Origin of the sequence: Streptomyces populi (genome assembly GCF_002911015.1) — a bacterium.
GTDB lineage: Bacteria > Actinomycetota > Actinomycetes > Streptomycetales > Streptomycetaceae > Streptomyces > Streptomyces populi.
In genome coordinates this window covers 56,862-114,532 of the sequence record NZ_KZ626849.1, presented here as the reverse complement: position 1 = coordinate 114,532, position 57,671 = coordinate 56,862, and the positions used below count along the sequence as shown (strand labels likewise).

The 57,671-nt window shown below is 72.4% G+C and carries 44 protein-coding genes and 3 tRNA genes (2 of these 47 cut by a window edge); 21 read left to right on the top strand and 26 right to left on the bottom strand.

Going from position 1 to position 57,671, the window contains the following annotated elements:
• The 3 genes from CW362_RS08340 to CW362_RS08330 all read right to left on the bottom strand — a co-directional run.
• Positions 1 to 111: the start of an ABC transporter ATP-binding protein gene (locus CW362_RS08340; RefSeq protein ID WP_103548740.1), read on the bottom strand. 1,623 nt of this gene lie to the left of the window's left edge; only the first 111 of its 1,734 coding nucleotides appear in the window; it begins with the start codon at positions 109 to 111; the stop codon falls past the left edge of the window.
• A 169-nt stretch (positions 112 to 280) separates the two neighbouring features.
• A complete protein-coding gene (locus CW362_RS08335; protein WP_103548718.1) occupies positions 281 to 1,726 on the bottom strand; it encodes an FGGY family carbohydrate kinase in 1,446 nt (481 codons plus the stop codon).
• A gap of 72 nt (positions 1,727 to 1,798) precedes the next feature.
• The gene (locus CW362_RS08330; RefSeq protein ID WP_103548717.1) at positions 1,799 to 2,104 is read right to left on the bottom strand and encodes a hypothetical protein; all 306 of its coding nucleotides are present in this window, start codon (positions 2,102 to 2,104) and stop codon (positions 1,799 to 1,801) included.
• 144 nt (positions 2,105 to 2,248) lie between these two features.
• Between CW362_RS08330 and CW362_RS08325 the strand changes: the two genes are divergently transcribed.
• From CW362_RS08325 to CW362_RS08305, 5 genes are all read left to right on the top strand, one after another.
• Positions 2,249 to 2,321 (top strand) — tRNA-Asn (locus CW362_RS08325).
• 5 nt (positions 2,322 to 2,326) lie between these two features.
• Positions 2,327 to 2,399: transfer RNA gene (locus CW362_RS08320), tRNA-Asn, on the top strand.
• A gap of 166 nt (positions 2,400 to 2,565) precedes the next feature.
• Positions 2,566 to 2,642, top strand: a tRNA-Ile gene (locus CW362_RS08315).
• Between the two features lie 124 nt (positions 2,643 to 2,766).
• On the top strand, positions 2,767 to 4,530 hold the full coding sequence (locus CW362_RS08310) for an NlpC/P60 family protein (RefSeq protein WP_103548739.1): 1,764 nt from the start codon (positions 2,767 to 2,769) through the stop codon (positions 4,528 to 4,530).
• A 248-nt stretch (positions 4,531 to 4,778) separates the two neighbouring features.
• A complete protein-coding gene (locus tag CW362_RS08305; protein WP_103548716.1) occupies positions 4,779 to 5,924 on the top strand; it encodes a helix-turn-helix domain-containing protein in 1,146 nt (381 codons plus the stop codon).
• 124 nt (positions 5,925 to 6,048) lie between these two features.
• On the opposite strand, the gene CW362_RS08300 is transcribed toward CW362_RS08305, so the two are convergent.
• The 7 genes from CW362_RS08300 to CW362_RS08270 form a co-directional block, all read right to left on the bottom strand.
• Positions 6,049 to 6,828: a D-Ala-D-Ala carboxypeptidase family metallohydrolase gene (locus CW362_RS08300; protein ID WP_103548715.1), complete on the bottom strand. Its 780-nt coding sequence runs from the start codon at positions 6,826 to 6,828 to the stop codon at positions 6,049 to 6,051.
• A gap of 43 nt (positions 6,829 to 6,871) precedes the next feature.
• The gene (locus CW362_RS08295) at positions 6,872 to 7,285 is read right to left on the bottom strand and encodes a hypothetical protein (RefSeq protein WP_103548714.1); all 414 of its coding nucleotides are present in this window, start codon (positions 7,283 to 7,285) and stop codon (positions 6,872 to 6,874) included.
• 33 nt (positions 7,286 to 7,318) lie between these two features.
• Positions 7,319 to 7,717 (bottom strand): hypothetical protein, encoded by a 399-nt coding sequence (locus CW362_RS08290; RefSeq protein WP_103548713.1) that lies wholly within the window; start codon positions 7,715 to 7,717, stop codon positions 7,319 to 7,321.
• A 38-nt stretch (positions 7,718 to 7,755) separates the two neighbouring features.
• The gene (locus CW362_RS08285; protein WP_103548712.1) at positions 7,756 to 9,102 is read right to left on the bottom strand and encodes a GH25 family lysozyme; all 1,347 of its coding nucleotides are present in this window, start codon (positions 9,100 to 9,102) and stop codon (positions 7,756 to 7,758) included.
• 217 nt (positions 9,103 to 9,319) lie between these two features.
• Positions 9,320 to 9,556: a hypothetical protein gene (locus CW362_RS08280; protein WP_103548711.1), complete on the bottom strand. Its 237-nt coding sequence runs from the start codon at positions 9,554 to 9,556 to the stop codon at positions 9,320 to 9,322.
• A 334-nt stretch (positions 9,557 to 9,890) separates the two neighbouring features.
• Entirely contained in the window at positions 9,891 to 11,471 is a 1,581-nt protein-coding gene (locus CW362_RS08275; RefSeq protein ID WP_103548710.1) for a GAF domain-containing protein, read from the bottom strand.
• A gap of 24 nt (positions 11,472 to 11,495) precedes the next feature.
• Positions 11,496 to 12,533 carry a rod shape-determining protein gene (locus CW362_RS08270; RefSeq protein ID WP_103548709.1) on the bottom strand — a complete coding sequence of 346 codons (1,038 nt, stop codon included), beginning with the start codon at positions 12,531 to 12,533 and terminating at the stop codon, positions 11,496 to 11,498.
• Between the two features lie 282 nt (positions 12,534 to 12,815).
• Here CW362_RS08270 and CW362_RS08265 point away from each other — a divergent pair, with 282 nt between their 5' ends.
• Positions 12,816 to 16,460 (top strand): S8 family serine peptidase, encoded by a 3,645-nt coding sequence (locus CW362_RS08265; protein ID WP_103548708.1) that lies wholly within the window; start codon positions 12,816 to 12,818, stop codon positions 16,458 to 16,460.
• A 239-nt stretch (positions 16,461 to 16,699) separates the two neighbouring features.
• Here the strand turns inward: CW362_RS08265 and CW362_RS08260 are convergent, their stop codons facing one another.
• Both CW362_RS08260 and CW362_RS08255 read right to left on the bottom strand, forming a co-directional pair.
• On the bottom strand, positions 16,700 to 18,091 hold the full coding sequence (locus CW362_RS08260) for a carboxyl transferase domain-containing protein (protein WP_103548707.1): 1,392 nt from the start codon (positions 18,089 to 18,091) through the stop codon (positions 16,700 to 16,702).
• Positions 18,084 to 19,601 (bottom strand): acyl-CoA synthetase, encoded by a 1,518-nt coding sequence (locus CW362_RS08255; RefSeq protein ID WP_103548706.1) that lies wholly within the window; start codon positions 19,599 to 19,601, stop codon positions 18,084 to 18,086. The genes CW362_RS08260 and CW362_RS08255 overlap by 8 nt, the downstream gene beginning before the upstream one ends.
• 388 nt (positions 19,602 to 19,989) lie before the next feature.
• Between CW362_RS08255 and CW362_RS08250 the strand changes: the two genes are divergently transcribed.
• On the top strand, positions 19,990 to 20,709 hold the full coding sequence (locus CW362_RS08250) for a toxin-antitoxin system, toxin component (RefSeq protein WP_240657716.1): 720 nt from the start codon (positions 19,990 to 19,992) through the stop codon (positions 20,707 to 20,709).
• 43 nt (positions 20,710 to 20,752) lie between these two features.
• Here the strand turns inward: CW362_RS08250 and CW362_RS08245 are convergent, their stop codons facing one another.
• Positions 20,753 to 21,850 (bottom strand): MerR family transcriptional regulator, encoded by a 1,098-nt coding sequence (locus CW362_RS08245; RefSeq protein ID WP_103548738.1) that lies wholly within the window; start codon positions 21,848 to 21,850, stop codon positions 20,753 to 20,755.
• 263 nt (positions 21,851 to 22,113) lie between these two features.
• On the opposite strand from CW362_RS08245, the gene CW362_RS08240 reads away from it, so the two are divergent.
• Positions 22,114 to 22,989: an ATP-grasp domain-containing protein gene (locus tag CW362_RS08240; protein ID WP_103548705.1), complete on the top strand. Its 876-nt coding sequence runs from the start codon at positions 22,114 to 22,116 to the stop codon at positions 22,987 to 22,989.
• Positions 22,990 to 23,099: 110 nt separating this feature from the next.
• Here CW362_RS08240 and CW362_RS08235 read toward each other — a convergent pair whose 3' ends face one another.
• Positions 23,100 to 23,729 (bottom strand): hypothetical protein, encoded by a 630-nt coding sequence (locus tag CW362_RS08235; RefSeq protein ID WP_103548704.1) that lies wholly within the window; start codon positions 23,727 to 23,729, stop codon positions 23,100 to 23,102.
• Positions 23,730 to 24,311: 582 nt separating this feature from the next.
• On the opposite strand from CW362_RS08235, the gene CW362_RS08230 reads away from it, so the two are divergent.
• The 9 genes from CW362_RS08230 to arfA all read left to right on the top strand — a co-directional run bounded on the left by CW362_RS08230 (position 24,312) and on the right by arfA (position 35,982).
• Positions 24,312 to 25,085 carry an IclR family transcriptional regulator gene (locus tag CW362_RS08230; RefSeq protein ID WP_103548703.1) on the top strand — a complete coding sequence of 258 codons (774 nt, stop codon included), beginning with the start codon at positions 24,312 to 24,314 and terminating at the stop codon, positions 25,083 to 25,085.
• Entirely contained in the window at positions 25,082 to 25,933 is an 852-nt protein-coding gene (locus CW362_RS08225; protein WP_103548702.1) for an SMP-30/gluconolactonase/LRE family protein, read from the top strand. Before CW362_RS08230 ends, CW362_RS08225 begins: the two co-directional genes overlap by 4 nt.
• Positions 25,934 to 26,021: 88 nt before the next feature.
• The gene (locus CW362_RS08220; protein WP_103548701.1) at positions 26,022 to 26,729 is read left to right on the top strand and encodes a hypothetical protein; all 708 of its coding nucleotides are present in this window, start codon (positions 26,022 to 26,024) and stop codon (positions 26,727 to 26,729) included.
• Positions 26,722 to 30,084, top strand: coding sequence for an ATP-binding protein (locus CW362_RS08215; RefSeq protein WP_103548700.1), 3,363 nt, complete (start codon positions 26,722 to 26,724; stop codon positions 30,082 to 30,084). The genes CW362_RS08220 and CW362_RS08215 overlap by 8 nt, the downstream gene beginning before the upstream one ends.
• Before the next feature lie 181 nt (positions 30,085 to 30,265).
• Complete coding sequence (locus CW362_RS08210; protein ID WP_103548699.1) at positions 30,266 to 31,621, top strand: extracellular solute-binding protein; 1,356 nt, start codon at positions 30,266 to 30,268, stop codon at positions 31,619 to 31,621.
• On the top strand, positions 31,618 to 32,556 hold the full coding sequence (locus CW362_RS08205) for a carbohydrate ABC transporter permease (protein ID WP_103548698.1): 939 nt from the start codon (positions 31,618 to 31,620) through the stop codon (positions 32,554 to 32,556). Before CW362_RS08210 ends, CW362_RS08205 begins: the two co-directional genes overlap by 4 nt.
• Positions 32,553 to 33,407: a carbohydrate ABC transporter permease gene (locus CW362_RS08200; RefSeq protein ID WP_103548697.1), complete on the top strand. Its 855-nt coding sequence runs from the start codon at positions 32,553 to 32,555 to the stop codon at positions 33,405 to 33,407. Before CW362_RS08205 ends, CW362_RS08200 begins: the two co-directional genes overlap by 4 nt.
• Before the next feature lie 16 nt (positions 33,408 to 33,423).
• Entirely contained in the window at positions 33,424 to 34,389 is a 966-nt protein-coding gene (locus tag CW362_RS08195) for an arabinan endo-1,5-alpha-L-arabinosidase (protein ID WP_103548696.1), read from the top strand.
• A gap of 90 nt (positions 34,390 to 34,479) precedes the next feature.
• Positions 34,480 to 35,982 carry an arabinosylfuranosidase ArfA gene (gene arfA / locus CW362_RS08190; protein WP_103548695.1) on the top strand — a complete coding sequence of 501 codons (1,503 nt, stop codon included), beginning with the start codon at positions 34,480 to 34,482 and terminating at the stop codon, positions 35,980 to 35,982.
• A gap of 216 nt (positions 35,983 to 36,198) precedes the next feature.
• On the opposite strand, the gene CW362_RS08185 is transcribed toward arfA, so the two are convergent.
• The 10 genes from CW362_RS08185 to CW362_RS08140 all read right to left on the bottom strand — a co-directional run bounded on the left by CW362_RS08185 (position 36,199) and on the right by CW362_RS08140 (position 50,908).
• Complete coding sequence (locus CW362_RS08185) at positions 36,199 to 39,165, bottom strand: beta-galactosidase (protein WP_103548694.1); 2,967 nt, start codon at positions 39,163 to 39,165, stop codon at positions 36,199 to 36,201.
• A 207-nt stretch (positions 39,166 to 39,372) separates the two neighbouring features.
• Positions 39,373 to 40,164 carry an intradiol ring-cleavage dioxygenase gene (locus CW362_RS08180; protein ID WP_103548737.1) on the bottom strand — a complete coding sequence of 264 codons (792 nt, stop codon included), beginning with the start codon at positions 40,162 to 40,164 and terminating at the stop codon, positions 39,373 to 39,375.
• Positions 40,165 to 40,536: 372 nt separating this feature from the next.
• A complete protein-coding gene (locus CW362_RS08175) occupies positions 40,537 to 42,225 on the bottom strand; it encodes a pyridoxal phosphate-dependent aminotransferase (RefSeq protein ID WP_103548693.1) in 1,689 nt (562 codons plus the stop codon).
• Positions 42,226 to 42,386: 161 nt separating this feature from the next.
• Complete coding sequence (locus tag CW362_RS08170; RefSeq protein ID WP_103548692.1) at positions 42,387 to 43,529, bottom strand: aldose epimerase family protein; 1,143 nt, start codon at positions 43,527 to 43,529, stop codon at positions 42,387 to 42,389.
• Between the two features lie 57 nt (positions 43,530 to 43,586).
• Entirely contained in the window at positions 43,587 to 44,831 is a 1,245-nt protein-coding gene (mmsB, locus tag CW362_RS08165; RefSeq protein ID WP_103548691.1) for a multiple monosaccharide ABC transporter permease, read from the bottom strand.
• Positions 44,828 to 46,378, bottom strand: coding sequence for a multiple monosaccharide ABC transporter ATP-binding protein (gene mmsA, locus CW362_RS08160; protein WP_103548690.1), 1,551 nt, complete (start codon positions 46,376 to 46,378; stop codon positions 44,828 to 44,830). The genes mmsB and mmsA overlap by 4 nt, the downstream gene beginning before the upstream one ends.
• A 32-nt stretch (positions 46,379 to 46,410) precedes the next feature.
• Positions 46,411 to 47,523 (bottom strand): multiple monosaccharide ABC transporter substrate-binding protein, encoded by a 1,113-nt coding sequence (gene chvE / locus CW362_RS08155; protein WP_103548736.1) that lies wholly within the window; start codon positions 47,521 to 47,523, stop codon positions 46,411 to 46,413.
• A 140-nt stretch (positions 47,524 to 47,663) separates the two neighbouring features.
• Positions 47,664 to 48,632: a hypothetical protein gene (locus CW362_RS08150; RefSeq protein WP_103548689.1), complete on the bottom strand. Its 969-nt coding sequence runs from the start codon at positions 48,630 to 48,632 to the stop codon at positions 47,664 to 47,666.
• A 117-nt stretch (positions 48,633 to 48,749) separates the two neighbouring features.
• Positions 48,750 to 49,754: a zinc-dependent alcohol dehydrogenase gene (locus CW362_RS08145; protein WP_103548688.1), complete on the bottom strand. Its 1,005-nt coding sequence runs from the start codon at positions 49,752 to 49,754 to the stop codon at positions 48,750 to 48,752.
• Positions 49,751 to 50,908, bottom strand: a complete 1,158-nt coding sequence (locus tag CW362_RS08140) for a mandelate racemase/muconate lactonizing enzyme family protein (RefSeq protein ID WP_103548687.1) — start codon at positions 50,906 to 50,908, stop codon at positions 49,751 to 49,753. The genes CW362_RS08145 and CW362_RS08140 overlap by 4 nt, the downstream gene beginning before the upstream one ends.
• A 252-nt stretch (positions 50,909 to 51,160) precedes the next feature.
• On the opposite strand from CW362_RS08140, the gene CW362_RS08135 reads away from it, so the two are divergent.
• Entirely contained in the window at positions 51,161 to 51,946 is a 786-nt protein-coding gene (locus CW362_RS08135; protein WP_103548686.1) for an SCO2400 family protein, read from the top strand.
• Between the two features lie 326 nt (positions 51,947 to 52,272).
• Here CW362_RS08135 and CW362_RS08130 read toward each other — a convergent pair whose 3' ends face one another.
• Positions 52,273 to 52,728 carry a MarR family winged helix-turn-helix transcriptional regulator gene (locus tag CW362_RS08130; protein ID WP_103548685.1) on the bottom strand — a complete coding sequence of 152 codons (456 nt, stop codon included), beginning with the start codon at positions 52,726 to 52,728 and terminating at the stop codon, positions 52,273 to 52,275.
• Positions 52,729 to 52,838: 110 nt separating this feature from the next.
• On the opposite strand from CW362_RS08130, the gene CW362_RS08125 reads away from it, so the two are divergent.
• Both CW362_RS08125 and CW362_RS08120 read left to right on the top strand, forming a co-directional pair.
• A complete protein-coding gene (locus CW362_RS08125) occupies positions 52,839 to 53,861 on the top strand; it encodes an NADP-dependent oxidoreductase (protein WP_103548684.1) in 1,023 nt (340 codons plus the stop codon).
• Between the two features lie 122 nt (positions 53,862 to 53,983).
• The gene (locus CW362_RS08120; protein ID WP_103548683.1) at positions 53,984 to 54,817 is read left to right on the top strand and encodes an EI24 domain-containing protein; all 834 of its coding nucleotides are present in this window, start codon (positions 53,984 to 53,986) and stop codon (positions 54,815 to 54,817) included.
• Between the two features lie 112 nt (positions 54,818 to 54,929).
• On the opposite strand, the gene CW362_RS08115 is transcribed toward CW362_RS08120, so the two are convergent.
• Positions 54,930 to 55,505, bottom strand: coding sequence for a TetR/AcrR family transcriptional regulator (locus CW362_RS08115; RefSeq protein ID WP_103548682.1), 576 nt, complete (start codon positions 55,503 to 55,505; stop codon positions 54,930 to 54,932).
• A 103-nt stretch (positions 55,506 to 55,608) separates the two neighbouring features.
• Between CW362_RS08115 and CW362_RS08110 the strand changes: the two genes are divergently transcribed.
• Positions 55,609 to 57,671, top strand: the 5' portion of a protein-coding gene (locus tag CW362_RS08110) for a glycoside hydrolase family 3 protein (RefSeq protein ID WP_103548681.1). It continues 400 nt past the right edge of the window; the window shows 2,063 of its 2,463 coding nt (coding positions 1-2,063); it begins with the start codon at positions 55,609 to 55,611; its stop codon lies off the right edge, out of view.

Below are 57,671 nucleotides of genomic sequence, written 5' to 3'. Positions count from 1 at the left end.
GAGGGTGGGCAGGTAGAGCGTGGCGCAGGTCTGCAGGAACTGCAGCAGCACCAGCAGGGCTATGGGTTTCTTGTACGGACTGAGGTGAGTCCGCAGGAGTCGTATGAGCACGCGGGGTCTCTCGGAATCGTGGACGGCGGGGGTGACCGACGGGCTGTGCATGATGCACGCACCACCCCCTATCGTCGGACACTCCCCCCGCGTTACCTCAACCGATTAACCCAAGTGCGGTCCAAAAATGGACGCGGCCTCCGCCTTCGGTCGTACGTCCGATGAGGCGTCACACCCGGAACGCCCCGGGATGCGTCTGTTCGCGTACGGAGACGTACTGCTGCCGTACGGCCTGCCCCACGGCGAGTTCCTCGCCGGGCTCCAGCACCTGGGCGACCGGCCCCTGCCACATCGGCGGGGTCCGCGGGTCGAGGGTGCCCTGCGACACGCCGAGGGCCCAGGCGGCCTGACGGGCCGCGCCGAGCGCCGCGTAGTCCGCGGGCTGCGGCACGACGACCTGCGCGCCGAACAGCGCGGGCGCCACGGCCTGGACGGCGGGCAGCTCGGCCGCCGGGCCGAGGAGGAAGATCCTGCGTACGTCGACACCCCGGCCGCGCAGCACGTCCAGCGCGTCCGCGAGCCCGCACAGCATGCCCTCGAAGGCAGCCCGCGCCAGGTGCTCGGGCTTCATCGACTCCCGGCGCAGACCGGCCAGCGTCCCCGCCGTGTGCGGCAGGCTCGGGGTGCGCTCGCCCTCCAGGTACGGCAGCAGGACGAGTCCGTGCGAGCCCGGCGTCGACTTCATCGCCAGCTCGGACAGCCCCTCCAGGTCCGGCACCCCGAGGAGCTCGGCCGCCCCGCGCAGGGCCCGTACGGCGTTGAGCGTGGTGACGACCGGAAGGTGCATGCCGGTCGCGTCCGCCAGGGAGGTGATCATGCCGGTGGAGTCGGCCAGCGCCTCGGGGTGGACGGCCATCACGGAGCCGGAGGCGCCCAGCGACACCACCGCGTCACCGAGCCCGATGCCGAGCCCGAACGCCGCCGCCATGGTCTCGCCGGTCCCGGCGGATATCAGCAGCCCCTCGGGAGTGGTGCCGGCGGCCTCGGCGGGACCGAGCACGTCCGGCAGTCCGGCCTGGTGGCCGAGCGCCAGTTCGACGAGGTCCTGCCGGTACGCGCCGGTAGCCGCCGACCAGTACCCGGTCGCCGAGGCGCCGCCCCGGTCCGTGGTCCTGCGCACGGGCCGCCCGAGGAGCTGCCACACCAGCCAGTCGTGGGCCTGGAGCAGCATGCTGGTGCGCCGCGCCGCCTCGGGCTCGGTCTTGCTCAGCCAGCGCAGCTTGGTCACCGGCTGCGCGGCTCCCGGGACGCTGCCCACCGCCTGCGCCCACGCCTCGCGCCCGCCGAGCGCGTCGATCAGATCGGCCGCCGCGACCTGCGCCCGCTTGTCGCCGCCGACCATCGCGGGACGCACGGTGCCGCCCTGCGGGTCCAGCGGGACGAGCCCGTTCTGCTGGGCCGACACGCCGATGGCCTGGACGCCTTCGAGCAGTCCGCCCCCGGCGGCCTCGCCCAGGGACAGCAGCCAGGCCTGCGGATCCACGTCGGGGGAACGGCCGGCGCCGTCGACCGGATGCGGCGCGTACCCCTGCCTCAGCACGGCACCCGTGTCCGTGTCGCAGACGACGATGCGAGTGAAATCGGGCGCACTGTCCAGCCCGGCGACTATCCCCATGGCGGAAATTCTGCCGTACGGCGGGAGCCGGTGGCGCCGGGCCGGCACAAGGACCGGCGCGCACCGGGATCCCTAGGTGTTGCTGGTGCCCCAGTCGTCCTCGCCGGTGCCGTCCGCGGTGCGTTCCCGCAGGGAACGCACCCGGCCCGAGACCGAGGCGGGGACGCGGTCGCCCACCTTCTCGCCCACGGTGTGCAACGCCTTGCCCGCGATCTCGCGGCCCTGCTGGGCGGCGGTCTCGGCGGTGTTGCGCACCGCGGGGTTCTGCGCGACCTGGCGCATGGACTTCTTCAGCTGTTCGTAGCGCTCGCGTCCGGCCCGCGAGCCGAGCACGTAACCCAGGGCCAGTCCGGCGACGAACGTGAGCCGGTAGCGCATGACGGCCACCCTTCCCTTGCGTCGGCATCGGTACGGAGGGAACCGATTGGCAAAGCACCCCCCTGCTTGCGCTAATGTATGTGTCGCAGAGAGCGCACGCCCCCTGGCGAATACCCGGGTGGGTGCGTTCGATGCAGAGATCAATCCTCCGTAGCTCAATTGGCAGAGCAGCCGGCTGTTAACCGGCAGGTTACTGGTTCGAGTCCAGTCGGGGGAGCTCGATCTCCTGTAGCTCAATTGGCAGAGCAGCCGGCTGTTAACCGGCAGGTTACTGGTTCGAGTCCAGTCGGGAGAGCAACGAGAGAGGGCCCTTCGGGGTCCTTTTTCATGTCCGCAGGGATCGCTCAGGGCATGCCGAAGGTCTCCTGGTCACGGCGAAGCAGACCAGCCGGAGCAGGAGATCGTATGAGCGGCTATGCTGCGGCAGACGGCGCGCACAAATGTGCGCGGCGCGCCGTAACGGGGCGGTAGCTCAGCCGGTTAGAGCAGCGGACTCATAATCCGTCGGCCGTGGGTTCGAGTCCCACCCGCCCCACCACGTACGGCCTCCGGTCCGCGGAGACGTCCCTCGCCGGAGGCGGAAGGGCCGGCCCGGGCCGGCCTCCGGGCCGGGGCCGGAAGCGTACTGTTCAAGTGTTCGGCCCCTGTGGATCATGATCTTCATGTCGCACACCTCTCGAAGAAGGCTCCTCGCCGTTCTCGCGGCCTCCGCCGCCTCCGTCCCGCTCACCGGCGCGGCGTCGGCTCCGGCCCGTGCCGCCGGGACGACCGCCCCCGTGGATCCCTTCGCGGGGCCGGCGGGCCTCTCCTCGGCCCGTTCCTCGGTGACCCTGCCGCCGTTGGACGCCTCCTACTTCACCTCGGTGACACTCGGCGCCCCGCTCACCGCGACCGTGCTGGCGGGCACCCCGGCGCGTACCGAGGTCACCTCCGGCGGCCGGCGCGTCGCGCTGCTGACCCACGGCGCGCGGACCGTCGTGGTGCCCGGCCCGCAGCGCACGTTCGCGGAGAACAAGCGGTCCTTCGTGGACGACTTCCAGCGCACCCTGCCCGATCTGTCGCTCGGCGCGGAGGACCGGAAGTACTGGGGCACGTCTCCCGGCGGCGGCAGTTGGTCGACGCTCGGGCCGGCGGACACCGACTACTCCGTCGTGCCGGGCAGCGGTGTCGTCAGTCTCACCACCGAGAACTACAGCCGGCACGCCACCCTGCGCGACGACGAGATCACCGACGTCGACGTCCGCTGCACGGTCCGGTTCGACAAGGTACCCACCGGCCAGGCCTGTTCCGCCGCTCTGACGTTCGGCTACCAGAACACCCACAACAACTACCGGGCCCGGCTGTCCTTCCTCACCTCGGGCGCGGTCGAGCTGCGCGTCGAGAAGGAGGTCGACGACACGGTGACGCAGTTGGCGACCGCCCTCACCCTCGCCACGGGCGTGCCCGCGGGGACCGACTGGACGATCCGGGTCCGCCGGGAGGGCGGCCGGATCCAGGCCAGGGCGTGGCGTTCGGCCTCGGCCGAGCCCGCCGCGTGGGCCGTCGACGTCGGCGACGCCACCTTCTCCAAGGGCCGGGTGGGCCTGCGCGCCCTGGCCAACACCGGCTGTACGAACCTGCCGGTCAAGCTCTCGGTCAGTCGCTACGAGGTGGACGCCGCGAACTGGGAGAAGCCTCCGACCGTCACCCACGGAGACTGGGTGCGGGTGCTGCCGGAGCCGTTCGACGGAACCTGGACGGCGCAGGTGGAGCAGACGATCCGCGGCTGGGCCGGTTCGTGCGCTCCCGACGTCCTGGCCCACGCCGCGATGTTCCTCGGCGGCGCGCCGGCGGTCACGGCCGGGGCCGGACCGGCCCAGGGCGGGCAGGTGCTGGGCGAGGCCGGGTACGGCTACCTGGACCCGCAGGGCTACCGCTACGAGGGCGCCGACTTCCACGAGTACATGAACGTCGGCTGGACCTTCCCCGACGGGACCCGCACCGGGCCGGCCGGCAAGCAGGCCGGCAACCTCGACTGCTCGGGCTACACGCGGATGGTCTACGGCTATCACATGGGCGTGCCCCTGGCCGCCGGCGCGGACACGTCCGGCAGCCGGATCCCGCGCAAGTCGCGGGACATCGCCTACCACGCGCCCGGGGTGCTCGTCGACCGCACCGACGGCACCGCCCCGCCCGCCGCGGCCCTGCTCCAGCCCGGCGACCTGGTGCTGTTCAACGCGGACTCGGGCGACGACGACGCGGCCACCGGCACCGTGACCGTCGACCACGTCGGCATCTACCTCGGCAAGGACGCGGCCGGCAAGCGGCGTTTCCTCTCCAGCCGCAAGACGGTCAACGGGCCCACCATGTCCGACCTGGGCGGGGCGTCGCTGCTCGACGGCACGGGTACGTACGCGACGAGGCTGCACACCGTGCGCCGCATCTGAACCCGCCGTCCGCGGGCCGCGCGGGGGCACACCGCCCCGATACGGGGCAGACCCCCGTATCGGGGCGGTCTCCCGGGGGGCGGCAGCGTCACGGGAGGGCCGCGGTGATGGACCGGTTCCTTGACTCTCTTTCAAATGCCTTATTTCGAAAGGCTGTTGACGATCGCATTCCGGCAGTCAAAGGGCGCGCACAGGTTTCCGCGGTGTAGCTTCTACCCGTCAGTAGAGGCCTGAGCAAGGGTGGACGCGTGGCTGCCTCTTCGCAAACCGAGAAATTCGCCGCCTGCCTTCGGAAGCTGAAGGACCGCAGCGGCCGGGGTTACGACCGCCTCGGCAGGGAAGCCGGCGTCAGCGGCTCCAGTCTGCATCGGTACTGCTCCGGCCTCAGCGTCCCGACGGACTACCGGGTGGTGCACTCCTTCGCCAAGGTGTGCGGCGCCAGCGCGGAGGAACTCCGCGAACTGCACCGGCTGTGGGCGCTGGCGGACACCGACCGGAACACACCGGCCGTGACCACCGCGACCGCCACGGCCACGGAGGAGGACCCGGCACCGGCACCGGCACCGGCGCCGGACGGTCCCGCCGCGCCCGCGCCGACGGACCCCGGACCGGAGGACGCCGCCCCGCCGGAGACCGCTCCCGCCGGGGCCGGGGCCGGGGCCGGGGAGCCGAGACGGATCCGGATGCCCGAGAGGCTGTCCTCCCGCTTCGCGGTGCTGGCCACCGCGGTCGTGGCCGTGACGGGGCTGGTGGCCGGGTTCGTGTGGATGCCCGCCGACGACCCGGCGCCGGCCGACGACGGGCTGCTGTACTCCTCCGCGTGCGGGACGGTCAGCATGGGACAGCACGACGAGTGCGTGCGCGAGGTCCAGAAACTGCTGGCGCGGGCCGGGGGCGGGCTCGCCGTCGACGGGGACTTCGGACCCGAGACCCTGCGCAGGCTGACCGCGTTCCAGGTGCTGGCGGGCATGCCGGCCAGCAGCGTGGTCGACGGGCCCACCAAGAAGGCGCTCTACGCGCACGAGGTGAGCATGGAGACCTGGTCGCAGGACAGGGTGGCGAAGCGGATCCGTGAGGTGTTCACCGAGGACCCCCGCACCGCCGTGGCCGTCGCCCGCTGCGCCTCGTTCCTCGACCCGCTGTGGGTGCTGCCCAACACCAACGGCAGCCGCAACTGGGGTGTGTTCCAGATCTCCGACGTCCGTCTGCGGGAACTCGGCGGCACGCCGCGGCGCGCGTTCGACCCGGAGTGGAACATCCGGGCGGCCCACCGGCTGTGGAGCGCCCGGCACGACTTCCACGACTGGCCCTCCTGCGAGGCGGCGCTGAAGGACGCGAAGGGCGCGAAGGACGCGAAGGACGCGAAGGGTACGAAGGACGCGCCGAAGGGCTGAGGGCCGGAAGCGCGCGCCGAGAGGCCGAAGCCCGGGAGCCCCGGGTACTTCCCCGCGGTACCCGGGGCTCCCGGGCTTCGGGTCACCCGGGGCCGTGTCCCGGCCCCGGGTGACCCGGACGGCGTCAGACCGTGCCGCTCTCCCACCACCAGTCACGGCCGAGGTCGGCCCGGCTGTCGACGTGCTGGTGGTCGACGGTGTACCGCTCCAGACCGGAGAACCCGCAGGTCTCCGCCTTCTGGTAGACGGTCTTGGTGGCCACCCCGGGCACGTCGAGGTCGGCCGCGGTGCCGTACAGGTGCATGCTGTCGCTGGCCCCGCCGATGTCGGCGTTGTGCGCGATGCTGCGGAAGCCGGAGTTGACCGTGATCGGCTTGTCGCCCAGCTTCTTGCGCAGCGCCTCCAGCTTGTACATGCAGCGGCGGGCGTTCTCCTTCACCTGCGCCGCGCTCACCTTGCCGCCGTTGAAGTTGCCGCTCGCCTGGTCGTAGAACTCGCTCCAGTTGAAGTGGGCCGTGGAACCGTCCGACTGCTCCAGCGCGTTGAGCTTGGCGTGGGTGTTGGGACCGGCGATCCCGTCGTTGTCGAGACCGTACGCCGTCTGGAACCGCTTGACGGCCGCGAGCGTGCCGGGGCCGAAGTCGCCGTCGAGGCCGACCCGGGTGTGGCTCGGGCTGTCGGCCGCCCAGCCCGCGACCCGGATCTGCAGCTCCAGCACGTCGGCGCCGCTGTCGCCCTGCTTCATGGTGCGCGACCACGAATAGGCCTGCGCGGTGCCGGAGAGCAGCAGCGGGCCGAACGCCAGGCCGGCGCCGACGGCCAGCGTGCCGCGCAGCATGCTGCGGCGGTCGAGGGAGCGGCTCTCGAGGGAGCGGCCGCCGGAGGAGCGGAAGAGGAAGGTCATCGTCGTCCTTTCGGAACGGTGGTGCGCGGGGCGGGGGAAGAGGTCAGTAGGCGAGCTGGAAGTTCACGTTCTGTGCGTCGGTGTCGTAGGGGCCGACGCGCAGGACGAAGCGGGTGCCGTCCTTGACTTCGGTGGCGACCGTCGCCCACGGGGTGCCGTGGAGGGAGTACTTGTTGTCGTGGTTGCACTTGTCGGTGTGGTCGACGAACACCACGCAGGCGTACAGGAACCCCTGGTCGTCCGTGGTGAGCCGCATGTTGATGTCGCCGCACCGCGAGGACGTGGTGAAGGGGCCGTACTCCCTGGGTCCCTCCTGGTAGCGGTAGTTCAGGTTCTTCGCGCCGCCGTAGCAGCTCGTCGCGGCGGCCGAGGACTGTGCGGCGGCGGGCGCGGCACCCGCTCCCAGCAGTGCGGCCACGGTGATGAGAGCCGAGGCGAGCGCCCTGGTCCTGGTCATGGTGGTCTCCGTTCGGTGAGGTGGGTGCGAGGGTCAGAAGGCGATCTGGAAGGTGGCGGAACTGCCTTCCAGGTCCACGCCGTTGAGCACGGTGAACCTGGTTCCGTTCAGGACGTCGGTGGCGATGGTCGTCCAGCTCCGGCCGATCTTGGTCCAGTAGTTGCAGGCGTCGGCCCTGGTCCCCTGGAAGTGCACGCAGGCCCAGCCGAAATCGGCGTCGCCGCCGGTCATCCGCATGTTGATGTCCTTGCAGCGGCTCGTGGTCACGTACGGGCCGAAGTCGCGCACCTCCCCGTAGCGCACCGTGACCGCGCCGCCGTAACAGCTCGTGGCGGCGGCAGCGGCGGGGGCGGCCGAGGCGGGTGCCGGGGCGGTGAAGCCCAGGGCGACGAGCAGGGCGACGAGGGACGCGCGGGCGAACCTGGCGGTCATGGGGGTCCTCCTCGGTACGGCGGCGGTCACGGCCGGGATCACCGGTTGGCCAGCTTGTCGAGGTCGGCCCGGGTGCCGTTGAACACGTCGCCGGTCGCCGGCGCCCGCAGACCCGGGAAGATCGCGGCGTCGGTGTACTGCCACATCGTCCAGGTCGTCGAGCCGTTCGGCACCGGCGGCTGGGTGATCGACTGGCGGTAGTCCGCGAGCTGGAGCGGATACCGGGCGAAGGCGGTGGTCGACCCCATGCAGTCGTCCAGGAAGGACTTCTGGGTGTAGATCATCGGGACGCGGCCGAAGGCGCTCTCGACCCGGTCGAGCCAGGCCTTGGCGTCGGCCACCGTGCCGTAGGTGGGACAGCGTCCGCTGCCGTCGTCCATGCGCTCCAGGTCGAAGATCGGCGGAAGGTCGCCCGCGCGCTTGCCGGTGTAACCGGTCGCCCGCACGGCGGCGATGAACCGGTCGGCCTGCGCGGCACCCGTGTCGGCCGCCGTGCCCGTGTAGAAGTGGTACGGCGCCACGGCCAGCCCCGCCGCCCTGGCCCCCTCGAGGTCGGTGGCGAGGTACTCGTCGGTGACGTTCATGCCCCGGGTGGCCTTGACCGTCGCGAACTCGGCGCCCGAGGCCCGTACGGCCTTCCAGTCGATCGGCGCGCCGCCGGGGTGCTGGTACTTGGCCGTGTCCAGGCCGTCGATCGGGTGGCCGGCCGGGTGGGGCGGCGTGCAGTACGCGTTACGGCTGGACCAGTCCACCAGCTTCGCCCAGGTGTTGGGGCCCACGGTGCCGTCGGCGCTGAGGTTGGCGCAGTGCTGGAGCTCGATGACCCGGTCCTCGGTGCCGCCCCCGAAGTCGCCGTCGACGGTCAGCGGCGGATAGTGGAACGGCTCCATGGCCAGGTTCAGCCGGCACTGGACCTCCTTGACCTCCTCGCTCTTCGCGCCCTTCTTCAGGGTCGGGCGCGCGTCGGTGTGGCCGCACACGGTCGCCTGCGCCGTCCCCGCCGTGCCCTGGGTCGCGCAGGTGTGCGGCTGGGCGGCCCAGGAGTTCAGCGCCGCCCAGGTCTGCGGGCCGATCACGCCGTCCGCGCTCAGCCCGGCGCACCGCTGGAACTCCTTGACCCGCGTCTGGGTCCCCGATCCGAACGAGCCGTCCGCCGCGATCGGCGTGTACCGGCTCGGCTTCGTCGCCAGGTCGAGTTCGCACTGCGCCTCGACCGTCGCGTCCCCCGTGGACCCCTGTTGCAGCGTGGGCTGCGCACTCGTGTGCCCGCAGACCGCGACGGCGGCGGCCGTCGCCGGCGCCGCCTGCACCGCCGCGGGCCCGCACAGGGGCAGGACCGCTGCCACGGCGAGGGTCAGACCCCGCAGTAGCGTCCTTGTTCCCATCTGGTGTTCCCCCTCTGGTCGGTGGCCGGGAACTCCCGGCCGCCGGCCATGCTGGCAGCGCTCGCCCCGTTCCGGATCCTCTCGGTCCGGAACGGGACGCCGGGACAGTCACACGGCTGTGACCTGCGGGAACGCAACACTTCTGGGACGGGCGTGGGACAGGGGATCCGTCACCGGAACCGAATCCGGTTCCGGGGGCGACGAGAAGGGTGAACGGTCAGGTGTTCGCGGCGCGCTTCCCGGCGAGGAACTCCACCAGCTCTCCGGGCACGAGGTGCCCCGCTTCCGGCTCCTCCCACTGGACGGGGTGGATGCCGTGCTCCTTGAGACCCCGCACGAACTCCTCGGGCAGTCTGTCGCCCTCCACCAGACGGAGATCCAGGAGGGCCTTCCGCGCCGAAGGGTCCAGGGCTTCCCACCACTGCGTGACGCGCTCGCTGTGTCTGCTGTTCATGCTTCCCAGGTGACCACGGACGGACCCGGGAGGAAGGGACCGCGACCGGGCGCGTTGCCCCCGGCGCGGACCGGTGGGCGAGGACCGGTGCGGAACATCCTGCTCGGAGGGTAGGAGGGGCGCATCCGTGGGCACCATGCGTCTATGCGCGTCGACGAGGACGCCGGTCTCATCAGTCATGAGGAGGGGTCATGAACCGTCAGATCCGGATCCGCGTCAACCGTCGGCCCGCCGCTCCGCGCGAGACGCCGATCGACCGCAGGACGCCGTCGGGGCGCCTGCTGCCGTACTGAACCGCCCGCACGAGCGTTCGCACCGACCGACCGACCGACCGTCACAACGGTGACTGCCATGTGACGCCCGTGCCGTCGTCGCCCGGGCCTCCGCCGCTCGTGCTGTCGCTGTCGCTGTCGCCGGCGTCCGCGTCCCCGGAAGCGCCGTTCGGCTCGCCGTCGTCATGGACGGTCAGCCGGACGCCGGGGCGGCCGTCCGGCAGGGTCACCGTCACATCGACGACGACCTCGATCCGCGACACCCCGGAGCGCCGTGAGGCGGCGGCCAGCGCGCGCCGCAGCACGGCGAGCAGCCGGCCGGCCACCGGATCCGTGATCCTGTTCTCCACCGGGCCCGTGAACCGGGTGGACGGCCGGACACCGAGGACCGCCGCCGCGCCGGCCGTCTCGCGCAGCACCTTGCCGCGGAACGTGGTGGGGGCGTCGGCGGGCGGCTGTTGCAGCGCGAAGATCGCGGTGCGTACCTCCTGGACCGTGGCCTCGAGTTCGTCGACCGCCCGGCCGAGGACCACGGACACCTCCTCGGCCCCGCCGTCGCCGTCCTCGCCGCCGCCCTCCCCGCGCGCGGCGTTCCTGCGCTGGGTGGACTCCAGCATCATGCCGGTCGCGAAGAGGCGCTGTACGACCAGATCGTGCAGGTCCCGGGCGATGCGGTCCCGGTCCTCGTACACCGCGAGGAGTTCACGGCTGTGCCGGGCGTCGGCGAGGACCAGGGCGAGCGCGGCCTGCGAGGCGAACTGGGTGGCCAGCAGGCGTTCCACCTCCGTGTACGGGCGGTCGCCGCGTCCGCGCGGCAGGGCCAGCGTGCCGATGAGCCGGCCCTCGGCCTGTAGGGGCAGCATCATGCTCGGTCCGAACCCGGACCGCACCGGGGTCGTCATCCGCGGGTCGGTCGCCGAGTCGTCGATGAACACCGGCTCCCCGCCCAGGAGTTGCTCGAGGACGGGGCTGCCGGGCGCGATGGTGGCGCCCACGATGCCGACGGGGTCCCCGGGGGCGGAGGCGACCACGATCTCCATGCCGCCCTCGGCCGTGGGTTCGAGGATGATCCCCGCCGAGGCCCCCGCGAGGATCCTGGCGCGTTCGGCGACCGTGGTCAGCGCGTCGGCTCCGGTCCCGCCGCTGAGCAGGGCCGTGGTGACGGCGGCGGCGCCCTCGATCCAGCGCTCCCGCTGCCGGGCCGTCTCGTACAGCCGGGCGTTGGCGATCGCGATACCGGCCTGCGCGGCGAGCAGGCGCACCAGTTGTTCGTCCTCACGGGTCACGGGCCCGGTGGACTTGTCCGCGAGGCAGAGGTTGCCGAACACCTCGTCGTCGACCCGGATGGGAACGTCCAGGCAGATGTCGGACTCGGACTCGGACCCGGACTCGGGCACGGAGGAACCGGAGGGGCCGTACGCCTCGGACGAAGGGCCGCCTTCCGGCGTGTACGGCCCCGCCGTGCGGATCCGTACCGGCCCGTCCCGTCCCGGCTCCCTCATCCCCAGCGCCGCGTACCGGGCCCCGGTCAGCTCGGCGGCGGCGTCCACGATCCGCTGGAGGGTCGCGCGCAGTTCGAGTTCGGTGCCGACGCCGATGACCGCTTCGAGAAGAGGCGGGAGTCCGGGCACGGGGCCGGTCATGCGAGACCCGCGGGCGCTGGCGCGTCAGTTCGCCAGCGGGTTCAGGATCCTCGGCTCGATCCTGCCCTCCAGCATGTAACCGAGGCCTTGGACGGCGCATACGTCGGGCCGCTCGGCGATGTGGACGGGCACGCCGGTCGCCTGCCGGAGCATCTGGTCGAGCCCGGGGAGCAGCGCGCTGCCGCCGACCATCATGATCCCGCGGTCGGCGACGTCGGCCACCAGATCGGGCGGGCAGGACCGCAGCACCTTGCCCACGCCGTCCAGCACGGCGGTCAGCGGCGTCTCGATCGCCATGCGCACGGCGGCGGTGTCGACCTGCACGGAACGCGCCAGCCCGGTCGCCACGTCCCGCCCGTGGATCTCGGTCAGGGCCGGTCCGGGCGCGTTCGGCCCGTTCGCGGAGAGGGCGAGCTGCAGGGGCCGCACGGCCTGGCTCGGCAGCATCAGTTCGTGCTGGTGGCGCAGGTGCTGCACGATCGCGTGGTCGACGGCCTCACCGCCGACCGGGATGCGCTCGGCGGTGACGATCGAGCCCAGCGACAGCACGGCGAGCTGGGTGGCGGCGGCCCCGCACACCATGATCATGGTGGCCTCGGGCTCCTCGACGGGCAGTCCGCAGCCGACCGCCGCCGCGATCAGCGTGTCGACGAGTTCGACCCGCCGCGCCCCCAGCCCGACCAGCGTCTCGATCGTGGCGCGCTGCGCCAGCGGGTCCGCGTCGTGCGGCGTGCAGGCCGCCGCGCGCAGCCGGGGCTTGCGGCGCAGGGTGCGCCGGACCTTGTCGCCCAGCAGATGGCGCAGCATCCGCTGCGCCATGTCGATGTCGACGACGGTGCCGCCGGACACCGGGCGCGCCACCCGGATGTAGTCGGGCGTACGGCCCTTCATCTTCTCCGCGAACTCCCCGACCGCGATCAGCGCGCCCGTCTTCGTGTTGACCGCCGCGACACTCGGCTGATCGACGACCAGGCCGGCGCCCCGCACCCACACACGGGTCCTCGCCGCGCCCAGGTCGACGGCGAAGTGACAACGGCGCAGCTGCTCCAGACTGGCGGTCATGTCAGGTCCTCCCGAGAGCGCAGACCGTGGGACTCCGCCGGGCGGCGGTCCTCTCTCATCCTGCGGGCGACGGGGGGCCGGTGCCCCTTTTGGACGGCCGGGCGAGGTGCCGCCGGACGGGTGATCCGGCGGCACCCGCCGTCGTGTCCTGGCGGGAAGCCGCCAGGGCGCCTTCCCGCCAGGACACGACGGCATCCGCGCGGAACGAGCGCCCCGACACTCTTCGCAGGCACCGGGCGCCGGCTTCGCCCGGCCCGCACGGCCGACGAAGAGGGGCCACGGATGAACAGAGGACCACGGAGACGTCCGGCGGTGCTGCTGTCGGCCGGGCTCGTGCTCGCCCTGCTGCCCACGGGGCGGGCGGGCGCGTCCGCCACCGCGGACACCGGGAGCGCCGGCACCCCGACGTCGGCGCGGGCCGCCGGTGCCGCGGACACCGTCACCCTCGTGACCGGCGACAAGGTGACCGTCACCGACGTCGGCGGCGGGAAGAGGACCGTCTCCGTCGTGCGCCCCGAAGGGGCCGCCGGGGCCGTGCGCACCCAGGTCGCCGACGGCGCCGTCACCGTCGTACCGGACGAGGCGCTGCCGTACCTGCGGGCCGGCACCCTCGACCGGCGGCTGTTCGACGTGAGCGGACTGATACGCCAGGGGCTCACCGACCGGCAGGCCGGTGAGCTGCCGCTGATCGTGACGTACGAGCCGAAGGCACGGGCGGCCGTGCCGGACGGGGCGGTGCGGACGCGGTCGCTGCCGAGCATCCGCGGCGCGGCACTCGAGGCGGACCGGGGCCGGACCTTCTGGAGGGCGATGACCCGGCGGCCGGCCCCCGGGGCGGGGATCGGCAAGGTCTGGCTCGACGGGCGCGTCGAGGCCGGCATGGCCGCGAGCAACGCGCAGATCGGCACCCCGGAGGCCTGGGAGGCCGGGCTCACCGGCAAGGGCGTGACCGTCGCCGTCCTCGACACCGGCGTCGACACGAGCCACCCCGATCTGGCCGGCCGGATCGCGCGGACGAGGAGCTTCGTCGACGGGCAGGACGTCGCCGACCGCAACGGTCACGGCACGCACGTCACCTCCACCGTCGGCGGCAGCGGCGCGGCCTCCGGCGGACTGGAGAAGGGCGTGGCGCCCGAGGCCACCCTCGCCGTCGGCAAGGTGCTCGGCGACCAGGGCTCGGGCAGCGAGTCGGGGATCATCGCCGGCATGGAGTGGGCCGCGCGTGACGTGCGCGCCGAGGTGATCTCGATGAGCCTCGGTTCGACCGAGCCCAGCGACGGCACCGACCCCATGTCCATGGCGGTCGACGCCCTCTCGGAGGAGACCGGCGCGCTCTTCGTCGTCGCCGCCGGCAACACCGGTGCCCCCTCCTCCATCGGCTCGCCCGGTGCCGCCGACGCGGCCCTGACCGTCGGCGCGGTGGACTCCGCCGACGAACCCGCGTACTTCACCAGCGCCGGACCGCGCCACGGCGACAACGCGCTCAAGCCCGACCTCTCGGCGCCGGGCGTCGACATCCTCGCCGCCCGCTCCGGGCTCGTCGACGGCAGCGGCCCCTACACCTCCATGAGCGGTACGTCGATGGCGGCACCGCACGTCGCGGGCGTGGCCGCGCTGCTCGCCCAGGAACACCCCGACTGGACGGGTGCCCGGCTCAAGGACGCGCTGATGTCGACCTCGAAGCGGCTCGGCGCCTCCGTCTACACGTCGGGCGCGGGCCGGGTGAGCGCCGCGGACGCGGTCGGCGCGGAGATCACCGCCACGGGCGGCGCCGACCTCGGCTTCCACCGCCGGCCCCCCGGGGACGACGAGCCCGTCACCAGGACGATCACCTACACCAACTCCTCCGACGCGGCGGTCGGGCTGACGCTGGCCGTGGAGGGGGCCGGCGAGGGCGTCGCCACCCTCGCCGACACCACGCTCACGGTCCCCGCGCACGGCACCGCGTCCACCACCCTCACCGGCGACGGCTCGAAGGCGCCGGTGGGCCCGACCTCGGGGCAGGTCGTGGCGTCGGTGGACGGCACGCCCGTCGCGCACACCGCGTTCGGGCTGGTCGAGGAGGACGAGCGGCACACGCTCACGGTCCACGTGGTGGACCGGGACGGGGAACCGGCCGCGGCCGACCTCGTTGTGCAGCGGCTCGCCCGGGACACCGACCCGTACCCGGCGTCCGTCGGCGACTCCGGCACCCTGGAACTGCGGCTGCCGCCCGGCACGTACAGCCTCACGTCGTTCCTCGACGTGCGCGGCGGCCACGGCGCCGACTCGCTCGGCCTCGGCTTCCTCGCCGCGCCCGAGACCGTCCTCGACCGGGACCGCGAAGTCACCCTGGACGCAAGGACGTTGCGGGAGATCCGCGCGAAGGTCGGCCGGCGCGCCGAGACCCGGCAACTGGTCATGGAGTACGACCGGGCCGGCGGCGGCTCGGACCTGTCCGGAGCGGTCCAGGTGCCCGTGACGTACGACAGCGTCTTCGCCGCGCCGACCCCGGAGGTCACCGAGGGCACCTTCGACTACCGGACCGTGTGGCGGCTCGGGAAGCCGCTCCTCGACGTCGTGGGTGTCAGGGACGCGCTCGTCCAGCCGGGCGGCACCCTGATCGAGGGCCGCAGCCGGCTGCCGCTGGCCGACGTCGGGGACGGGCCGTTCACCGGGGTGCGCGGCAAGGCGGTCCTGGCCCGGCTCGCCGACGGCGCCGAGCCGCCCGCGCTCGCCCAGGAGGCACAGGACGCGGGGGCGAAGGCCCTGTTCGTCACCGACGGCACGGCGGGACGCCTCAACGCCTGGTTCGGCACGGACGACGACCGGGAGCGGCCGCTACAGATCGCCACCGTCGACGCGGCGGACGCGCGGCGCCTGCGCGCCCTGCGGACCGTCGACATGACCGGCACCCTCGACTCGCCCTACGTGTACGACCTTTCGCACGGGTATCGGGGCTCCGTCCCGGACCGGAGCCTCACCTACGCGCCCGGCCGCGGTGAACTGGCCGTCCTCGACACGAGGTTCCACGCGGCGAAGCCCGTCGAGGGCAGCGAGTTCCGCTACTCGGTCGCCGATCCCTTCCCCGTGGGCCTCGGCTTCCAGGAGCGGATCGACTACCCGGCCCGGCGGACCGACTACGTCTCCACCGGCACCGGACAGACCTGGTCGGAGTCCGTGAACGTCGGCGCCGGGGCGCTGGAGGAGCGCGGCGGCCTCGTCTCCTACCGGGGCGGCACCCGCGGCACCCTCGACTGGTTCAAGCCCGTCTGGCACCCCTGGCTCGGCACCGGACTCGGCCGGGGCCAGCAACGCACGGGCGACCGGATCCGGTTCGACACCCCCGGCTGGGGCGACTCCGGTCCCGACCACACCGGCTCCGGCGACGTGTGGAGCGACGACAGCGGGATGACCCAGTTCACGGAGGTCCACCAGGACGGTGTCCTGCTCGCCCGGCAGCGGGGCTCCGCCGTGGACGTCCGGGACGCGCCCGCCGACGAGCACGCCTACGAGGTCGTCACGGACACGGCCCTCGACCCCGGACGCTGGAGGCTCGCCGTCCGGGGCCGCACCGAGTGGACCGTCCGCTCGGCGGCCGCGCCCGAGGACCACCCCGTCCTCCTCCCGCTCATCAACCTCGGCTACGACCTCGGCACCGACCTCGCGGGCGACGTGCGCCGCGGAGAGGTCCCCGTGGGCGTCCACGCCGAGTACGTGAAGGGCGCGTCGGACACCGGCACCATCACCGGGGGCGGGCTGGAGGTGTCCTACGACGACGGGGCGACCTGGGAGGCGGTCCCGCTCACCGGCGGCGGCGAGGCGCGCTGGAAGGGAACGCTGGACGTGCCGCGCGACGCCCGCTTCGTGTCGCTGCGGGCCTTCGCCCACGACGACCGGGGCGGCTCGGTCGACCAGGAGACCGTGCGGGCGGCGGGCGTGCGGTGAGCGTCCGCCGGGCGGCGGGTCCCCCGAGCGCGAGCCACCCCTAGGTCCGTTCCCGGCCCGGTCCGTTTCCGGCCCGGTGCGGCCCTGCCCCGGGGTGGTCCGACACCGTGCGGCCCGCCCCCGCGTGGTCCGGCCCCCGTGGTCTGGCCCCCCGTGGGCGGCCGACAAGGGCGGTGCCCCGCGTGGCGGGCGTCCGCCGGCTCCTCCGGGGAGGGAGGAACCGGCGGACGCCCGCCCGTTCAGCTCGTGGGCCGGTACGGCGAGATGCCCCGGATCACTCCCAGGTCCAGCAGGTCCTGTGGCCGGATCCGGAGCCGGTCCGCGGTCGCCCGGACCTCGCCGACGGGCCGCTTGAGGATCGCGGCCGCCGCCTCCGGCGCGATGACGGAGAAGTAACTGTCCGGCGTGGCCCAGGTGTTGCCGGGAGCGGCCAGCGCCAGCGCACCGCCCGAGCCGCCCTCGCCGATCACCAGCGTGGTGACGGGCGTCCGGGCGCCCGCGACCGCCGCGAACAGGTCCGCGATCGCCGGGCCGGCCCCCTGCCGCTCGGCGTCCGCGTCGTTCGCGGCGCCGGGGGTGTCCACCAGCGTCAGGACCGGGACGCCGAGCCGCCCCGCCATCCGGACCAGCCGGGCGGCCGTGCGGTATCCGGCGGGACGGGTCGGGGTCCCGCGCTGGGCCGCGTACGCGACGGTCCGCCCGTCGTGCGCCCGGCCGAAGCCGCACAGCACGCCGTCGTCGGCGCCGCCGCAGCGGTCGCCGCGGATCGCCGCCCTGCGGGTGAAGTACGCGTCCAGGTAGGCCTCCGCGCGGGGGCGTCCGGCGGCCCGGGCGCGCTGCACCGCCTCCCAGCCGGTCGCGGGAGGGTCGGTCGCGTCGCCCAGCGCGGCCGGGACGGGCGCGGCCCCGGCGGCGGGCCGGGTGAGCAGGTCCAGCCACAGGGCGAGCGCCTCCCGCAGCCCGTCCGTCGGCACGAGGGCGTCGGCCGAGCCCGCCGCGACCTGCGCCTCGGCCGTGTACGCGGCCGGGTCCGCGTCGGGCGGGCGGACCCGGGAGCCCGCGAAGGCGACCTGGGCGCCCGGCAGCGCCAGGGTCACGTCGGCGCCCGCGCCGAGCGTGGCCCAGCCGCCGCCCGTCGTCGGGTCCCGCAGGACCGCGATCTGGGCGAGCCCCGCCTCCCGGGTGAGCGCCGACTGCCGTGCCACCCGCTGGAGCTGGGTCAGCGCGAGCATGCCCTCCTGCATCCGGCTGCCGCCCGTGGCGACGAGCGAGACGACGGGCAGCCGGTGCGTACGGGCGTGGTCGTAGGCCGCCTCCAGACGGTCACCGGTGCGTTCGCCGAGGGAACCGCCGAGGAAGCCGAACTCGAAGGCGACGAGGACCGCGGTGACCGGACCGAGCGGCTCCCGGCCGTCGATCGTGGTGCCGAAACTCGCCGTCCCGAAGGTCGCGGTGCCGCAGACGACGGACTCCTCCTCCCCGGTGCGGCCGGCCGCGCGGGCCCGCGCGTCGCCGTACCCCTCCCAGGAGAGCGGACCGTCCGGCGGGAACTCTCCTTCGGGCACGGGGAGTTCGGCGAAGCTGTCGGTGACCAGGGCGATGGCCTCGCGGGCCGAGATCCGTTCAGTCACGCGGCAGCTCCCGCTTCAGGATCTTGCCCATGTCGTTGCGGGGCAGTTCCTCGATGAAGCGCACGGTGCGGGGCCGTTTGTGCGGGGCGAGGCGCCGGGCCACGTGGTCGGCCAACTCCTGGGCGGACGGCGGCTCCTGGAGGGCGGACGGGACGATCCAGGCGGCGACGCGCTCACCGAGGTCGGCGTCGGGCTCTCCGGCGACGGCTGCCTCGCGCACACCGGGGTGTTCGAGGAGCGCGTTCTCGATCTCGCCCGCGCCGATCTTGTAACCGCCGCTCTTGATCAGGTCGGTGCTCCTGCGGCCGACGATACGGACCGAGCCGTCGGGATCGACGACCGCCATGTCGCCCGTGCGGAACCAGCCGTCGGCGGTGTGGGCGGCGGCGGTGGCGTCGGGCCGGTTCAGGTACTCGGTGAAGAGGTTCGGCCCGCGCACCTGGATCTCGCCGACGCTCTCGCCGTCGTGCGCCCCGGCCGGGGCGCCGTCGGCCTCGTACCAGGCGATCGCCGTCCCGTCCTCCTCGACGAGCCGCAGCCCGACGCCGGGCAGCGGCACACCGACCGTGCCGGGGCGGACCTCGCCGTCCGCCCGCACGCTCGTGTTCATCAGGGTCTCCGTCATGCCGTACCGCTCGACGACCCCGCGTCCGGTCGCGGCCCTGATCCGCTCGTGGTCGTGCGGGGGCAGCGCGGCGGAACCCGACACCAGCAGCCGCGCCCGGCCCAGCGCCCCGGCGAGCCCGGGGTCCTCGCCGAGCGCCTCGGCGAGCCGGTGGTACATCGTCGGCACCCCGAACAGCATGGTCGCCCCGGAGTCCAGCTCCCGCGCCACGCCCTCGGCGCTGAACCGGCCCAGATGCCGTACGGACCCACCGCGCCGCAGCGGGCCCAGGACGCCGAGGATCAGCCCGTGCACGTGGAACAGCGGCAGGGCGTGCACCAGGACGTCGTCGCCGGTCCACTGCCAGGCGTCGGCGAGGGCGTCCAGGGTCGCGGCGATCGCCCGGCGCGGGACGACCGCGCCCTTGGGCGGGCCGGTGGTGCCGGAGGTGTAGACGATCAGAGCGGGGGCGGCGGGGTCGAGAGCCGTGCCGGCGGGCGCGCCGGAGCCGGGGGTCCCCGCGGCCCCGGAGGCCTCCGCCGCTGCGGTCCCGGCGTCGACATCGACACGGTCCAGCGCCCCGAGCGGAGCGGGAAGCCGGTCCCCCCGGGCCGCGAGCACCAGGGACGGCGCGCTGTCGCCCAGGATGTGGCCGAGTTCAGCCTCCCCCGACCTCGGGTTCAGCGGTACGGCCGGCACCCCGGCGAGCAGCGCGGCGACGACGCCGACGGCCGTCTCCAGGGTCGGCGTCGCCCAGACGGCGACCCTCCCGGCACCGTCGAGCCGTGCGGCCAGCGCTCCCGCGCGGGCCGCCAGTTCCGCGTACGTCAGGGACCGGTCGCCGAAGCGGAGCGCGGACCTGTCCGCGACCGAACCGCCCACCAGGGCCGGGAAGAGGGAGAACACGAGGACTCCTTGCCGAGAGGACTTCACCGGGAGGGACAGGCTCTTCCTACACGATCCGGCTCCCGGACCGGGTGGTCGGCCGCTTCTTCGCGCCGAGGACGTGGAGGGGGAGCGCAGGCACCGTAAGGATCGTTCCGAAACCGGGAACGATCGATCGGTAACCGTGGCGTGGACGGACCCGGACACGTAGTGTCGGCCTCGCGTCACAACTTGATGAGTCAACTGCCGGGAGACCTTTGGTGAGTCAGTCCCCGCCGCCCCTTCTCGAGACACTCGAACGCCCTGTCCCCGCCCGGGAGGGTGTGCGGGACCCGCGCGAGGCGTCCCTCGCGAAGAGCGGGAGGCGGCCCGTCCTCCAGCACGTCCTGGACGGCGGGGAGGCGGAGCGATGACGACGAAGCCGTCCGGTTCCGTCGGAAGGCTCATGGCGGCGCTGCGTCCGCGCGGCACCCGCTCCGAGATGCGGGCGCTGGCCGCGGAGCTCGACCGGGTACTGCGGAGAAGGATCGACACGCCCGTCGGCCTGAGGGAACTGGCCGAGGCGCTCTGCGAGGAGATGAGCCGGCGCCGGGGCGGCCGTCCGGTCCAGCTCCGCTTCGAGCGCTTCCCCGACGAGATCGAAGTCACCGGTCTGTGGATGGAGTTCAGCGACTTCGACCTCGTCGTCGTCGAGGAGCGCGCCGACACGGTGCAGCAACTCGTCATCCTCGGACACGAGTTGTGGCACATGAAGGAAGGTCATCGCGACCATCACGCGGACGGCGCCACGGCCGTCGCCCGGGCGGCCCTCTCGGACCGTCCCGGCTGGAGCGATCCCGGGGAGCGGGCGCCGTTCCGGCAGGAGACGGCCAGCGCCGTCGCCGCGCGCGACGGATCGCGCCAGGCGGACGAGGCCCGGGCCGAGGCCTTCGGTCTGCAACTGGCGAGCGTCTTCCGGTCGTGGGTGACCGGCCTCGGCGACGACATCCCGGTCGACCCGGTCGGCCGTGCCATCGAGACCTCCCTCGGCTACCGCAGACCCCAGGAGCGGCCGACGCGCCCGGCGCCGGTCGTGGCGACCGGCGGCGCCCCGCGCGGGACCGGGACCGGTCGCGGACCGAAGGGCTGACCCCGGGACCGGCGGGCGAGGGGGCCGCCCCGCGGGACGGCCCTCAGCAGAACCGGTATCCGGCCGGACGGGCCGCCTCGACCACGTCCGCCACCACACAGCTGACGTTGTCCGGCCCGCCGGCGTCGTTCGCCGCGCCGACCAGGGCCCGCACGGCCGCGTCGGGATCGGGGGCCGAGGCGAGGAGCCGCTCGATCCCCTCGTCCGGCACGACGGTGGACAGGCCGTCCGAGCAGAGCAGATAGCGGTCGCCCGGCTGTACGTCCTGCAGCCGCAGATCCGGTACGGGGGCGACGGTGCCCAGCGCCTTGAGCAGGAGGGAGCGCTGCGGATGCGTGGTCGCCTCCTCCGGGGTGAGGCGGCCCTCGTCGATCATCGACTGGACCAGCGTGTGGTCGTGGGTGATCCGGAACAGCCCGCCGTCGCGGAGCACATAGGCCCGGGAGTCCCCGATGTGGACGAGCGCGAGCCGGGAGCCGGTCCACACCAGGGCCGTGAGCGTGCTGCCGGTGCCCTCCCAGTCCGGGGCCCCTGCCGTGCCGGGGTGCGGCACCAGGTCCGCCACGGCCCGTGCCGCGCCCTCCACGGCGTCCTCCAGCAGGTTGAGCACGTCACCGGCCGACAGCGGCTCGTCGTCCAGGAAGGTCAGGGCCCGTACGGCCGCCGTGCTCGCGGGTGCGCCGCCCGGCCCGCAGCCGTCGGCGACCGCGAGGACGCGGGCACCGGCGTGGACGCTGTCCTGGTTGGCCTCGCGGACCAGACCGGTGTCGGTGAGAGCGGAGCAGCGGAGTTCCAGCACGGTGGTGTCCTTCCCTGGGGACGGTGACAGTTGGTCCACGAGGAACGCCGCCAGATCCCGGCGGGCGGCCGTCTCGGCCTCGACCTCGACCCAGTACGCGCGGATCTCCCGCGCGGCCGGCCCCGGTTCCAGGGCGCACACCCGTCTGATGCGGGCCAGCGGCATGCCGAGCCGCCGCAGCCACGCCACCAGCCGGGCCTGTTCGAGCTGCTCCGCCGTGTAGTAGCGGTACCCGGTCCCGGGGTCCACCCGGGCGGGACGCAGCAGGTCCAGTTCGTCGTAGAGCCGCAGCGCCTTGGGCGACAGCCGGGAGGCCTTCGCGAAGGCCCCGATCGTCAGCATGTCCACGCGTCCACCCCGTCGCTCCCGTGTCCGGGCGTACCCGGTCCTGGCCCGGGTCGTGGTCCCGGACCTGGTTCATCGTTCCTCGTTCCGGGACCGATGCTGGGCCCTGACCCTTGGTGAAGGTCAAGAGCGGCCCGGACCGGGAGCGCGGGCGGTTGTTAACCTGCGGCGGGGTTGTCCCGGGACGGCGTACCGGTGGGGTGCGTCCGAGGCCGGGCGCCGGTGCCGTGCGCCGGCGCCGCACGAGGATGGAGTCCGTTGTGGCCCGTATCGCGCTCGTCACGTACGACCCGGGCGAGGAACCCGGCGCGGACCGGGACCTGCCCGTGCTGAGGGAGGCCCTGGAGGACGCCGGGGCGGTGGCGGACATCGTGCACTGGGACGATCCCGGGGCCGACTGGGCGCGCTTCGACCTGGTGCTGATCCGCTCGACCTGGGACTACAGCCACCGCGTGGCGGAGTTCGTGGCATGGGCCGAGCGGTGCGCGGGGCTCACGCGGCTGATGAACCCGGCGCCGGTCGTGCGCTGGAACACGGACAAGCGCTACCTCGGGGACCTGGCGGACGCGGGGGTGCCGGTCGTGCCGACCCGGTACGTCGCGCCGGGGGACCCGGCCGAACTGCCCGACGGGCACGAGTTCGTCGTGAAGCCCACCGCGGGGGCCGGGGCGCGCTACGCCGCCCGGTACACGCCCGGGGAGCGGGGGACGGCCCTCGGACAGCTCGCGCGGATGCACGCCGAGGGGCTGACCGCCATGGTCCAGCCGTACGTGACGGCCGTCGACACCCGGGGCGAGCGGGCGCTCCAGTTCTTCGGCGGGCGGCTGCTGCACGCCAGCCGCAAGGGTGCCGTGCTGGAGCCGGGGACGCCCTACGACGGGGACAAGACGCCCCACCCGCGGCTGGAGGTCTGGGAGCCCACCGCGTCCGAACTGGCCGTCGCCGAGAAGGCCCTGGCCGCCGTGCCGGGAGGTGCGGACGGCGTGCTCTACGCCCGGGTCGACCTCGTCGACGGCGACGACGGCGAGCCCCGGGTGATGGAGCTGGAGCTCGTCGAGCCGAACCTCTTCCTGTGGCTCCACCCCGGGTCGCTGCCCGTCGTCGTGGACCGGATCGTCGAGGCCGCCACCCGCTGAGAGCGCCGCCCGCCGAGGGCGCGTCCCGGAGCACGCCGGCCCCGTCCGCGGTGCCGAGGGTGGTCCGCCCGCGGTTCCGTGCCCGGTCCGGGCCGCGGTCCGCCCGGGAACTACCGGCCGGGACCCTCGGCGCGCCCCGGCACCGGCCCCTCGACGCCCACCCGTTGCAGCAGCCCCCAGGTGAACTCCGCCGCGCACGCGTGCGGCACGCCCGACGCGTCGGGGGCCGTGAACGCCAGACCCCACCGGGTCGGGGCCGTGCCCTCCAGGGGCCGGGCGGGGGCGAAGGCGCGGGCCGCCTCGTCGACCGTGCAGCACCAGGGGGTCAGGTCCTCCAGGGTCTCCAGCGCGGGGGCGGGGGCGCCCGGGGCCCGTACGAGCCATTCGTTCCAGACGACGCCGTTCGGGGCGAGCAGGACCTCGAAGCGCAGGTCGGGCCACAGCGGCACCGGCCATTGCAGGGCCTCGCAGGTCAGATCGCCGATCCGGCGCTCGCGCGCGGACTCGGGGGCGCCGAGGACCGAGCGGTGGCGCGAGGCGGCGGGGCGTGCGCGCGGGGCGTGCAGCATCGCCTGCCAGCGCCGGTTGGCCTCGCGCATGTCCGCGACGGACACGCCCAGTTCGTGACGGGCGTCCTCGACCAGGTCCGGATTGTGGTCGGCCATGCGGCGCAGCAGGACGAGCTGGAAGTCGAGCGGGGCGAAGGGGGCGGCGGGGCGTTTGGCCGGCATGGGGTCCATGGTCGCGCACCAGGCCCTCGCCGGGCGGGCAACCGGCCCCACCCAGCGAACCCCCCGACCCCGGCCTGCCCCCGCTCCGACCCTGCCCGGCTCTGCCCGGCCCCGCTCCTGCCCGGCTCTGCTCTCCGGCCCAGCCCCGGTCCCAGCCCCGGTCCCGGCTCTGCCACGGCCTCTGCTCGGCCCTGCCCTGTCCTGGTTCTGCCCCGCCCCTGCCCCGCCCCTGGCCCTGTCCCACGGCCCCGGCCCCGCTCTGGCCCGGCCGCGGCCTGGCCCTGCCCCGACCTCACTCCGGCCCCGCCACGGGAAACCGCCCGCCCGGCCCCCACGGGGGCAGGCCCTGCGGCCCGGCCCCGGCGTCCGGCTCCGCGGCCGGTTCCGGTGTCCGGCTCCGTGCGCGGTGGGTTCGTCGTCGGGTTCGGCACGGCCCTTTCGTGCCCCCTGGGCGCGGCCCGGTGCCGGGCCGCGCGGAGGCCCGCGGGTACGGGCCTCTCAAACCATTGCCCGCCCCAGGGCGAATGACTAGCCTGTGTTCGTCATCCCGATCGTCTGTTGAAATTTCGAACAAAAGGGAGGGGGCCGGCTGTGGGACGCCTCGTACCTGCCGTGACCCGGGCTCTGGACATACTGGAGCTCTTTCTCGACGGGGACGGGACTCTCTCCGCCCCCGACATCGTGCGCCGGCTCCAGCTCCCGCGCACGACCGTGCACGAACTGGTGACCACGCTCGCCGCCCGGTCGTACATCGTGCAGGTGCCCGGCCAGCCGGGACGCTACCGGCTGGGCGTGCGCCCCTACCAGCTCGGCAGCCGCTACGCCGAGCAGCTCGACCTCGCGGCCGAGGGCCAGCAGGTCGCCCGTTCCGTCGCCGAGACCTGCGACGAGACCGTGCACGTGGCGATCCTCGAGGGCACCGACGTCATCTACATCGCGAAGGTCGACTCCACGCACGCGGTGCGCATGGTCTCGGCGGCCGGCCGCCGGCTTCCCGCGCACTGCACCTCCGTCGGCAAGATGCTGCTCGCCTCCCTCTCCGAGCCGGAACTGGCCTCGCGCGTCCCCGACGACGCCGACCTCGTGGCGATGACCCCGAACAGCATCACCGAACCGGGCGCCCTGCGCGAGGCCCTCGCCGAGATCCGCCGTCGCGGGATCGCCGTCGAGAGCCGTGAGTCCAACCCGGACGTCAGCTGTGTCGCCGCCCCGGTGCGCGACCGCGCGGGCCAGGTCGTCGCCGCGCTCTCCATCTCCGTGCCGATGATCCGCTGGAGCGACGAGCGCCGCGCCGAACTCGAGCAGCTCGCGGTGAAGGGCGCCGCCGAGCTGTCCGAGCGGCTCGGCCACCGGAGCGCGCGGTGACCGCCGTCGAGGTCGCGGTCCCGGCGCACGCGGCGCTCGGCGAGGGCCCGACCTGGGACGCCCGGGCGGAGCGGCTCATCTGGGTCGACATCCTCGGCTCCCGGATCCACACCTACGATCCCGCCTCCGGCCGCCGCACGGTGACGGCGACCGAGCAGCACGTGGGCGCGGCCAAGCCCCGCGCGGGCGGCGGACTGGTCGTCAACCTCCGTGACGGCGTGGGGCTCTACGGAGCACAGGGGTCCGGTGAGCCCTTCCGGTGGCTGCACCGGGACCCCGTCCCGGGCCGCCGCGCGAACGACGCGGCGGTCGCTCCCGACGGCTCGCTGTGGTTCGGCACCATGCGCTACGACGAGGCGCCGCGCGGCGGTTCGCTGTCCCGGCTCACCCCGGACGGAACCGTACGGACGGTCCTCGACGACGTCGCCGTCAGCAACGGCACGGGCTGGAGCCCGGACGGCCGGCTGATGTACTACATCGACTCCCCGACCCGCCGGATCGATGTCTTCGACGTGGGCGAGGACCGGACGCCCACCGGCAGACGGCCGCTGGTGACCGTCGACGACGGTTTCCCCGACGGGCTCACGGTCGACGCCGACGGCTGCGTCTGGGTGGCCCTGTGGGACGGCGGAGCGGTCCGCCGCTACACCCCGGACGGGGTCCTCGACCGCGTGATCGAGCTCCCCGTCCGCCGCCCCACCGCCTGCGCCTTCGGCGGCCCCGGCCTGGCCGACCTGTACGTCACCACCGCGCGCACGGGCCTCACGGCACCGCACCCGATGTCCGGCTCCCTGCTCGTCGTCCCCGGCGCGGGCAAGGGCCTGCCGCAGGTGCCCTTCGCCCTGTGAGGAACTCCGGCGGTCCGTCGCCCCCCTGTGCTGACAGCTTGTGAAATCTGGTACTTTCGCGCTCTGTCGAGCGGGCAGGGGGGATCCGATGACGGTGGGCCAGGAGCGGGAGGAGTACGAGCAGGTCCTGGACACCGTGGTCACCTCGGTGTCGGAGACCTACTACTCCCAGCTCGTCCAAGCCGTCAGCGTCGCCCGGGGCCGTGCGCAGGCCGCCCAGTCCACCGTCACCCTGTTCGCCGGCGGACTGATGGCGGCACTGAGCGTCACGGCCCTCGCGGACCGCCCCGCGCCCATCCGGTGGACAGGCATAGCGTCCGTCGCGCTGTGGCTCCTCGCGGCCCTGCTCTACCTCCACGCCGTCGCCTCGCCCGTCCCCGAGGACCCGGAACAGGAACGCAAGGTGGCGTCCCGCCGGCAACTGCTCGACAAGGTGATAGCGAAGGTCCGGGAGGAAGCCCGGACGATCGACCGGTGGCAGCGCCGGGCCAACCGGGCCGCGGCCGTGGCGGTCGCGCTGAGCGTCCTCACCTTCGCGGCGACGGTCCTCACCGACCCGGTGCGCGAGACCGCCGAGGGAGCGGTCGTGATCGACCCGTCCTACGCGTCCGCGCTGAGCGCGCTCTGCTCGAAGGAGTCCGCCGCCGCCGGACGGGTCGAGGGACGGATCGTCAAGGACTCCCTGCGGACGTCGTTCGTCGAGATCGAACCCGACCGGGGTGTCTGCGAGGAGCGGGGCACGACCCTGCACCTGCCTCGCGGCAAGGTCAGAGGCGTGAGGTGGCAGGATGGCTGAGCCGGAGGAGACCGCCCATTTCCTGGTCCTGGGACCGCTGCCCGCGGACGGCCAGGGCGGTGACGGCATCCGCGCCTCGGTGCTCGCCGACCTGACGGGACTGCACGAGGCCGGGCACCGGCTCGACGGGATCTTCGTCCTCGGCACCTCGGGCGATCCCACGGCCGCCAAGGACCTCGTCCTGGAGTTCCAGCTCGCCTGCATCGACGAGCGTGGGTACGAGCCCTTCGTCCTCCCCGTCCCCGGGCCGGACGACCGCCGCACCATGCCCGCCATGCGGTCGCTGGCACGTGAACTGGCGGGCGGCTGGGACCAGATCGCCCCCCATGTGTGGCGCGGGGAGATGGCCGACGACATCGTCGGGCCGCTGCGGTCGCGCGTCTTCCCGGATCTGGCGGCCTGGGAGGACGAGAGCGCGTCCTCCCACGCCGGCCGGCACCCCGGTCTGCTGCCCGGCGACGGCTCCGTGTGCCACGAGGCGGGTGGGCGCAGGATCGGTCTCGTCTGCGTGAACACCGTCTTCCGCATGGTGGCCGACGACGCGCCCACCACGCTCGCCGGCTGCTTCGAGGAACAGCTCGACCTCGCCGTGGGGGAGGAGTTCGGCGGCTGGGCGGGGCGCAACGACCTGACGCTGCTGCTGGCCGGCCGCACCGGTGCGCTGCCCGAACTGCCGCCGGAGGCAGCTCCGTTGCTGGCCCTCGCCGGAAGCGGGGAGCGGGACGCGAGCGGCTGGCGGCTGCCCTTCGACGACGGCGCCGCGCACCTCCTGCTCCGCGTGGACCTGAGCGCCGACCGCCCGGTCGTCACGGACGCCGCCACTCGGCGTCAACTGCCGACGACGCTCCCGGCCCGCGTCCGGAGCGTGCCGCCCGGGGCGCCTGCTGCCCGCAGGCCGGAGGAGGCCTACGACGAGGACTCCCTCCTCGCCGACTTCTACCGGCACATGTCGACCGGCCAGATGGTGCTCGCACTGGTCTCGGGGCCGGAGGAGGGCAGCCCCGTCGACACCGACGAGCTGGGCCGCCGCCTCGCCGAGGCCGCTTTCGGCGCGGTGCCGCAGCCGGCTCCCGCGCTGCACGAGACCTGGGCCGCCGTCCGTCGCCGGCTCTCGAAGCAGCAGCTCGAGCAGTACCTCGAAGCCCTGTCCGTCCCGGAGGACTACGACGGCCGCACGGTGTACAACCTGCTGCGCGCACCCTGGTCGCGCGTCTACGACTTCACCGGAGGCGACGCGCTTCCCACGGTCCGCAACGCCCGCCTGGCGGAGAGCGTGGCCCTCGTGAACGCCTGCCAGGACCCCCCGACGAGCAGGCGCAGCTCCCTCGAGATCGTCACCATGAACGGCTGGCCCCACGGCGGCGGCCCGCAGGACTTCGGCGACGCGTGGTCCGTTCCGCCGAACGACGCGCGGGGCCTGTGGTTCCGGCGGTTCCAGGCGGAACTGCTGACCAGGCCCGTCGTCTTCCTGTCCCTCTCACCGAGCAGCCCCGCGCTGTGGGAGACCCTCCGCATCGGCGGCCGGGTCTTCGGCGGGCACGAGTTCCCCGGCTTCCTCGTCACCCCGGAGGGCACGGCCGCGGACCGGGCCCGACTGCGCGAGGCGGGCCTGCGCCACATCCGTACGGCGCCCGCGGACTTCGTACGAGGCCGCCTCGGCCCCGGAGTCCAGGCGTTGCAGGACGGACGGCGGGTGCTCACCGAGGAGTACACGGGAACTCGTGACGGAGTGGGGATCGTCCGGGTGGCCCAGCTCCTCGACGACGCTCCCGCGGGCGCGAGCGACTTCCTGGACGGGCGGGACCCGACGTGGGGTGACATCAAGGACAAGAACATCGCCGCGCAGCTCTCCCTGGCCGACGCCGTCGAGAAGCGGGCCCGGCCCGCCGAGGGGGAGCGGCAGCCGATCGTCCTGGTGAAGGGCACCGCCGGTTCCGGCAAGACGACCGCCCTGATGCAGGTCGCCTACCGGCTCCACACGAAGGCGAAGAACGTGGGCTGGGTGGACCGCGGGGCGTCCCGGACCTCCCGCGATATCGAGAAGCAGGCGCGCGAGGAGTCCTTCGGCGCGATCTTCGTGGACGACGTCGACATGTTCACGCGTCGCGCCGCCCCGCTGCTGACCAATCTGAACGACAACGGCCGCACCCTGGTGGTGGCCGCGATCCGGGAGACCCGGTGGTCGGAGATCGACGCGGGCTTCCCCGCCGAGGTCGTCAGCTCCGACCAGTTGCTGACCGACGGCGACCTCAAGGAGATCGTCAAAGCGCTCGACAGGAACGCGCGGATCGGCGAGCTCAAGAAGCATCGGCTGATGCGTCAGAAGGTCGCGAAGCTGCGGGAGAAGTGCGACCAAGGGCTGCTCGCCGCCATGATCGAGGCGGTGACGGGGAGCTCCCTGACCCAGAAGGTGGAGAGCGAGTTCCACCAGTTGAAGCAGGAACAGCGCGGACCGTACGCGGTGATCTCGCTCTCGGACTCCTCGCTGATCTTCCAGCAACGGGGCATCGACGAGACCGACCTGCTGGACATCGTCTCCCACCCGATGGCTCCGAACCGGAGCCATCGAGCCGCGGTGAACGCGCTCGTGGAGATGAACCTGCTGGTGCGCACCGGTGACGGCCGGCTGCGCTGCCGGCAGCGGACCATCGCCGACACGGTCGTCCGGACCGTGCTGCGGCAGCGCAAGGACGACCTCGAGTGGGTCATCGCCAAGTTGCTGCTGTTCTACGCGGGACGCGCCTGGCACATCACGGACAACCAGCACCGCGATCGCAGCGCCATGATCAAGTTGCTCAGCCACGAGACCATGCGAGGGCTGGACCTGGACGCCGAGGCGGTACGGCGGATCTACAACGCCGCACACCAGTTCCTGGCGGACGACCACCACTACTGGTTGCAGCGCGCCGAGTACGAGGCCGCGCAGGGCAAGCTCGATCTCGCCAGGAACCACCTCGCGGCCGCGAAGGGCTGCCCCGGCGGATCCGAGGACAGGCTCGTCGTCACCGCCGACGCCAAGGTGCGCCTGCGCTCCTCGGCCCAGGACCCGACCGACCCTCAGCTGATGCGGGCGGCGGTCCAGGCCGTGCACGACCTGTCCCAAGTCGCCACCCAGTACAGGAGCGAGGCCCCGCACGCCTTCGTCGTACTCGCCCGAGAGGGCTTCCTGTGGGCGGAGAAGTGCGGCGACAACCTCACGCCGCCGGAGTACGTGGATGTGCTGGACCGCATCGCGGAGGGCATCGCGCTGGGGAAGAAGTGCAACCCGAAGAACAACCGTGTCGGGGCCGCGGTGGACGTGTACGGCCCGAAGGTGGAGAACTTGCGCAGACGAGGGCCGGGCATCCCGATCTGACGGTCCGTGCCGTGCCGGTACCGATCGGTCCCCGTCAAGTCCCTTGTCGCCCGGTGGTGTTCGGTATCTCGTGTTCCGTTCGAAAGTTCTGCGCGAACCATTGACGAGTAAGCGCTTCCTATCTACGGTCCCGTTCGAAGTTGCGAGCGTCTTCCGAAATCTCGAACAGTGAGGGCGGGGAATGGGACGACCTGGCCTGAACCGAAGGCAACTCCTGGCCGGAGCAGGTGGGTTGACGGTCGCGGGCAGCCTCGGCTTTGCCGCGCTCGGCACCGGCGCGGACGCGCTCGCGTCCGGTGCGCGCACCCGCGTCCGCTACTGGAACCTCTTCAGCGGCGGCGACGGCTACAACATGATCGCGATGCTGGACGCCTTCCGCCGGGCGAACCTCGGTATCGCCGTGAAGGACTCGACCCTCCAGTGGGGCAACCCCTTCTACACCAAGCTCGCCATGGCGGCCGCGGGCAACCGGGCACCGGACCTCGGCGTCATGCACATCGGCCGGGTCGCCGGCTTCGCACCGGGCCGTCTCCTGGACGCCTGGGACGTCGGCCTGCTCGCCGAGTACGGACTGCGGGAGTCGGACTACAACCCGAAGCTGTGGCGGCGCGGCATCGTCGACGGCAGGCTCTACGCACTCCCGCTCGACGTCCACGTCCAGCTCTGCTTCTACCGCAAGGACGTGCTGAGGAAGGCCGGCCTGCTCGGCGCCGACGACCGGATGGTGCCGGTCACCTCGGTCGACGACTGGTTCGGCGTGCTCGAGGAGGCCAGGAAGGCCACCAGGAAAGGCTTGCAGACCATCGGTCTGTGGATCAACGACCAGAACTTCCAGTGGTGGTTCTTCGTCGCCTTCTACACCCAGCTCGGCGGCACCTGGTTCGACGACGCGAGGACCGGGGTCACCTTCGACACCGACAAGGCCACCCAGGTCCTGGAGTTCCTGCGCCGGCACGTCACCGACGGCTACGCGAACCCGGCCATGGGCTCCGTCAACGCCGAACAGTTCATCAACGGCGCCCCGTTCGCCTGGGAGGGCAACTGGTCGGTGCCGGTCTACTCCGGCGCCAAGCTCGACTACGGCGCGATCCCGCTGCCTCCCGTCCTCGGTACCCGGGCCACCCACGCCGAGTCGCACGCCTTCGTCCTGCCGCACCGGTCCGACCGCGGCGGCGCCACGAACGAGGCCGCCCACCGGCTCGCCGCCTACGTGGTCACGCACGCCCGGCAGTGGGCGGCCGGCGGCCACATCCCCGCCCATCTCCCGACGCTGTCCACGCCGGCGTACCGGAAGCTCTCCCCGCAGAACGAGTACGTGTCGGCCATGAACCACCAGGCCAACGAGCCCACGGTGTGGTTCGCGGGCTCCACCGGCATCCTCGCCCAGCGGGTCGGCCCGATCGTCGTCTCCTCGACCGTCGGCTCCGCCGGGCCCGACGCGGCGGCGCGCCGCATGAAGAGCGAACTCGCCACGCTGCTCGCGATGAAGAACCCCATGGACGGCAGGACCGCCGCGCAGGGAGGTACGGCCGCATGACGACCGCCGACACGGTCCTCGCCCCGGCCCGCGCCAGGACCGCCGCCACGAGCGCCACCCTCCGCCGCAAGCAGGGCTTCCAGCACGGCGGCTGGTTCGTGGCGCCCTTCCTGCTGCTGTTCACCCTCTTCGTGATCTGGCCGCTGCTGCGCGGTGTCTACCTCAGCCTCACGGACGCCAACATCACCGGCGCGGACGCGCACTTCATCGGCCTCGACAACTACCGCGAGGCCCTGAGGGACCCCCTGATGTGGGACGCCCTCGGCCACAGCGCGTACTTCACGCTGCTGGTCGTGCCCTGCATCACGGTCCTCGCCCTCCTCCTCGCGATGCTCGCCCACCACATCGAGCGCGGGAAGTGGCTGTGGCGCCTGTGCTTCTTCGCGCCCTTCCTCCTCCCCTCCACCGTCGCCGGCAACCTCTGGCAGTGGCTGTTCAACCCCGGCACCGGAATGATCAACCACGTGTCCGGCGGCGACACGCCCTGGCTGACCGACAAGTCGTACGCGATGCTCGCCGTCGTCGTCGAGACCCTGTGGTGGACCGTCGGCTTCAGCTTCCTGCTCTACCTCGCCGCCCTCCAGTCCATCCCCGCCCACCTCTACGAGGCCGCGAAACTGGACGGTGCGAACGCCTGGCACCGCACGGTCCACATCACCCTGCCGATGCTCCGCAACATCACCGGCCTGGTGATCGCCCTTCAGATCCTCGCCTCGCTCCAGGTCTTCGACCAGGCGGTGGTCATGATGGACTTCGGCCCCGGCCCCGAGAGCTCCACCCGCACCTTCGTCCAGTACACCCTGGAGGAGGGCTTCACCAGCTACCGCGTGGGCTACGCCTCCGCGATCTCCATCATCTTCTTCGTGATCATCGCCGCCGTCGCCCTCGCGAGGATGTGGCTGCTGCGCAACCGCACCGAGGAGGCCACCCGATGACGACCGCGGTGCCCGTGAAGCCCCGTAAGACATGGACCCCCGGCCAGATCGTCCTCACCCTCCTCGGCACGGCCGTCTCCGTGGTCCTCCTGGCCCCTCTCCTCTGGGGCCTGTTCACCTCGCTCAAGTCCGAGACCGAGGCCGTCGAGGTGCCGCCGCACTGGCTGCCGGAGGACTGGACGGGCCAGGCGTGGAAGGCCCTCTTCGAGACCGGCAACATCACGAGCTGGTTCGTCAACTCCCTGGTCGTCTCGGTGTGCGTGACGTTCCTGGTGGTACTGGTGAGCGCGCTCGCCGGCTACGGATTCGCCCGCACCGAGTTCCGCGGGAAGGGCGCCCTGATGGGCCTGGTCATGTCCGGCCTGATGGTCTCCCCGGCGGTCCTCGGCGTCCCCCTGTTCACCACGGTCCAGCAGATGGGGATGGTCGACACCTACTGGGGCATGATCCTTCCGCAGTGCGCGCCCGCCGCGATGGTCTACATCCTCTACAAGTTCTTCCAGGGCGTCCCGCGCGAGCTGGAGGAGGCGGCCTTCATCGACGGCGCGGGCCGCTGGCGGGTCTTCCTCACCATCGTCGTCCCGCTCTCGCGCCCCTCGCTCTCCGCGGTCGGCATCTTCACCTTCATCGCGTCCTGGAACAACTTCCTGTGGCCGTACATGGTGACCAACAACCCCGACCTGATGACCATGCCGAACGGCATCGCGACCGTCATGAACTCCTACGGCATCCAGTGGGCCCAGCTCATGGCCGGCGGCCTGATGGCGGGCCTGCCGCTGATCGTCGTCTTCGTCTTCTTCCAGCGCCAGATCGTCGCCGGTGTCGCGCACACCGGTCTCGCCGGCCAGTGACCGAGGAGGTCGCCGAGTGAAGTTCCCCAGATCCGTGGCGGTCCTGGCCGCCGCGGCCCTCGCCCTCCTGCCCGCCACCGCGCGGGCCGCGGAGTACCCCGACCCGGAGCCCCTCACCGGACAGCAGGTCATCCACGACCCCACGGTCGTCCGTCTCGGGTCCGGCGGCTACGTGGCCTATTCGACCGGCGGGGTGATCGGCGCCCGCCTCTCGAAGGACCGGGTCCGGTGGGAGGACGCGGGCGACGCCTTCGCCGCGCCCCCGAGCTGGTGGTACGAGTACAACCCCACCGGCGACCCCTGGGCCCCGGACATCTCCCACCGCGCGGGCCGGTACTGGCTCTACTACGCCGTCTCCTCCTGGGGCACCAACCACTCCGCGATCGGCGTCGCCACCTCCCGGAGCGGTCTGCCCGGCACCTGGACCGACCACGGCAAGGTCCTCACCTCGGACACCACCGACACCTGGAACGCCATCGACCCGGCCGTGATCCGCGCCGACGGCCGGCTGTGGATGACGTTCGGCTCGTACTGGACGGGCATCCGCATGGTCGAACTGGACCCGGAAACCGGCAAGGCCCGAGCGGGCGCCCCCGTGCACCACCTGGCGACCCGCCCGGACGCCCCGTACGCGGTCGAGGGCCCCTACGTCGTCCGGCACGGCCGCCACTTCTACCTCTTCGCCTCCTACGACGCGTGCTGCGCGGGCGTGAACTCCACGTACAGGATCCGGGTGGGCCGGTCGACGTCCGTCACCGGCCCCTACACGGACAGCACCGGCAGACCCATGCTCGAAGGCGGCGGTGACCTCCTGCTGGCCGGGCACGGCCGCTACGCCGGCCCCGGCGGCGAGTCGGTCTTCCGGGACCGCGGCCAGGACTGGCTGGCGTACCACTACTACGACGCGGACGACAACGGCATGCCCAAGCTGGGCCTGAACAGGCTGACCTGGAACGCGGACGGCTGGCCGAGCCTGCGCTAGCCCCCGCAGCCGCGCCTGCCCCGTGCCCGCCCGTTCGCGCGACGGACCCGCCCGTACTCCTCCACCCCCCAGGCGCCCCGAAAGGACACCATGCGCACCGCCCGTTTCGCCCTCGACCCCGCCTTCACCATCGGCGAGGCCGACCCCCGTCTCTTCGGTTCCTTCGTCGAGCACCTCGGCCGCTGCGTCTACACCGGCGTCTTCGAACCGGACCATCCCTCGGCCGACGCCGAGGGCCTGCGCACCGACGTGCTGGAACTCGTCCGCGAGCTCGGTGTCACGGTCGTCCGCTACCCCGGCGGCAACTTCGTCTCCGGCTACGACTGGGAGGACTCGGTGGGCCCCGCCGAGGAGCGGCCCCGCCGGCTGGACCTCGCCTGGCGCTCCACCGAGTCCAACCGCTTCGGGCTCAGCGAGTTCATCGGCTTCGTGCGGAAGATCGGCCCGCGGGCCGAGCCGATGATGGCCCTCAACCTCGGCACGCGCGGGGTCGCCGAGGCGCTGGCGCTCCAGGAGTACGCCAACCACCCCTCGGGGACCGCCCGTTCCGAGCAACGGATCGCGCACGGAGACAAGGACCCCTTCGGCATCGGACTGTGGTGCCTCGGCAACGAGATGGACGGCCCCTGGCAGACCGGCCACAAGACCGCCGGGGAGTACGGCCGCCTCGCCGCCGAGACCGCCCGCGCGATGCGGCAGATCGATCCCGGCCTCGAACTCGTCGCGTGCGGTTCGTCCGGACAGGGCATGGCGACCTTCGCCGAGTGGGAGGCGACGGTCCTGGCCGAGACGTACGACCTCGTCGACCACATCTCCCTGCACGCCTACTACGAGGAGACCGACGGCGACCGGGACTCGTTCCTCGCCTCCGCCGTCGACATGGAGTCGTTCATCGAGAACGTGGTCGCCACCTGCGACCACGTGGGCGCCCGGCTGAAGTCCACGAAGAGGATCAACCTCTCCTTCGACGAGTGGAACGTCTGGTACCAGAGCAGGCCGAACCCGCACCCGGTCGAGGACTGGCAGGAGGCCCCGCGCCTGCTGGAGGACGTCTACACCGTCACGGACGCGGTCGTGTTCGGCTCGCTCCTCATCGCGCTGCTGCGGCACGCGGACCGGGTGGCCGTCGCCTGCCTCGCCCAGCTCGTCAACGTCATCGCGCCGATCATGACCGAACCCGGCGGCCCGGCCTGGCGGCAGACGACGTTCCACCCGTTCGCACAGGCCTCGGCGCACGGGCGGGGGCAGGTCCTCGACGTCCGGGTGGACTCGCCGACGTACACGACCCGCAAGTACGGCGAGGCGGACCTGCTGCACGCCACCGCGGTACGCGCCGAGGACGGCTCGGTCACCGTCTTCGCCGTCAACCGCAGCCGGACCGAGGCGCTGCCGCTGGAGGCCGCCCTGGGCCGGACGGGCCTGACGGCGGTCCTCGAGCACAGCGCGCTCGCCGACGCCGATCCGGACGCCGTCAACAGCCTGCACGACCCGGACCGGGTCACCCCGCACCCGGTCGAGGGGACCGTGCTCCGGGACGGCACGCTCACCGCCGTCCTGGAGCCGCTGTCCTGGAACATGATCCGGCTGGTGTAGGACCCGTCCCGCCCCGCGGGGACAGGGCGGGGCGGGACTTCCGAAGCACGTCCTAAGGGCTGTCCCGTAATCCCCGGTGGATCAGCGCGCGGCGTCAGATGCGGTGCATCGCAAGGCGGAGGGTCGTCCTCATACTGGGCGTATTCGGGCGATCCGACAACGCGGCGAGGTGCCGTAGCTGTCGTCGTGCGCCCGCCGGGGATTACGGGACAGCCCTTAGGGGGAGGGGACCGGGGCCACCGGTACTCCTCCGGCCGCGCTGCCCAGCAGCGTCAGTTCCACCCGCCCGGGTCCCGACGGCGTGGTCCCGTCGGACAGCACCGCGAGGGCCAGTGTGTTGTGCCCCCGTGTGCGCAGCACCCCGTTGGGCAGGACGAACGTGTGCTGCGGGCCCACGTCGTTGATGTACTGGCCCATGTTCCAGCCGTTCAGGAAGATCTGGACGCGGTAGGCGCGGGCCGGATCGTCCGTGAGGGTGAGCCCGATCGACGCGTCCGTCCCGCCGTCCACGGCGAGCCGGAAGCCGGTGCGGTACCAGGTGACCCCCTGGCGCCGCTCGGCGCGCGGGAACGCGGCCGGTCTCCAGCCGTCGTCCGCGAAGCCCGGCAGATGCCAGCCGTGCCGCTCCCCGTGCAGACCACCGGTGTTGAGCGGTCCGCGCACCGGGTCGGGGGCCGCCGCGCCCCGGATGCGCCAGCGGACCGCCGGAGCGGCCCCGGTGAAGGTGACGGCCGTCAGGCCCCGGGCCGCCTTGTGCGTGTCGTCGGCCCTGCCGTCCTCGTCGCGCTGCATCGGCCGGACCAGGACGGACAGCACGTGGGAGCGCCCCTCGCGCGGCCGGAGGGGGAAGGTGGCGGTGGCCGTCCAGGTCCCCTTGCGCACGGTCTTCTTGTCCGGCACCGGCATCCGGTGGGTGCCCAGCGGCTCACCGTCCAGCCAGGCCATCAACAGCCCCTGGGTGCCCGCGACGTAGGACAGGGACACGGAGTCCGCGCCACCCGCGTCCGCGAAGTGCCCCCGGTACCAGACGTCCCCGTAGTGGAAGCCGTAGTCGTCGGCGAACAGCACGGGCTGTCCGGCGGGTACCGGTGTGACGCTGTACGAGGTCGTCCTGTCGGTCACCCGCCACGCGGAGTCGTCGTGGTCGGCGGCCGACTCGGGATCGCCCTCGGCCCGGCGCCAGCCGGTCAGGGCGGGCAGCCGCACCGGGCCCGGGCCGGCCAGCGGCCGCTCGGCCCGCAGGCTCCCGGAAGCGGTGACGTGACACTTCGAGGCGCGGCCGTTCCAGACGAGTTCGCTCATCCCGCGCGGCCCCCACACCTCCAGGTCCGCCGCCCCCGTCGTGTCGCCGGTGAGGTGCGCGGCCGGGCCGCGCAGGACGGCCGTGCGCAGCAGCGCGGGGCCGCGTACCAGCACCGGACCCGAGGGGGTGTCGTGGCGCCACAGCAGGCGGGAGCTCTCGTCGTCGGCGAGCAGCAGCAGGAGGGGCGCCGCGACCCCGCCGTCCTCCACCCGGACCCGGGTGATGCCGCCGAGCACGGCGTCGACGCGCAGGACCCCGTCCTCGTAGCCGTGTTCGGCCTCCCCGTCCAGCACGGTGACCCTGGGCTCGCTCGTGGCCTCCAGCCAGGTGCTGGTCGACTCGCCCGCCCGGCCCGTGAACACGGCGATGTCCTGCCGTCCGGCGGTCAGCCACAGCATCGGCTGGGCGGTGGACCGGTTCAGCCTGCGCCGCCCCAGGGCGATCCCGGCGGCGAGCAGCCGCGCGTCGAGGCCCGGCACCGGCACCGCGACGCCCGCTCCGCCGAGCGTCGCGGTGGCGACGGCCTCGGCGGGCGTGTCGTTGCGCAGCACCTGGAAGCGCGCCCCGGTGTCGGGATTGACCAGGTGGTACGCCTTGATGCCGGGGCCCGCCTGCGTGCCCTCGCCGGGGGGCGGGTCGGCGCGGTCGAGTTTGGCCAGGTCGGGCACCGATTGCAGCAGCCGGCCGATCTGCCGCATCGGGACGAGCTTGCCGGTCGGCTGCCGCGCCTCGTCGATGGCGGCCCCGTAGTCGTACGACGTGTAGACGATCGGCGCCGGCAGCCAGCCCCAGGAGGTGCCGCCGAAGGTCATGTAGACGTTGTGGACCGTGATGCCGTTGGCGAGGTTGGTGAGGTAGAAGCGCCGCTCGTAGGCCGCGTCCCGGGTGCGGCGGGACTCGGCGTAGCCGAGGCCGTCGAACTCCGCTCCGCCCCAGGGATCGAACCAGCCGCCCCCGAACTCGGGGATGAACCCCGGGGTGTCCGGGCTGGCGGTCGAGCCGCCCGTGATGCCGCCGGGGCCGAAGTGCCCCCAGTCCGGCGGTGTTCTGAAGGGCGAGGGATAGCCGTCGAAGCCGTAGAGGTAACGCCCGCGCTCACCGCCGGTGTCGAAGCTGCCGGGGACCCAGTGCCCGTTCCTGCCCTTGTCGTTGTGGAAGAGGGGGACGTCGATGCCGTCGGCGCGCACCTTGGCGTACAGGTGCGCCATGTAGTCGCGGCCCGCGGCCTCGGTCACGTGGTTGTCGTACTCGTTCTCCAGCTGGTACAGGACGATCGTGCCGCCGCCGTCGGTGTGGAGGTGGCGGACGGCGATGCGGTCGACGGCGGTCAGCCACTGGTCGACGTGCTTCAGATAGGTGGGGTCGGAGGTGCGGGCCGTCCCCGGAGTGGCCGTCAGCCAGCCGGGGAAGCCGCCCGCGTCGACCTCGGCGTTGATGTACGGGCCGGGGCGCAGGATGACGTACAGCCCGGTCTCGGCGGCGGTGCGCAGGAACAGGTCGAGGTCGCGGACCCCGGTGAAGTCGTACTGCCCGGGTGCGGGGGAGTGGTAGTTCCACGCGACGTAGATGCTGACGGCGTTGTAGCCGTGCGCGCGCATCTTCTGTAGGACGTCCCGCCACAGGGAGGGGCTCGGCAGCCGGAACGGGTGGAACTCGCCCGACCAGATCACCAGGCGTCTGCCGTCGATCAGCATCGAGTAGCGGTCGAAGCCGACCGTGTGCTTCCTGCCGTCGGCGGAGGGCGGCGCGGGTGCGGGCCCGGTGGGTGCGAGGGGCGCCCTTCCGGCCGCGCACGCCTCGTCGCTCCCGTTGCCGCTCAGGGAGAGGCCGAGGGCGGCGGTGCCGGCGAATGCGCTGAAGGTACGTCTGCTCAACACCATGCGGGTTCTCCCGGGGGACGGCGACGAGGGCTCCCCCCGTCCGGTCCGAGCCCGGGACGTGGGGGAAGGTGCGGCCATTGTCCACATGGGCAGGTCATTCGATGGTCGTATGACGATCTCGGCGCGAGGGATTACCCGGTATGGGCGCGACCGGAGCGGCCCGCGGGTTCGCGGACCGCCCCGGTCTCCGTGGGGGGAAGGACGGGATCAGCTCGTCTCGACGCCGAGCGTCAGGGTGCCGGTGTAGCCGGCGGAGGTGGTGCTGCCGAGGGCCGTCAGGGTCAGGAGGCCCGAGGAGGCGCCTCCGTCGTCGTAGATGGAGTCCTGGGCGAGGGTGGTGCGGGTGACCTTGTTGGTGGAGTACGGGGACACCTTGGCCATCGCCGTGGTGATCGTCTCGTTGAAGAAGAGCTGGCCGGTGTGGAGTTCCCGGCCGCCGGTGAAGGAGCCGTCGGAGGTGAGGGTGACGCCGGTGTGCACCTTGACGTGGATGTGCACGCAGCGGCCCCGGTACCAGCCGGGGTAGAGGGTGGTGATGTTCGCGACGCCGGACGCGTCGGTCAGCACGCCGCCGCGCAGGAACGTGCCGTCGTCCGGCTCGCTGTGGCCGTTGTTGCCGACGAAGCCGGAGTACTCGCCGAGCGCGTCGCAGTGCCAGATCTCCACGAGGGCGTTGCCGATCGCCGCGCAGGTGGAGTCGTCGACGACGGTGAGGGCCAGCTTGAGGGGGGCGCCTGCCTTGCCCTCGGTGATGTCGGAGCGGACGAGCTGGCCGTCGAGGTAGTAGGGGCCTTCGGTCATCTCCTTGGTGAGGGTGCAGACGGCCGCGGCGGCGGGGGCCGCGGCGGCGAGGTCGGCGCCGGTGGCGAGGGACGGGGAGGGGGCGACGGGGGCCGTGGCGGCCACGGCCAGTGCCGCGGCGGAGGCGCCCGTGGCGATCAGTACGGTCCGGCGCCCGACAGGGGTCTCCGGCGTGTCTTTCGTGGGGGTGTCTGTCATGAACACGGCACCGTAGGGACGGATGCTGTCGGTAGGCTGTCAGTTCCGCAAAGTGACAGCCCGTCAAGCTCCTTGTTGGACACGTTGCCCGGCCGCCGGCCGCACGGCGGTACGACGGGGCGGGGCGCGAAAGAGGCGGAGACGCCGGCGGTTCGGTCCGCGCGGCGCTCCGCCGTGAGGTCCGGCGCGGGGTGCTCGGCGCCGGAGAGAAGGGTCTTCGGGCGCCGGGCGGGGATACCTCCGCCCCTGTGCGCGCCTTCGGTCGTGGGCGGCTCCCCGCGGCCGGCCCGTGGGGAGGCCGGCCACGCGGGAAGCCCGCCCGGCCCGTGGGGAGGCCGACCGGACGGGAACCGCCCGGTGGTGTGACAGGCCCTAGCCGGCCTGGTTGTACAGCATGGCGCCGACGGCGCCCCAGCCGCCGTTGCCCGACGACTGGGGTGGGGGAGGCTCGGGCTGCGTCCTGCCGCGGACCTGGGCCGCCGTCAGGCCGCCCTGCGCGCCCATGGAGGCCGCGCCCGCCATGCCGGGCATGCCGGTCTGGGCGGCCGGCTGGAGACCCGGCGACTGGGCCGGGGCCTGCATGGCCGCGGGCGGCATCTGGGCCGGCATCCCGCCGGGTCCCTGGGGCGCGGCCGGCCAGCTGGCGGGCTGCGGGGAGGAGTAGGCGGGCTGCGGGGCGGAATAGCCCGGGGCCTGGGCGGGCTGCTGGGCCGGGTAGGGCGAGGCCGCGGCGGGACGCGGCTGCTGCGGAACGGAGGGCAGGCTGGGCTGCGGGGCGGCGGCCGCCACCGGCTGGGGCACCGGGGCGGGCTGTCCGGGCCAGGCGTTCGCCTGCGCGGCCAGCCCCTGCACACCCGCCCCGTTGGTCGAGCCGACGAGACGGTCCACCATGGCCGTACCCGAGCCGTAACCGGTCCCGTTGCCCAGCTCGGGTACGGCGGTCTCCTTCTTGGACCCGTAGAGCACCTGCTCCAGGCCCGCCACCAGGCGGCGCACATCTGTCTGGGGACGTACCACGAGTCTCAGGAAGCGGCTGGACGAACCGACCTTGTTGCCGCACTCGCGGACCAGGATGCGGTGCTCGGTGAGCAGCCGGTCCCGGACCACGGTGCCCTCGGCGCCGACGGGAAGACGGACGAACAGGAAGTTGCCCTGCGAGGGGTAGATCGTCAGACCGGGCAGCGCGGAGAGCTGGCGGGCCATGTCGAGCCGGTCGCGGCGGACCATGTGCAGGCTCTCCATGTACTCCTTGCCGTGGTTCTTGAGCATGAACACCACGGTCTCCGCGAAGGAGTTGAGGTTCCACTTCGGCAGCATCGAGCGGACCTTGCCGGCCAGCGAGGGGTTGGCGACCATGTAGCCGAAGCGGATGCCGTGCAGGCCGAAGTTCTTGCCGAGGCTGCGCAGCACGATGACGTTGGGTCTCATCACCGCGTCCTCGACCACGCTGGGCTCCGACTCGGCGTCGGCGAACTCCAGGAAGGACTCGTCGATGACGATCAGGTCCAGGTCGGCCAGCGCGTCCATGAACTGGATGACCGACTGGCGCGGCAGGAAGCCGCCGTCGGGGTTGTTCGGGTTGCAGATGACGGCGACCTTGGTGCCGCGCGAGCGGATGAACTTGGCGTACGCGGCGAGGTCGAGCGCGAAGCCGTTGGACTCCTGGAGCGGGAACATGTCGACCCGCTTGCCGGTCTCCATCGGCTGGTCGGTCCAGCGGCCGAACGTGGGGACGGGTATCGCGAGGGACTCACGGACCAGCAAGTGGTCGATCCAGGTGATGAGTTCGGTCGAACCGTTGCCCATCGCGACGCACTGCGGCGGAAGCTGGAGCAGCGAGCACAGCTCGCTGGTGATCGTGTCGGCGCTGCTCGGGTAGTAGGTGATGATCTCGCGCAGCCGGCCCGCGAGTTCGTCGAACATCGCGGGGGTGGGGAAGTACGGGTTGCAGGGGATGCAGAAGTCAACCGGACCGGCTCCGTCGCCCTCCCGCGTCAGTGCGGCCATCGACGGACTGTGCGCCGCGGTGCCGCGAAAGAGCGAGGTGACATTGCCGGCCATGGAACCTCCGTATAGGGCGAGCCCGCTGGGGAGGACGGGCCCCCGTTATCTGGGTGGCCCGCGCGGGGGAGCACGGGCCGCCCTCTCATACGGATACGGATGCTGCGCCGTTCAATCGTCGTGTGATCGTGCGGATTTTGTGAACCGGCTGTGAGGTCCGGTCACGTACCGAACGAGTGGACCGTGCTGGTCCGGTAGGTCTGACCCGGCCGCAGCACCGTCGAGGGGAACGACGGGTGGTTCGGGGAGTCCGGGAAGTGCTGGGTCTCCAGGCACAGGGCGTCGCCCTGGCGGTAGACGTGACCGCCGGTGCCGACCAGGGTGCCGTCCAGGAAGTTGCCCGAGTAGAACTGCAGGCCGGGTTCGGTCGTCGCGATCGAGAGGGTGCGGCCGGAGGACGGGTCGCGGAGCGTGGCGATGTGCTCGGGCCTCGCCGTGATCCCCTTGTCGAGGACCCAGTTGTGGTCGATGCCCTTGCCGTACAGGAGCTGCTGGTGGGCCACCCGGATGTCCCGGCCGACGGTCTTGGTCCGGCGGAAGTCGAAGGGGGTGCCGGCGACCTTCGCCAGTTCCCCGGTGGGGATCAGGCCCGAGTCGACGGGGGTGTAGCGGGAGGCCGCGATCTCGAGTTCGTGGTCGTAGATCGAGCCGCTGCCCTCACCGGCGAGGTTCCAGTACACGTGGCTGGTGAGGTTGACGACGGTGGCCCTGTCGGTGGTGGCCGCGTAGTCGATGCGCCAGTCGCCGTGCCGGGTCAGGGTGTAGGTGACCTTCGCCCGGAGGGTGCCGGGGTAGCCCATCTCGCCGTCGATGCTGGTGTGGTGCAGGACGAGTCCCACGTCGGAGCCCGAGGTGAAGCCCTCCACGTCCCAGACGCGCTTGTCGAAGCCCTTGGCGCCGCCGTGCAGGCTGTTGACGCCGTCGTTGACGGAGAGCTGGTGGCTCTTCCCGTCGAGGGTGAACTGCCCCTTGCCGATGCGGTTGCCGTACCGGCCGATCAGGGCGCCGAAGTACGGGCTGGAGGCGACGTAGGAGTCGAGGTCGCCGAAGCCCAGCGAGACATTGCGGTACCTGCCGTGCCGGTCGGGGATCTCCAGGGACTGGACGATCCCGCCGTAGGACAGGACCCCCAGCCGCGTCCCGCCGTTCTCCAGCGACCACCGGTGGACCTTCGTCCCGTCGGCGAGCCGGCCGAAGAGTTCCCTCACGGGCTTCTTCCCGCCCGCTGCGTGCGCCGTGCCGACGGTGGCCGCGGTCAACCCCGCCGCCGCCGCTGCGATGACCGTACGTCTGCTCGTTTCCATTTCGCGGCTCCTGCCCCATGGAGAGGGGCCCCGCCTTCTGGCGGGGCCCCGGCTGACTTACGAACCGACCTTGCGCTTGTTCCACACGTCGAACCCGACCGCGGCCAGCAGGGCCAGGCCCTTGATGACCTGTTGCCAGTCGGTGCCGACGCTGAGGAGGTTCATACCGTTGTTCAGCACGCCGAGGACCAGACCGCCGACGATCGCGCCGAGGACGGTACCGACACCGCCGCTCATGGACGCGCCACCGATGAACGACGAGGCGATCGCTTCCAGCTCGAAGCTCAGGCCGGCCTTCGGAGAGGCCGCGTTCAGGCGGGCGGCTACCACCAGACCCGCCAGGGCCGCGAGCATGCCCATGTTCAGGAAGACATAGAAGGTGACCTTCTTGTCCTTGACGCCCGACAGCTTCGCCGCCGGGAGGTTGCCGCCGATCGCGTAGATGTGGCGGCCGAAGACGGCGTTGCGCATGACGTAGCCGTAGCCGACGACCAGCGCGCCGAGGATCAGCAGCACGATCGGCGCGCCCTTGTAGCTGGCGAGCATCAGCGTGACGGTGAGCACCGCGGCGACCAGCGCCACCAGCTTGAGCAGGAACAGCTTGGCCGGCAGCACGTCCAGCGAGAACTCCTGCTGGCGCTTGCGGTCACGGACCTCCTGGAGGACCACGAAGACGATCACGACCAGGCCCAGCAGCAGCGTGATGTTGTGGTAGTTGGTGGTCGGGCCGACCTCCGGCAGGAAGCCGTTGCCCATCTTCTGCAGGCCGCCCGGGAACGGGCCGAGGGTCTGCCCCTTGAGCAGGATCTCGGTCAGACCGCGGAAGATCAGCATCCCGGCGAGGGTGACGATGAAGGACGGTATGCCGAGATAGGCGATCATGAATCCCTGGACCGAGCCCGCCGCGGCGCCCACCAGCAGGCACAGCACCAGGGCGATCGGCCACGACACACCGTGCTGCACCGTCAGCACGGCCGCGAACGAGCCCACGAACGCCGTCACCGAGCCGACCGACAGGTCGATGTGGCCCGCGATGATCACCAGCATCATGCCGATCGCGAGGATCAGGATGTAGCTGTTCTGCAGGACCAGGTTGGAGATGTTGTGCGGCAGCAGCAGGCTTCCGTCGGTCCAGACCGCGAAGAGGGCGACGATCAGGCCGAGGGCGATCAGCATGCCGTACTGGCGCATGTTGCTGCGCAGGCCGTCGAGCATCACCCGCACCAGGTTCTCCCCGGTGTCGCCGGTCCCGTCCTTGCCCGGCGGTGCCTCGGCCGGGGTGTTGGTCACATCGGTGCTCATCGCGTTACCTCTTTGTCCTTCGTCATCTGACGCATCAGCACTTCCTGAGTGGCCTCGCCCCGCGAGAACTCACCGGTCAGCCGCCCCGCGGCCATGGTGTAGATGCGGTCGCACATGCCGAGCAGTTCGGGCAGCTCGGAGGAGATGAAGACGATCGCCTTGCCCTCGGCGGCCAGCTTGTCGATGACCGTGTAGATCTCGAACTTCGCCCCCACGTCGATGCCGCGGGTCGGCTCGTCCAGGATCAGCACGTCCGGACCCGCGAAGATCCACTTGCTGAGGACGACCTTCTGCTGGTTGCCGCCGGAGAGCTTGCCCACCGGCTCGAAGACGGTCGGCGCCTTGATGTTCATCGACTTGCGGTAGCGCTCGGCGACCTGCCGCTCCTCGTGCTCGTCGACCACGCCCCGCTTGGCGACCTTGCCCAGGGCGGTCAGCGAGATGTTGCGGTTGATGGTGTCGATGAGGTTGAGCCCGTAGTGCTTGCGGTCCTCGGTGACGTACGCGATGCCGTGGCCGACCGCCTCCGCGACGGTCCTGGTACGGATCTCCTCGCCGTCCTTGAGGACCGTCCCGCCCGCGTAGCGGCCGTACGACCGCCCGAAGACGCTCATCGCGAGCTCGGTGCGGCCGGCACCCATGAGGCCCGCGATGCCGACGATCTCCCCGCGCCGCACCTGCAACGACACGTCGTCGGCCACCTTGCGCTGCTGGTCGATCGGGTGGTGCACGGTCCAGTCGCGGATCTCCAGCGCCGGGGCGGCACCCTCCTCGGGGTGGTGCGGGGTGCGCTCGGGGAAGCGGTGGTCGAGGTCCCGGCCGACCATTCCGCTGATGATCCGGTCCTCGGTCGTCTCCGGCGCCTTCACGTCGAGGGTCTCGATGGTCCGGCCGTCCCGCAGGATCGTCACCGAGTCGGCGACCTTGCGGATCTCGTTGAGCTTGTGGGAGATGATGATCGAGGTGATGCCCTGCTTCTTCAGCTCCAGGATCAGATCCAGGAGCTTGTCGCTGTCCTCGTCGTTGAGCGCCGCGGTCGGCTCGTCGAGGATGAGCAGCTTCACCTTCTTCGAGAGCGCCTTGGCGATCTCCACGAGCTGCTGCTTGCCCACGCCGATGTCGGCGACGCGGGTCTCGGGGTGATCGCTCAGACCGACGCGGCGCAGCAGTTCGGTGGCGTGCCGCAGGGTCGTGTTCCAGTTGATGAAACCGCGCTTGGCGTGCTCGTTGCCGAGGAAGATGTTCTCCGCGAGGGAGAGGTAGGGCGACAGCGCCAGTTCCTGGTGGATGATGACGATGCCGTGGTGCTCGCTCGCCCGGATGTCCTTGAAGCCGCAGACCTCTCCCTCGAAGAGGATCTCACCCTCGTAACTGCCGTGAGGGTGGACGCCGGAGAGCACCTTCATCAAGGTGGACTTGCCGGCGCCGTTCTCACCGCAGATGGCGTGGACCTCGCCCTGCTGGACGGTCAGAGTGACGTCCGACAGCGCCTTGACGCCGGGAAAGGTCTTGACGATCGAGCGCATTTCCAGGACGGGTCCCGCCATGGTCGTGCCTTCCAATCCGTAAGGTTCGACGCTTACTTGAGCTGGTCCGCCGTGTAGTAGCCACCGTCGACCAGGACCGACTGGTAGTTGGACTTGTCGACGCTCACCGGCTGGAGGAGGTAGGCGGGGACGACCTTCGCGCCGTTGTCGTAGGTCTTGGTGTCGTTGGTCTGCGGCTTCTTGCCCTTGAGGGCGTCGTCGGCCATGGCCGAGGCGATCTTGGCCAGCTCACGGGTGTCCTTGTAGACGGTCTGCGTCTGCTCGCCCGCGATGATCGACTTCACCGACGCCAGCTCGGCGTCCTGGCCCGTGAGGACCGGCAGCGGCTTGTTCTTGGAGCCGTAGTCGTCCGACTTCAGCGCCGACAGGATGCCGATGGAGATGCCGTCGTACGGGGAGAGGACCGCGTCGACCTTCTTGCTGGCGTACGACTTGGTGAGGATGTCGTCCATGCGCTTCTGGGCGGTGGCGCCGTCCCAGCGCAGGGTGGTGACCTGGTTGAGCGCGGTCTGGCCGGACTGGACGACGAGCTGCTTCTTGTCGATGTAGGGCTGGAGCACCTTCATCGCGCCGCCGAAGAAGTACTTCGTGTTGTTGTCGTCGTTCGAGCCGGCGAAGAGCTCGAGGTTGAACGGGCCCTTCTTGGAGCCGTCCGCGAGACCGAGCTTCTGCAGGATGTAGTTGCCCTGGAGCTCGCCGACCTTCGAGTTGTCGAAGGACGCGTAGTAGTCGACGTTCTTCGAGCCGAGGATCAGACGGTCGTAGGCGATGACCGGGATGTGGGCGTCCGCCGCCTCCTGGAGAACGTTGTCCAGGGACTTGTTGTCGATGGCCGCCACGATCAGCGCCTTGACGCCCTGCGTGATCAGGTTCTCGATCTGCGAGACCTGCTGCTGCGGGTCGTCCTGGCCGTAGACCAGCTTGGTCTTGTAACCCTTCGCCTGCAGGTTCTTGACGACGTTGTTGCCGTCGGCGATCCAGCGCTCGGACGACTTGGTCGGCATCGCGATGCCGATCGTCCCGCCCTTGCTGCTGCCCTTGTCCTCCTTGCTGCCGCCTTCGCCGTTCTGGCCACAGGCGGTGAGGGTGAGGGCGAGGGAGGCGGCTCCGGCTACGGCGGCGATGGCGGCTCTGCGGTTACGCATGATCATCATCCTTGATGTCTGGGACCGGGTTCGGTCTCGCGGAGCTCGAAGCTCCGGGAGCTCTGAGCGAAGAAGGCCGAGAAGGTGTGTTGGATTGTGCGCGACTGTGTCTGCTTGTGTGAAGGGGGTTTGTGCGAACGTTATGAGGGAGTGTCGAACCGTGAGAGCGCCCCGGGCAGGCGGGAGCCGAGCGGAGCCATGTCGCCGCCCGCTCCGTGGCGTGCCAGCAGGTCAAGGGCGAGACGGCCGCGCCGCACCCTTTCCCGGGCCGTGCTCAGGGTCAGGTCCCGCAGATGGTGTCCGTACGGGTAGATCCCGGGGGTCTTGGACAGCCCGAACTTCAGGTACAGCGGCGCGCCGCGCCGGATCAGCTCGGCGACCTCGTACATCCGGATGTACCCGCCGAGATCGTCGGGGGCCTCGATGTACATGTCCATGGGGGCGGCGGAGACCCGCCGGATCTCGGTGAGGTGATCGAGCGTCAGGTCGCTCGGCACGTTCAGCGAGTCGGCGCCGAGCTTCTCGTACACGGCGTACGAGGCCGGGTTGACCGGACCGATCAGCGCCGAGACCTTGAAGGTCGTGTCGGCCGGGATGATCCCGGCGACCCGCGCCCGGTGCAGCGTCCACAGCACGCCCTCGTCGGCGACGAGCAGGCACTTGACGCCCAGCTCCGTCGCCCGGACGGCGTCCTCGACACAGCCGGCCACCGCGTCGTGGCCGCGGGCCCGCAGCCCCGCGCCGCGCGAGTCGCTGCGCGTCGAGGCGCCGATGTCCCAGGTGCCGCGCGGGCCGGTGAACAGGCAGAGTTCGATGTCGTGCTCACCGGTGGCCTCGACCATCTCGGTGATCTCGTCGTCGGTCAGCATCCAGACACCGCTGCCCTGGCTGATCCGGTGGATCGGCACGTCGAGCCGCGAGGCCTCCTTGAGGACCACGGCGAGCGCCTCGGGGCCCTCCACGGAGGGGACCTCGGTGCGCCAGCGGCCGCCTCCGGGGAAGGTGTGCGGCGAGGCGTCGTCGGGGGAGAGGGCGGGCGCGGCCAGGCCGAGTGCGGCCAGTGCGGGCTCGCCGGGGCGACGGGGCGCCGTGGGAGGGGCGTCGGTCACAAGCTGTCCTTCATTGTTCGATATTTCGGGCATGGTTCGCGACGGTGGGCGCGAGGGCCTGGTGCACGCCGGTACGGGGCCGTCAGGAAACCCCGTACCGGCGTGCGGCTCGGGTGGTCAGGGCTTCAGCAGGACCTTGCCGACCTTCGGATCGCCGGAACCCACCAGCTCGATGGCCTCCGGGAACGCGGAGAGCGGCAGTTCGTGCGTCACCAGCGGCGACGGGTCCAGCAGACCCGCACCGAAGACCCGCACCGTGTGCGCCCAGGCGTCCGGCGGCGCCCCGAACACGGTGTGCACCTCCAGTTGCCGTACGACCAGATCGGTCGGGTCCAGGCCCTCGGCGCCCGGCGCCGGGATCCCGGTGAGGACCAGGCGCCCGCCGCGCCGCAGCAGGGAGGCGGCGGTGCGCGCGGCGGACGCGGACCCGGCGGTCTCGACGACCACGTCGAAGTCGTCGGGGAGTTCCTGGTCCCGGGTGCGGAAGTCGGTGGCGCCGAACTCCTTCGACAGCGCGGCCCGGTCCGGGCGCGTGCCCACCACGAGGAGCTCGGCCGGAGAACCGGCCTTCAGGAACTGCACGGCGAACATCCCGAGCGTCCCGGTGCCCACCACGGCCACCCGCTCACCGGGCCGCGCGTTCGCCTTGAGCGCGGCGGCCGCGATGCAGGCGGCCGGCTCCAGCAGGGCGGCGGCCGTCAGATCGGCGTCGTCGGGCAGGACGTGGAGCAGCCGGGCCGGCAGCGTCAGCGTGGCGGCCATCGCCCCGGGGACGGTGAAGCCCGTCTCCTCGTACCCGGCCGTGCACAACGTCGTCTCGCCCGCGTGGCAACGGTCGCAGACCTGGCAGTTGCGGAAGCCCTCGCCGACGACCTTGCGGCCGACGAGCGCCGCGGGGACGCCGGCGCCGACCTCCTCGACGGTCCCGGACCACTCGTGGCCCGGGGTCAGGGGGTAGCGGACGTACCCCTCGGGCCGGTTGCCCTGGTAGACCTCGCGGTCGCTGCCGCAGATGCCCGCCGCGTGCACCCGTACGAGCGCCTCGCCCGCGGCCGGGCGGACCGGCTCGTGCGGGACCAGCCGGTGCTCGCCCGGGCCCTCGACGACGACCGCGGTGCTCACTGCGTCCCCTTGGGCTTGCGCTGCTCCCAGCCGTCGGCCCACAGGTCGAAGCGGGCCTGCTGCTGCGGGAACTCCGCCGCCGCGTCGACGTCCAGCTCGACGCCGAGGCCCGGCTCGTGGGACAGCTCGAAGTAGCCGTCCACGACCTGCGGGGCGCCCTTGACGACCTTCTTGATCTCCGCGTCGGCGAAGTCGTTGAAGTGCTCCAGGATCTTGAAGTTCGGCGAGGTGAAGCCGACCTGGAGGGAGGCGGCGGTCAGGACGGGACCGCCGACGTTGTGCGGCGCCACCAGCATGTAGTGGGTCTCGGCGGTCGCGGCGAGCTTGCGGGTCTCCCAGATGCCGCCGATGTGGCCGACGTCGGGCTGGATGATGTCGACCGCCTGGCTCTCGAAGAGCTCGCGGAACTCGATGCGGTCGTGGATCCGCTCGCCCGTGGCGACCGGCATGTCGACCTTGGCGGCCACCTTCTCCAGCGCCTTGAGGTTCTCCGGCGGCACCGGCTCCTCCAGCCACGCGGGCTTGAAGGGCGCGAGTTCGCGGGCGAGGCGGACGGCGGTGGACGGCGAGAAGCGGCCGTGCATCTCCAGCATCAGCTCGGTCTCGGGCCCGATCGCGTCGCGCACCGCCTCGATGAGCGACACCGAGTACAGCGTGGCCTCGTGGTCGAGCTCGAAGTGCCCGGTGCCGAAGGGGTCGATCTTGAGGGCCCTGTAGCCCCGCGCGACGACCTCCTGGGCGGCCTTGTGGTAGGCCTCCGGGGTCCGTTCGGTGGTGTACCAGCCGTTGGCGTACGCCTTGACCCTGTCGGTGACCTTGCCGCCGAGGAGCTGCCAGACCGGCACCCCGAGCGCCTTGCCCTTGATGTCCCAGCAGGCCATCTCGATGACCGCGATGCCGGACATCACGATCTCGCCGGCGCGTCCGTAGTCGCCGTACTTCATCCGGCGGACCAGGTCCTCGACCGCGAACGGGTCGGAGCCGAGAATATGGTTGGTCCGCGCCTCGTGCAGGTAGCCGATCAGTGCGTCCGTGTGGCCCAGCATGCGGGTCTCGCCGACCCCGGTGATGCCCTCGTCGGTGTGCACCTGGACGTAGGTCAGGTTCCGCCAGGGTGTCCCGACCACGTGTGTGGTGATTCCCGTGATGCGCACGGCAGATGCCCCCTGTGCTTTCAGCTCTGTTCGAAATTTCGTCACACGTTCGAAATGCTGGCGTGACAGTAAGGACGCCGTGCGGGGGGTGTCAATGGGTCGCGCGCACAACGGTTCAGAGTGATGGGCGCAGGATGGCGGGCGATCTTCGGGGGCGGCGGTGACCGGCGGGCCGGAATCATCAATTCCACACAACATCTTCACAACTGCGCCTAGGAACGTTACCGGCGGTGACCCTAGTCTTCCCGCGTCATGGACTACTGCCACGTGTGCCGCAGGCACCTCGACGGCGCTCTCGACTGTCCCGGGTGCGGCACCCCGGTCGACGAACGCGAAGCGGACGCCGACGCCGACGTGCGCCACGGTGAGGGTGCCGACGCCGGCGTGCGCCACGACGAGGGCGACGACGTCGAGCGGGGCTCCCGGCGGGCCGCGCGCCGGCGCGGGGGCCGTGTCCAGGACGCCGGGGCGGGATCCGGGGGCCCGGGTGACCCGCGGGGTCCGGCCGGCACCGGCCGCCGCGACCGCAGGGCCGCCGCGCATCGCCGCAGGCGCCGCCGCACCCTGTACGTGGCCGTGGGCTTCGTCCTCGCGGCGAGCGGTCTGAGCCTCGCCGAACTCGGCGTCGACGCGCCCGGACTGGGGTCGAGCCCCGCGGTGGCGGAGTCGTCCGACGGCTCGGCCTCGCCGACCGCGTCCGCGCTCCTGAAGAGTTCCCCCTCCGCCTCCCCGTCGGGCACCCGCGCGCCCGTCCCCTCGCCGTCGGCCTCCGGACCCGCTCCCGCCTCCCGTTCCGCTTCTCCCACGGCGACGAGCGAGGAGAGCGCCGGGGGCGGCGAGCCCTCGGCCGCCGGCACCCTCCCGGGCTCGTCCGTCTCGGCCTCGGCCCCCGCCTCCTCGGACCCGACCGCCTCGGTCCCCGCCTCCTCGGACCCGACCGCCTCGGCCTCCGTCACCGCGGCCCCGACGGCCTCGGCCTCCGCGCCGGCCCCCACGTCCTCGGACGACTGCGAACGCTTCCTGTGGTGGTGCACGTAGGCGTGCCGCCGTCCGTCACCGGGTGACCCCTCTCCGGGCGTCCCCGGCGGTTCCGTCCGCCCGGACGGAGGCCGCGGGCCGGCTCCGCCCGGCCCCCGGGGGGACCGTCGCGCGGGCGCGGCGGCCCGGGAGGCGGCGTGCCGTGTCCCGCGGGCCGTGCGGGTCCGGCTCCGGACCCCGCGGGGCGCTCGGGGTCCCGTGCGGCGAGCGGGGCGCCGTGACGGGTTCCGCTCACCGCGCCGTGACGGGTTCCGGTTTCCGCGGCGCCGGACGTGCCGGTGCTCGCGGCACGGGGTGTCCCGGTCCGCCGCGAGGCGCCCGCGCCCTCAGCCGCCGTCGGTGCCGGCGCTCTCGCCCAGCATGCGGCGCAGCAGGTCGCGCAGGGCCAGCCGCTCCTGGTCCGAGAGCTCCGCCAGGGGTTCGCGGGCGAAGTCGAGCGAGTCGCGCAGCCCCCCGGCGATCCTGCGGCCCTCGGCCGTCGCCGCCGCCAGTTTCACCCGGCGGTCCGCCGGGTCGGGGCGGCGCTCCACCAGCCCCCGGGTCTCCAGCCGGTCCACGATCCCCGTGACGTTCGACGGCTCGCACCTCAGCTTCTGCGCCAGACGGCGCATCGGCAGCGGCTCCAGCGAGAGCAGGCTCAGCAGCCGCGCCTGCGCGCCGGTGAGGGCGTGCTCGGCCGCCGCCTCCTCGTACTCCTCGTGGTAGCGGGCCACGACCGTGCCGATCAGCTCGACGACCTCCACGGTCAGGGGGTCGATCCGTGGTCTCTTGTGGGTGGCCATGCTCCCGATCCTACCGCGTTGCTTGACATCATGAAATATTCAGGCGCATGGTTGTTTTAGATAGTCAAGCATTTGACCCGCTCGCCAGGCACCGTGAAAGGCGCACCCTCATGTCCGAGACCTTCCAGCTTCCCTCCACCGGCCGTGAATGGCACCTGGTCAGCCGTCCGGTCGGCTGGCCCCAGCCCTCCGACTTCGCCCTGGTCGAGGCCGAGGTCCGGCAGCCGGGTCCGGGCGAGGTCCTGGTGCGGAACGCCTACGTGTCGGTCGATCCGTACATGAGGGGCCGCATGAGCTCGGCCAAGTCCTACGTCGCCCCCTTCGAGCTCGGCAAGACCATGCAGGGCGGCGCGGTCGGCGAGGTCATCGCCTCGAACGCCGAGGGCATCGAGGTCGGCGACCACGTGCTGCACTTCCTCGGCTGGCGCGAGTACGCCGTCGTGGACGCCAAGCAGGCCGTCAAGGTGGACCCCGAGGCCGCGCCGCTGTCGACGTACCTCGGCGTCCTCGGCATGACCGGCCTCACCGCGTACGCCGGGCTCCTGCGCACCGCCTCCTTCAAGGAGGGCGACTCCGTCTTCGTGTCGGGCGCCGCCGGTGCCGTCGGCAGCCAGGTGGGCCAGATCGCCCGGCTCAAGGGCGCCTCGCGCGTCATCGGCTCCGCCGGGTCCGACGAGAAGGTCAAGCTGCTCCTGGAGGAGTACGGCTTCGACGCGGCCTTCAACTACAAGAACGGCCCGGTCTCCGAGCAGCTGCGCGAGGCCGCCCCCGACGGCGTCGACGTCTACTTCGACAACGTGGGCGGTGACCACCTGGAGGCGGCCATCGGCCGGCTGAACCGGGACGGCCGCATCGCGGTCTGCGGCATGATCTCCGTCTACAACAACACCGAGGCCGCCCCCGGTCCCCGGAACCTGGCCCGGCTGATCCAGACCCGCGGCCGCATCCAGGGCTTCCTCGTCGGCGACCACTACGACCTCCAGCAGGAGTTCGTCCAGGAGGTCGGCGCCTGGATCCGCTCCGGCGAGCTGAAGTACACCGAGACGGTCGTCGAGGGCATCGAGAACAACCTGGAGGCCTTCTTCGGCGTCCTGCGCGGCGACAACACCGGAAAGATGATCGTCAAGCTCTGACCCGGCGCCACGGCACGAGGGCCGCACCCCCTGGACGGCGGGGTGCGGCCCTCGTGCCTCCGGGGAGCGGCGGCCGCCACCACGGACTGTGGCCCGGCGCGCCGCCCCGATAAGGTCTTCCCATGCGCGATCTTGGGGTGGGCTTCGGCTATTTGCTGCGCGGCCAGCGGTGGGTGGTCCGGCACGGGAAGAGTTTCGGGTTCGGGCTGCTGCCGGGGCTGATCACGCTCGTGCTCTACGCGGCGGCACTCGTCGCCCTCGGCGTGTACGGGGAGGACTTCGTCACCTGGGCGACGCCGTTCGCGGACGACTGGTCCAGCCCCTGGGCGGGCCTGTTCCGCGGCTTCCTCACCGCCGTCCTCTTCGCCCTCGCCCTCCTCCTCGCCGTCCTCACCTTCACCGCCGTCACCCTGCTCGTGGGCCAGCCCTTCTACGAGAGCCTCTCGGAGAAGGTCGACCGCGACGTCTCCCCGGACGGCACGGCCCCCGAGTCGGGGCTGCCGCTCTGGCGCGAGCTGTGGATCTCCGCGCGCGACAGCCTCCGCATCCTCGTGCGGGCCCTCGTGTGGGCGGTGCTCCTCTTCGGGCTCGGCTTCGTCCCGTTCGTCGGCCAGACCGTCGTCCCGGTGCTCGGCTTCTTCGTCACGGGCTTCTTCCTCACCGAGGAACTCGTCGCCGTGGCCCTGCAACGCCGCGACGTCGACCTCCGGGCACGCCTCGCGCTGCTCCGCTCCCGCAAGACACTGGTCTGGGGCTTCGGCACCCCGCTGGGCCTCGCCTTCCTCGTGCCGTTCGTCGCGGTGTTCCTGATGCCCGGGGCCGTCGCCGGCGCCACCCTGATGGCCCGGGACCTGCTCGGCGAGGAGATCCGCGAGGGCGGTGCGGACGAGGACTCGGAGGAGGACTCCGAGGACGGCTCCGAGCGGACGTCCGAGGCGCGGAGCGCCACGTCCTGACCGTCACGCCCGCCGTCGCCGTCACGCCCGCCCGGCCGACGACCGGGCCGCGGGGCTGACGACCGGGCCGCGGCGCCGGGGCGTGGCGTGGGTGAGGTCCGCCCCGAGCCGCTCAGTCCTCGCCCAGCAGGGTCAGGAAGTCGCGGAACGCGGCCGCCATGTCCACCGACTCCGGGTCGAGCAGCCACTGGTACTGAAGACCGTCCATCACGGCGACGAGCAGGGGAGCGGCGCGCTCCGGCGTGAGCCCGCTCGGCAGCCGTTCCCCGTACTCGGCGCGCAGCGCCGCGGCCATGTCCGCGCGCACCGTGGTGTAGCGCCGGGTGAAGAACTCGCGGGCCGGATGCCCCTCCGTGACGCTCTCGCCGAGCAGGGCCGAGAAGGTCTGGATGATCCCGGGCCGCATCGCGTTGTACTCGACCAGGGAGACGAGCAGGTCGGCCCGCCAGCCGGCGCCCGGCAGGGCGTCCCACTGGTCCCGCTCCCTGAGCACGGCGACGAGCAGGGCCTCCTTGGTGGGGAAGTGGTGCAGCAGGCCCTGCTGGGTGAGGCCCACGCGCTCGGCGACCGCGGCGAGGCTCGCGCCCCGGTAACCGCGCTCGGCGATCACCTCCAGCGCCGCGCGCACGATCTCGGCGCGCCGCTCCTCGCTCCTGGTCCTGGTCGCCATGGCGTCACCGTACGGCATCCGATCACCCCGATCATAACGGCAGGATAACGAAACCTACCGATCGACAGGTGGCCGATGCACGATGAGGAGAACCGACGGCTTTCAACGAGGAGGTGCCGCCATGGCGGAGACCGCGGCGGGGACGGCGAAGGACCATCAGGACGCGGAGGCGGACGCGGCCCGCGAGGCCGTCGTCGAGGCGGCCCTCGGCAGGCTCGGCCTGGACGCGAAGGCCCGGCTGCTGTCCGGGCAGAACATGTGGACCCTGCCCGCGCTCCCCGAGATCGGGCTGAGGTCCCTCGTCATGTCCGACGGCCCGATCGGCGTCCGCGGTGTCCGCTGGAGCGCCGACGACCCCTCCGTCGCGCTCCCCTCGCCCACCGCGCTCGCCGCCGCCTGGGACCCGGAACTGGCCCGCCGCGCGGGCGTGCTGCTCGCCCAGGAGGCGCGCCGCAAGGGCGTCCACGTCCTGCTCGCCCCCACCGTCAACCTCCACCGTTCACCGCTCGGCGGCCGCCACTTCGAGGCCTACAGCGAGGACCCGCTCCTGACCGGCGCGATCGGCGGCGGCTACGTCCGGGGCGTCCAGTCCGGCGGGGTCGCCACCACCGTCAAGCACTTCGTCGCCAACGACGCCGAGACCGACCGCTTCACGGTGAACAACCTCGTCTCCGAACGCGCCCTGCGCGAGCTGTACCTGGCGCCCTTCGAGACCATCGTCGAGACCGCCCGCCCGTGGGGCGTCATGACCGCCTACAACTCGGTCAACGGCACCACGATGAGCGAGCACCGCCGTCTGGTGAACGAGGTCCTGCGCGGCGAATGGGGCTTCGACGGCTTCAACGTCTCCGACTGGAAGGCCGCCCGCGACACCAGGGCCGCGATCGAGGGCGGCCTCGACGTCGCCATGCCCGGCCCCCGGACCGTCTACGGAGAACCGCTCGCCGCCGCCGTGCGCGCGGGCGAGGTCGCCGAGGCCGCGGTCGACGCCGCCGTGCGCAACGTGCTCCGGCTCGCCGCCCGCGTCGGTGCCCTGGAGGGCGCCGAACCCGTCGTGACCGAGCCCCCGGCGGCCGTGGACGGGCGGGCGCTGGCGCGCGAGGTGGCCCGCCGGGGCTTCGTCCTCGTCCGCAACGAGGGCGCCCTGCCGCTCCCCGGGGGGCACCGGGTCGCCCTCGTCGGCGCCGCCGCCCGCGACGCCCGCGTGCTCGGCGGCGGCTCCGCCGTCGTCTTCCCCGCCGGGATCGTCTCGCCCCTCGACGGCCTCACCGCCGCCCTGCCCGAGGGCAGCGTGACGTACGCCCTCGGCGCCGACCTGGCCGTCGAACTCCCCGTGGCCGACAAGGGGTTCGAGCTGCGCGCGGTCTGCCGCGACGCGGCCGGAGAGGTCGTCGCCACCGCCTCCGCCCCGAGCGGCCACATCCAGTGGATGGGCGACGACCTGCCCGAGGGCGCCACCTACGACAACCTCCACAGCGTCGAACTCACCGGCACCTTCACCCCGCGCGAGTCCGGCCCGCACACCTTCGGCATCAAGGGCCTCGGCGCGTTCACCCTCACCGTCGACGGCACGACGTACTTCGACGACGTCCAGCGAACCGCCGAGGACGGCCCGTTCGTGACGTTCTTCGGCGCCCCGGTGGCGCGCGGCCGGGCCGAACTCACGGCGGGCGCACCGGTGGAGGTCTCCCTCACCCACGTCGTCGCGATCCCCGAGGACGTCCCGGTGAAGGGCGTCCGCTTCACGCTCGCCCACCAGGAACCCGTGCGCGACGGAGACGAGCTGATCGCCGAGGCGGTCGAGGCGGCCCGCGCGGCCGACACCGCCGTCGTCGTGGTCGCCACCACCGACCGCGTCGAGTCCGAGGGCTTCGACCGCGCGGACCTGGGGCTCCCCGGCCGCCAGGACGAACTGGTCCACGCCGTCGCCGCCGCCAACCCCAACACCGTCGTGGTCGTCAACTCCGGCTCGCCCGTGGAACTCCCGTGGCGCGACGAGGTCGCCGCCGTGCTCCTGAGCTGGTTCCCGGGCCAGGAGGGCGGCGCCGCCCTCGCCGACGTCCTCACCGGCGCCCACGAGCCCGGCGGCCGCCTCCCCACCACCTGGGGCTCCCTCGCCGACGCCCCGGTCACCCAGGTGCGCCCCGAGAACGGCGAACTCCCTTACACCGAGGACGTCTTCAT

Excerpts from the sequence above, each read along its gene's own strand:
- mmsA (WP_103548690.1), bottom strand. The coding sequence starts at position 46,378 with ATGGCGGGACCCGTCCTGGAAATGCGCTCGATCGTCAAGACCTTTCCC.
- CW362_RS08300 (WP_103548715.1), bottom strand. The coding sequence starts at position 6,828 with ATGACCTTCCTCTTCCGCTCCTCCGGCGGCCGCTCCCTCGAGAGCCGC.
- mmsB (WP_103548691.1), bottom strand. The coding sequence starts at position 44,831 with ATGAGCACCGATGTGACCAACACCCCGGCCGAGGCACCGCCGGGCAAG.
- CW362_RS08220 (WP_103548701.1), top strand. The coding sequence starts at position 26,022 with ATGACGGTGGGCCAGGAGCGGGAGGAGTACGAGCAGGTCCTGGACACC.
- CW362_RS08285 (WP_103548712.1), bottom strand. The coding sequence starts at position 9,102 with ATGGGAACAAGGACGCTACTGCGGGGTCTGACCCTCGCCGTGGCAGCG.
- CW362_RS08135 (WP_103548686.1), top strand. The coding sequence starts at position 51,161 with ATGGACTACTGCCACGTGTGCCGCAGGCACCTCGACGGCGCTCTCGAC.
- CW362_RS08270 (WP_103548709.1), bottom strand. The coding sequence starts at position 12,533 with ATGACCGCCAGTCTGGAGCAGCTGCGCCGTTGTCACTTCGCCGTCGAC.
- CW362_RS08235 (WP_103548704.1), bottom strand. The coding sequence starts at position 23,729 with ATGGACCCCATGCCGGCCAAACGCCCCGCCGCCCCCTTCGCCCCGCTC.
- CW362_RS08200 (WP_103548697.1), top strand. The coding sequence starts at position 32,553 with ATGACGACCGCGGTGCCCGTGAAGCCCCGTAAGACATGGACCCCCGGC.
- CW362_RS08250 (WP_240657716.1), top strand. The coding sequence starts at position 19,990 with ATGACGACGAAGCCGTCCGGTTCCGTCGGAAGGCTCATGGCGGCGCTG.
- CW362_RS08280 (WP_103548711.1), bottom strand. The coding sequence starts at position 9,556 with ATGAACAGCAGACACAGCGAGCGCGTCACGCAGTGGTGGGAAGCCCTG.
- CW362_RS08125 (WP_103548684.1), top strand. The coding sequence starts at position 52,839 with ATGTCCGAGACCTTCCAGCTTCCCTCCACCGGCCGTGAATGGCACCTG.
- CW362_RS08265 (WP_103548708.1), top strand. The coding sequence starts at position 12,816 with ATGAACAGAGGACCACGGAGACGTCCGGCGGTGCTGCTGTCGGCCGGG.
- CW362_RS08120 (WP_103548683.1), top strand. The coding sequence starts at position 53,984 with ATGCGCGATCTTGGGGTGGGCTTCGGCTATTTGCTGCGCGGCCAGCGG.
- CW362_RS08330 (WP_103548717.1), bottom strand. The coding sequence starts at position 2,104 with ATGCGCTACCGGCTCACGTTCGTCGCCGGACTGGCCCTGGGTTACGTG.
- CW362_RS08290 (WP_103548713.1), bottom strand. The coding sequence starts at position 7,717 with ATGACCGCCAGGTTCGCCCGCGCGTCCCTCGTCGCCCTGCTCGTCGCC.
- CW362_RS08180 (WP_103548737.1), bottom strand. The coding sequence starts at position 40,164 with ATGACAGACACCCCCACGAAAGACACGCCGGAGACCCCTGTCGGGCGC.
- CW362_RS08210 (WP_103548699.1), top strand. The coding sequence starts at position 30,266 with ATGGGACGACCTGGCCTGAACCGAAGGCAACTCCTGGCCGGAGCAGGT.
- chvE (WP_103548736.1), bottom strand. The coding sequence starts at position 47,523 with ATGCGTAACCGCAGAGCCGCCATCGCCGCCGTAGCCGGAGCCGCCTCC.
- CW362_RS08245 (WP_103548738.1), bottom strand. The coding sequence starts at position 21,850 with ATGCTGACGATCGGGGCCTTCGCGAAGGCCTCCCGGCTGTCGCCCAAG.
- CW362_RS08215 (WP_103548700.1), top strand. The coding sequence starts at position 26,722 with ATGGCTGAGCCGGAGGAGACCGCCCATTTCCTGGTCCTGGGACCGCTG.
- CW362_RS08295 (WP_103548714.1), bottom strand. The coding sequence starts at position 7,285 with ATGACCAGGACCAGGGCGCTCGCCTCGGCTCTCATCACCGTGGCCGCA.
- CW362_RS08115 (WP_103548682.1), bottom strand. The coding sequence starts at position 55,505 with ATGCCGTACGGTGACGCCATGGCGACCAGGACCAGGAGCGAGGAGCGG.
- CW362_RS08185 (WP_103548694.1), bottom strand. The coding sequence starts at position 39,165 with ATGGTGTTGAGCAGACGTACCTTCAGCGCATTCGCCGGCACCGCCGCC.
- CW362_RS08170 (WP_103548692.1), bottom strand. The coding sequence starts at position 43,529 with ATGGAAACGAGCAGACGTACGGTCATCGCAGCGGCGGCGGCGGGGTTG.
- CW362_RS08130 (WP_103548685.1), bottom strand. The coding sequence starts at position 52,728 with ATGGCCACCCACAAGAGACCACGGATCGACCCCCTGACCGTGGAGGTC.
- CW362_RS08205 (WP_103548698.1), top strand. The coding sequence starts at position 31,618 with ATGACGACCGCCGACACGGTCCTCGCCCCGGCCCGCGCCAGGACCGCC.
- CW362_RS08175 (WP_103548693.1), bottom strand. The coding sequence starts at position 42,225 with ATGGCCGGCAATGTCACCTCGCTCTTTCGCGGCACCGCGGCGCACAGT.
- arfA (WP_103548695.1), top strand. The coding sequence starts at position 34,480 with ATGCGCACCGCCCGTTTCGCCCTCGACCCCGCCTTCACCATCGGCGAG.
- CW362_RS08310 (WP_103548739.1), top strand. The coding sequence starts at position 2,767 with ATGTCGCACACCTCTCGAAGAAGGCTCCTCGCCGTTCTCGCGGCCTCC.
- CW362_RS08335 (WP_103548718.1), bottom strand. The coding sequence starts at position 1,726 with ATGGGGATAGTCGCCGGGCTGGACAGTGCGCCCGATTTCACTCGCATC.
- CW362_RS08275 (WP_103548710.1), bottom strand. The coding sequence starts at position 11,471 with ATGACCGGCCCCGTGCCCGGACTCCCGCCTCTTCTCGAAGCGGTCATC.